This is a genomic window from Bradyrhizobium sp. AT1, assembly GCF_001590795.1.
In the GTDB taxonomy this organism is placed as follows: Bacteria; Pseudomonadota; Alphaproteobacteria; order Rhizobiales; family Xanthobacteraceae; genus Bradyrhizobium.
In genome coordinates this window covers 3,948,314-4,001,416 of record NZ_JXDL01000001.1, presented here as the reverse complement: position 1 = coordinate 4,001,416, position 53,103 = coordinate 3,948,314, and the positions used below count along the sequence as shown (strand labels likewise).

Sequence of the window (53,103 nt, the reverse complement as noted above, 5' to 3'; positions counted from 1 at the left end):
CGGTGACATGATCACCAGACAGCAGCGGCACGATGAAGTCGTAGCCGCCGGCAAGGCCCTTGAGCGGATGGGCACATTCGATCGCGTCCATGGTGTCGCCGGGGACGTCGCGGATTTTCTCATAGGCCGTCACGCGCGCCTGCTTGAACACCTCTTCGGCCAGCGCGTCGGCGAGGATCAGGAGGTCGCCGGTCTTGGTCCAATTGTCGGCAGGGGCGTCCGTCACCTTGTACAGGCCGTAGGCGATCTTCGGCGAGAACGAGATGGCGCGGTTGCCGGGCAGCGTCCAGGGCGTGGTGGTCCAGATCACGACGCTTGCGGAGGCGAGCGCACCGTGCGCGGGCGAGGTGACCGGGAATTTCACCCACACCGTATCGGAGGTGTGGTCCTCGTACTCCACCTCGGCTTCGGCGAGCGCGGTCTTCTCGACCACGCTCCACATCACCGGCTTGGAGCCGCGGTAGAGCGTGCCGTTGGCGGCGAACTTCATCAGCTCGCGCGCGATCTGGGCTTCGGCGGGGAAGCTCATGGTGGCGTAGGGATGATCCCAGTCGCCGATGACGCCGAGGCGCTTGAATTCCTCGCGTTGTACGCCGAGCCAATGCGTGGCGTAGGCGCGGCATTCCCGGCGGAAGTCGATCATCGCGGTCGAGTCGCGGAAGTCGGGCTTCTGCTTGCCCTTCTTGCGGTAGTGCTCTTCCTCGACCTTCCATTCGATCGGCAGGCCGTGGCAGTCCCAGCCCGGCACGTAGTTGGAATCGAAGCCGAGCATCTGCTGGCTCTTGGTGACGAGATCCTTGAGGATCTTGTTCAGCGCCGTGCCGATATGGATGTTGCCGTTGGCGTAGGGCGGGCCGTCATGCAGCACGAACTTGGCGCGGCCCTTCGCGGTTTCGCGCAGCTTCTCGTAGAGGCCGATCTCGTACCAGCGCTTGAGGATCTCCGGCTCGCGCTGCGGCAGGCCGGCGCGCATCGGGAATTCGGTCTGCGGCAGGAACAGGGTCTTCGAATAGTCTTTGGCGTCGGACTTTTGGGACTTTTGCGGCTTTTCGGACATGAGATTGACTGGCTCGGCAGGGCGCGGGAACGAATGGCGATGCGGAATCGCGGGTGAAACGACAAAATCCCGGTCTTGCGCCGAGCCTTTAGCTCAGGCGGAAGCCGGGCCGCTAATCCCTATGATGCGCCGCGCAAACATGGCCCCTCCATAGCAGGGGGACGGTGGAAGCGCAAAGGTTCGGGGAGGCAGGGGTCGGGGTCAATCGATGGCGCCCAGCCGCGGAAACGCGTCCGGAGCGGCGGCCAGGATGGCGCGGGCGCGGGCGGAATCGTCGTCCATCTGGCGGATCAGGGCCTCCAGGCTGTCGAATTTCAACTCCTCGCGGATGAAGCCGACGAAGGCGCAGTCCAGCGCCTGCCCGTAGAGATCGCCCTTGAAGTCGAACAGGAAGATTTCGAGCAGGGGAGCGCCATTATCAAAGGTCGGGCGGCGGCCGAAGCTGGCGACCCCGTCCAGCCGCTGCGGCCCGCGGCCGACCCGCACCGCATAGATGCCGTGCTTCAGGCCGCAATTGGCGTCCAGGCGGATGTTGGCGGTGGGATAGCCGAGATCGCGCCCGCGCTTCTCGCCGTGGATGACCTCGCCGGTGACGAACCAGGGCGCGCTCAGCATCGTGGTGGCCTCGTCCAGCTGGCCCTCGGCGAGGGCGATCCGGATGGCGCTGGAGGATACCGGCCGCTCGTCGATGTCGACATGCGGCTGCACGTCGACCTCGATGCCGAGGCGGGGGGCCTCGTTGACCAGAAGGCTGGGCGAGCCGACCCGCCCCTTGCCGAAATGGAAGTCGTAGCCGACCGCGATTCCGCTGACGCCAAGCCGCCCGATCAGGTCATGGTGAATGAAGTCTTGCGCGCTGGTTCCGGCACGGGCCTTGTCGAAGGTCATGACCACGGCGCCGGCAAGCCCGGTGCCGGCCAGAAGCCGCAGCTTGGCCCGCTCGTCCGTCAGGCGGAATTGCGGGGTATTGGGACTGAAAAACCGCCGTGGATGGGGCTCGAAGGTCAATGCCAGGGCCGGGCGGCCCTGCACCCGGCCCATTTCCAGGGCTGCGGCGATCACGGCGCGGTGGCCGAGATGAACCCCGTCGAAATTGCCCATGGCGACCACGGCACCCCTTGGAATGGCGGAGTCCGGCGTGGTGTCGCGGATAACGGTAAAATGCGGAGCCATCAGGGGAATTCTCGAACCGGCGGGACCGGCCGGGACCGTGGCGCGACCGGCCGGACGAAGTCAAGCGGGAGCGGGCGGCCGCATCGAACGCGATTTCAGTCCTTGGGGGGCGTCCCCAATTAACGCGCTGTTTAACGCCTTGATGGTAGTCCTTGAGCGTGGAACTGCCGGGGCTCCGGGCTTGGGCAGGTCCGATCGTAATATTCCTGGGTATGCGTTGGGGGAGTCGAGATGGCGGTTGATTTGTCGATGCCGGTTCTGGTGGTGGATGACTACAGCACCATGATCCGTATCATCCGGAATCTGCTGAAGCAGCTTGGCTTCGAGAATATCGATGATGCAAGCGACGGTTCGGCAGCGCTGAACAAGATGCGCGGCAAGAAGTACGGGCTCGTGATTTCCGACTGGAACATGGAGCCGATGACGGGTTACGACCTCCTGCGCGAAGTGCGGGCGGATCCGAACCTCGCCACCACGCCCTTCATCATGATCACGGCGGAATCCAAGACCGAGAACGTGATCGCGGCCAAGAAGGCCGGCGTGAACAACTACATCGTCAAGCCGTTCAACGCGGCGACGCTGAAGACGAAGATCGAGGCGGTCTTTCCGGACATGGCGAGCGCGTAAGCGCGCGCCTCTCCGGATCAACAATTCTCCATCGAGGTCGTCATGCCCGGGCTTGTCCCGGGCATCCACGTTCTTGATGCTAGAAGTAAGACGTGGATGGCCGGGACAAGCCCGGCCATGACGACGTCTGGGCTGACGCGCCCGCGCGGTCAACCGCAGCCATCACCACTTCAATTCGCGCATCAACGCCTTCGGCGGGTGGCCGAATAATTCCAGCACCGAAGCCGGGTCGAGCTGGTCTAGGCCCTCGAACTCCTCGGCATGGATGCCGCGGGTCACGAACAGGCAGTCGATGCCGAATTCGCGCGCGCCGGTCAGGTCGGTGCGGACGGAATCGCCGATCGCCAGCACTTTTTTGCGGTCGATCGGGTGGCCCTGGCGTTCGCCGGCGAGCGCCATGGCGCGCTCGTAGATCGGCCGGTGCGGCTTGCCGTAGAAGATCACCTCCCCGCCGAGCTCGCGATAGAGCTCCGCGATGGCGCCGGCGCAATAGATCAGCCGGTCGCCGCGTTCCACCACGATGTCGGGGTTGGCGCAGACCAGCGTCAGCTTGCGCTCGCGCGCCTTCAGCATCATGCCGCGATAGTCTTCCGCCGTCTCGGTCTCGTCGTCGTACAGACCAGTGCAGACGATGTAGTCGGCTTCTTCCAGCGGCGCGGTTGTCGCATCGAGGCCGCGATAGATCGAATTGTCGCGCTCGGGGCCGAGCCAGAACATCTTGCGGCCAGGATGCTCGGCAACATAGAGCCGGGTCAGGTCGCCGGACGACACGATGGCGTCATAGGTCTCGTCGGCGACGCCGAGCTTGCGCAATTGCCGCTGCACCGAGTCGGCCGGGCGCGGTGCGTTGGTGATCAGGATCACCGTACCGCCGTGGCTGCGATAGGTGTGCAGCGCCTCGCAGGCTTCGGGGAAGGATTCGAGGCCATTGTGGACGACGCCCCAGATGTCGCTGAGCACGACGTCGACGCCGCCCACGAGCTCGCGCAGGCTTTCGGCGAAATGCAGCGTGGTCATGATGCGCAGCGCCGATCAGATGCGGCGCGCGAGCGCGGCGTTGCCGGTGATGCGTTGTGCCGGGGGAGCGGCTGACGTCGCGCCAGATGTTGTGCCTTGGCTGGGGGAAGCGGAGCCATTGGATCCCTGAATGTCCTGCGCCTGGTTCGGCGCGGTCCCGCCGGTAGCAGATGCCCCCTCCGGCCGCAATGGCCGGGGCGGCGCGAACAGGAACCCCTGGCCGAACCGCACGTCATAGTCGAGCAGGTCGATTACGGCGCGCTCGCCTTCGATCCGCTCGGCGATCAAGTCGATGCCGAAGCGGCCGAGCAGGTCGGAGAGGTCGGAGGGGTGGATGTCCGAGGCCGAGGCCTGCTTCGGGTCGAGCAGCAGCGCGGCCGGCACCTTGATGAAGCGTACGCCGCGGTCGGCCAGCTCGCGCGGCTCGATCCTGAGATCCGTGACATGGTCGATCGAGAAGCGGAAGCCGCGCTGGGCCAGTGCGGCGAGATTCTCGGTCTCGGCCGGGCCGAGATTGCGGAACGTCGATTGCTTGAACTCCAGCACCAGCGAAGGCGCCAGTGCCCGGTTGGCTTCGAGGAAGTCAAGGCATTGCGCGAAGGTGGTGGAATTGCCGAGCGTGGAGGCCGCGACGTTGCAGAACACGCCGACATCCTTGTTGCGCACCATCAGGCGCCGCAGCACCTGCACGCAGCGCAGCATCACCATGTTGTCGATGCGCCCGATCAGCCCCGAAGCTTCCGCGATGCTGATGAACTCCTCGGCGGCGATCAGCTGGTCGCGCTCGTCGCGCATGCGCGTCACGGCCTCGTAGAACCGCACCTTGCGTTGCGGCAGCGTCACCATCGGCTGCAGGAAGATGTCGATGCGGTTTTCGTCGATGGCGTTGCGCAGCGTTGCCAGCAATTGGGTTTGGTTGCGCCCGGTGGCCGTCTGAACCGGGTTGGCGGTCTGGGTCTGGACCGCCGGCGCCGGCCGCGGCTGCGCCAGCGGAGCCGGAGGTGCCGCGGGAAGCGGGGGAGGGGCTGCCGGCCGCTCTTCGAACGGCGCAACCAGATCGATCGGCGCCTCCGGTTCGGACCGGGCCGCCGGGGCGGAAGCCGGCGTCGGCGCGCCGCCGGCCAGCAGGTCCTCATGGGCCGACACGGTGGTCGCGAGCTGCCTGACCAGCCCGCCGAGCTCGTTGATCTCGCCGACCACCGACTGAATACGGTCGGAGTTGGTCGAATTGGACGAGGCGATGCGTCCCTCGATTGCAGCCAGCCGGCGGCCGAACTCGGCCACTTGGCGGGCGAGATCGGCGGTGCCGCGCGACAGATCGGCGATCTGGCCGCCGACGTCGCTGCGATCGCGCAGCCGCATCGACACCGCGTTGTAGAGGATCAGGAAGGTCAGCGCGGTCAGCGCCACGATCGCGGATTCGGTTCCGCTGATGCCGGCGACGGCGTACAGGACGAGCCCAAGCGAAGCCGCGACCAGAACCATGCAGAAGGCGATGAAGATCGTCGAAATGCGAATCATGCCGCGCGTTACGCCTTTAAGAGCTGACTGCCTCACCCGGGAAAATACGGGTCACGTTGCGATCCCATCACGCCTCGTGCTCCCCCAAGCCACATGACCTTAACATCATTGCTGATTCGAGGGGATAGCAGCCTGGTCGCGGCTCATGTCAATCCAGCCCGGCGAAAGCCATCGATGTAGCGGTCGCGGTCGCGGGCAAGCTTGACCGGCATGAACTCGGCGAGCCAGGCGAGGGAGATGTTCGGTTGGGCACGGCGCAGCTCCCTCAGCGCCGCCTGGGCGAGATTCGTCTGCCCAGCCATGCCGGCAGCCGCCGTCAGCACCCGGTGCGCGCCGACGAAATCGCTGCGCTGGCGCAGGGCCTCCTGGGCGAGCCGGATCGCCTCCGCGTCATCGCCGCCGAGGAAGCGGGCATAAGCGGCGATGCCGTAATAGACAGGAGCATAGGGATCGCGCGGGCTGAGGCGGATCGCCCGTCGAGCGGCCTCGTCGGCGTCCTGCCAGCGGCCGCAATAGCCGAGTGCCAATCCATAATAGCCCTGCGCCAGGGCGAAATTCGGATTGAGCCGCAACGCGGTCTCGAATTCGGCCAGCGAATCCTCGAACCGGCGTGCAAACAGATTGACGTGCCCGAGCGCGTTGTGAGCCCAGGCATCCTCGTCGTCGGCACGGATCGCAGCACGTGCGGCACGTTCGGCGCCGGGGATCGCAGTGCTCATCTCCATCCAGCCCATATGGGCTGTGAACATGTAGCTGGTGCCGAGCAGTCCGAGCGCCTTGCCGTAGTTGGGGTCGAGCGCGATGGCCTTCTCGAGCAGCGCCTGCGCGACGACGTGATCCTGCCGTGTCACACGCCAGTAATGCGAAAGCGCGCGCATCACGAGATCCCAAGCGTCCATGCTGTCGGGCGGCTTGCGTTGGGCGCGATAGCTTTCCGCGGCATAGAGCTGCGGCTCGATCGCGGCGACGATGGCCTCGGTGATCTCGTCCTGCACGGCAAACACGTCGGCGAGCTCGCGATCGTAACGTTCCGCCCAGAGATGACTGCCGGTGGCGACGTCGTTGAGTTGCGCGGTGATGCGCACGCGATCACCGTCCTTGCGGACGCTGCCTTCGACGACATAGCGGACGCCGAGCTCCTCCGCGACCTCACGCAGATGAACCGCGCGGCCCTTGTAGATGAACGAGGAGTTGCGCGCGATCACGAAGAACCAGCGCAGCTTCGACAGCGCGGTGATGATGTCTTCGCTGATGCCGTCCGAGAAATACTCCTGCTCGGCCTCGCCGCTCATATTCACGAACGGCAGGACCGCGATGGCGGGCCGGTCGGGCAGCGGCAAGCCCGCCGGTGTTGCGGTGGCCGGCCGGCTCGCCACTGCCGGCGTCGCCGCCTCCGAGAGCTCGGTGACCTCGCCGACAAACCGGACGCCCTTGCGCGCGATGGTTCGGATCAGCCGCTGCTCCCCACCATTGTCGTCGACCGCGCGCCGCGCGGCGTTGATCCGGCTGGTGAGGGTTGATTCCGAGACGACGCGGCCGTTCCAGACCGCGTCGAGCAGATTGTCCCGCGTCACCACGCGCTCGCGGTTACGAACGAGATAAAGCAGGAGATCGAACACCTGGGGCTCGATCGCGATCAGCGCCTTCGCGCGGCGCAATTCGCGCCGCTCGGCATCGAGCACGAAATCCTCGAAATGAAACGGCACGCCAGTCCCGGCTCCGGCTCGGAAATCAAGGTGATCTCAGCGTAAAATAATGCCGCTCTCAAGGCCAGCGAGTCGCGCACACCCTATCGTCCCGGCGTTTTCAAACCCTGGAGAATTGCCATGTCGACATCCGCCGCACTCAAACAGGCTCCCGCCCAGCCCGATCTAGCCGCCGTCAAGCAGCGCCAGCATGGCGCCTGGTCATCGGGCGACTATGCCGTGGTCGGCACCACACTGCAGATCGTCGGCGAGCAACTCTGCGAAGCCCTGGATTTGCGAGCCGGCAGCAAGGTGCTCGACGTCGCTGCCGGCAACGGCAACGCGACGCTGGCCGCGGCCCGGCGCTGGTGTGACGTCACATCCACCGACTATGTTCCGGAGTTGCTCAAGCGCGGGCAGGAGCGTGCGGCGGCGGACCATCTGACGGTCGAATTTCGCGAGGCGGATGCCGAGGCCCTGCCGTTTGCGGACGCGAGTTACGACGTCGTGCTCTCGACCTTCGGCGTGATGTTCACGCCGGATCAGGACAAGGCGGCCTCCGAGCTGGCACGCGTCTGCAAATCCGGCGGCAAGATCGGCCTCGCCAACTGGACCCCGCAGGGCTTCATCGGCCAGCTGTTCAAGACCATCGGCAAGCATCTGCCGCCGCCGGCCGGCGTGAAGTCGCCGGCGCTGTGGGGCACGCGGGCACGACTCGAGGAGATGTTCGCAAGCCAGGCCTCCGACATCTCGGCCGAGCCTCGCATGTTCGTGTTCCGCTACCGCTCGCCCGAGCACTGGCTCGATGTCTTCAAGACCTTCTACGGGCCGACGCTGAAGGCGTTTGCCGCGCTCGACGAGAGCGGCCAGGCCGCGCTGAGACGCGATCTGCTGGCGCTGCTCTGCGAATTCAACCATGCCGATGACGGCACCATCGTCGTGCACAGCGAGTATCTGGAAGTCGTGATCACCAAGCGCTGAGATGTCGCTAGATCGGGCCGGGCAAGCTCCGGCCCGATCGTCGTCATCGGCTAGAATGGGGCGCTAGCACCGACGGTGTCGGCCGACACGGCCTCGCGGGTGCCGAGCGGCTTGGGCTGCCCCTCGGTCGTGTCCCGCAGCGTCTGCCGCTCGATCTCCGAATTCAGCTCGGCGCCGAACATGATGACGATGGCCGACATCCACATCCACATCATCAGGCCGATCGCCGCGCCGAGCGAGCCGTAGGTCGCGTTGTAATTGGCGAATTCCGAGAGATACCAGGACAACAGCGCCGAGCCGGCGATCCAGAGGATGGCGGCGGCCACCGCGCCGAGGCTCAGCCACTGCCAGCGCGGCGCATCGCGGCTGGGTGCGAAGCGGTAGAGGATCGCCAGCGCCACCAGCAGGATGAGAAACAGCAGCGGCCACCGGGCCAGCGCCACGATCAGCTTGCTTTCGGGCGCCATGCCGAGGTGATCGAGCGCGAGCGGGAAGGCGACAACGGCCCCCACCATCAGCAGCAGCGCCACGATGCCGCCGATCGTGAACGCCAGCGACACCATGTTGAGCTGGATGAAGCTGCGCTTCTCGCGCTCCTCATAGGCGACGTTGAGGGCATCGAAGATCGCCTTGACGCCGGCATTGGCGCTCCAAACGGCAAGCAGAAGACCGACCAGGAAGGTGGCCCCGAGCGTGGTGTTGCCGTGCGACAGCACGCGCGCGACCTGGTCCTCGACGATCTGGAACGATCCTTCCGGCAGCATGGTCGCAAGCGTGTGCAGATTTGAGCTGATCGTCGAGGGATCGGCGAACAGAGCGTAGGACGAGACGAGCGCCGTGACGGCTGGGAAGATCGCGAGCAGTCCAAAGAACACGACGCCGCCCGCGGTCGCCAGCAGCCGATCGTCGTCGATGCGCTGATAGGTGCGCCAGAAGATATCCTTCCAGCCCGCCCAGGGGATCGCGAACGGGCTCTTGGCATGACGCCCGCGGCCGGGCTCCACGGCTGCGCGCGCCGGATGCGTTTCCGGTGAATTCGCTTCCGCATTGCGGTGGTCTTGGGGAGGTCCCGACGGGACCAAGCCGGAGTCCTGGAAATAGCGCTCCGCCGTCAGCACGAAGACGGCGGTCGCCGCCACCAGCAGCCAGCTGTCGATCTGCTCGGAGCGCCGCACCAGCATCAAGCGTCCAATCGACGGCCGTGACGCCTGCGGCGGGCCGCAGTGAACCCCGCCAGTCCAATTGCCGCGAGCATCAGGCCAAGCTGCACGGGGCGGTTGGTGCGCGCTGGCAACGCTGTTGCGCCATGGCGGCGCTCGCCCGGTGCGAGCGGTGCAAGGGGAATCGCGGTCGCGACCTCCTTCACCGCCTCCTTGACCGTTCCTCGCGGAATTCGCGGGGTCGCTATGGCCACGCGCAAACGGCTGGCGAGTGGCACGATGGGCCTGGCTTTGCGCTTCATCTGTGCCATCGCCACGCCGGCGCAGATCGCGGCCAGCACCAGCAACACCGCGCCGACGGCACCAAACCCCCAGAACTGCCCGTAAGCGATGGCGACCCAGCGGTACAGAGCCATCAGCCCGACGAAGAATGCCGCGACGACGAACAGGCCCGCGACGGCGAACAGCCCGCCGGCCACCGCGTAAGACGTCACCTTGCCGGTGGCCTGGGTGGTCTGGTCACGCAGATAGGATTGGGCGGCGCGTTTGACGTGGTTGAGCTTCAGCGCCATGCCGGCGCGTAGCAATTCGCCCGATGGCGCGAGCATCTGGACATCCTCCGAGAGCGAGAAATTCGTCTCGGGATGAACGTGGCCGAATTTGACTTGTTCCGTTCGAGCTCGCGGCCGGGAGCGTTCAGTTGAGATCGGCGGCCGCGATCCAGAACACCTCGCCTTCGGAGTCCTCGGTGTCGAGCCAGAGCAGCGGCAGTTCCGGAAAGGCCTCGTCGATCAGGCCCCGGCCGCGGCCGATCTCGCAGATCAGCCCGCCATCCGGCGTCAGATGATCGGGCGCCTCGGCCAGGATGCGGCGGACCACGTCGAGGCCGTCGGCGCCGCCATCGAAGGCGAGCTTCGGCTCGGCCCGGCATTCCGGCGGCAGCGCCGCCATGCCTTCGGCATCGACGTAAGGCGGGTTGGTGATGATCAGATCGTATCTGTTGTCGCCGAGTGGGGCGAACAGGTCGCCGCGATACAGGCTGATCCGGTCCTCGAGGCCGTATTCCCCGACATTGCGCGTGGCAACCTCGATCGCGCCCTTGGAGATGTCGACGGCATCGACAGCGGCGTTCGGGAAATGATGCGCGGCGAGGATGGCGAGGCATCCGGATCCCGTGCAGAGATCGAGCACACGCTCGACCGCCATGGGGTCGTCGATCAGCGATCCGGCCTCGCCGTCGCCGCCGAAATGCGACTCCAGCAGCTCGCCGATGAAAGAGCGCGGAACGATGACGCGCTCGTCGACATAGAACGGCAGGCCGCGCATATAGATCTTGTTGACGAGATAGGCGGCCGGTTTGCGCGTCGTGACGCGCTGATGGATGAGGTCGAGGATGGTCTTGCCCTCCGCCGCCGTGACGCGTGCATTGGCAAAGATCTCGAATTGTTCGGGATTGAGATGCAGCGCCTCGCTCACCAGGAAGGCCGCTTCGGCAACCGGATCGGTCGTGCCATGGGCAAAGGCGAGCTTGGCTTCGACAAAGCGGCTCACCGCATAGCGGACGAAATCCATCAGCGTGAGAAGCTCGCCTGGAGCGACCTTGACAGGTTTTGGCGCGGGACGGCCGCGCACGGTCTTTTTGGATGCTTTTGCCATCAGGATCGGGTCCAGCGTGCGGCAGCTTCGTCGTCGCGGGCCTGGGCCTCGACCCAGCCGGTGCCGGCTTCGCTTTCTTCCTTCTTCCAGAACGGCGCGTTGGTCTTGAGGTAATCCATCAGGAACTCGGCCGCCTGGAACGCGGCCTGGCGATGCTGCGAGGCGGTCAGCACCAGCACGATGTTCTGGCCCGGCATGAAGCGGCCGACGCGGTGGATCACCGTGACGCCATTGAGCGGCCAGCGCGAGACCGCCTCGTCGACATGACGCCCGATCTCTTCCTCGGCCATGCCAGGGTAATGTTCGAGCGTGAGAGCTGCGACCTTCGCGCTGTCGTCGTCCGCGCGGCAGATGCCGGAAAAGCTCACGACCGCCCCGATGTCGGTGCGGCTCTTGGTCAGGACCGCGATCTCGCGGGCGATATCGAAATCGTCTTCCTGAATGCGGATGGTGACGGGGCAGGCGGCGACAGGGGACGTCATGGCTAGCCGCCGGTCATCGGCGGGAAGAACGCGATTTCGCGCGCGCCGGCGATCGCAGCGTCCGATTTGACATGGGCGTGGTCGATCGCAGTGCGGATCACCTTTGGTTTCTCGAAGGCGTAGGCATAGGCCTCGCTTTGGCCCGACAGCCAGGCGATCAGCTCCTCGACAGTGCGCACCGTCGCCGGCGGCTCGATGGTCTCCTCGGCCTTGCCGACGCGTTCGCGCACCCAGGCGAAATATTTCACCTTCATCCCTCGTCCTCCTTGATGAGGTGATGGATGCCGGCGCGGAAATAGTCGTAGCCGGTATAAATGGTCACGATCGCCGAGGCCCACAGCAGCACGAGGCCAATCATCGAGACGACGGGCACCACCTCGTCGCCGGCGGGGCCCGCGAGCAGAAAGCCGATCGCAACGAGCTGGACCGTGGTCTTCCACTTGGCAAGCTTGGTCACGGGCACGCTGACGCGGAGCGCGGCAAGATATTCGCGCAGGCCCGAGACCAGGATCTCGCGGCACAGGATCACGATGGCAGCCCACAGCGACCAGCCATGGATGATGCCGTCCGCGGCCAGCATCAGCAGGCACGAGGCGACCAGTAGCTTGTCGGCAATCGGATCGAGCATCCGGCCGAATGCCGATTGCTGATTCCAGATTCGCGCATAATAGCCGTCGAGGTAGTCGGTCACCGCGGCGCCGATGAAGATGGCCACCGCCACCCAGCGCAGCCAAAGCGGCTGATCCAGAATCGATTGCGCGTAGATGCACCCGACCACGACCGGAATCGCGGCGATCCGGCCATAGGTCAGGATGTTCGGGAGGGACATCGCGCGGCTGGTCGTCCCTCGTGTCGTGGCGATGTTCATTCGTCCTACCAATACCGCTCGAGCCCCAAGGTCAACCGTCCCGCTCACAAATGCGGCACGGGATGCGACGACCTGATGACCCGAGCTCCCTTTGGGCCCCTTGCGTTCATCCCGGCTGGGGATGGAAATAATCGAAAATCCTGCGGGCGCTCTCGGCGCTCACCCCCGGAACCTTGCCGAGATCGGCGATCGAGGCGCGTTCGATCTCCTTCAGGGTCCCGAAATGATGCAGCAAGGCACGTTTGCGTGACGGGCCGATGCCCGGAATCTCCTGCAAACCGGCCTCGCGGATGTCCTTCTTGCGCAGCTTGCGGTGCGAGCCGATGACGAAGCGGTGAGCCTCGTCGCGCAGGCGCTGGATGAAATAGAGCACGGGGTCGCGCGGCTCCAGCTTGATGGCCTCGCGTTCCGGCATGAACAGGGTCTCGCGGCCGGCATCCCGGTCCGGCCCCTTGGCGACCGACATCAGCGACACCTGGGTCAGGCCGAGACTGGCGAAGATCTCGCGGACGGCGTTGAGCTGGCCGCGGCCGCCGTCGATGATGACGAGATCGGGCCATTGCGGGAAATCGTCGTCCTTCGCCTTGACCGTGCCCTCCTCGGGCGGATTGATCAGGCGCTTGAAGCGCCGCTCCAGCACCTCGCGCATCATGGCGAAGTCGTCGCCGGGCGTGATGCCTTCCGACTTGATGTTGAACTTGCGGTACTGGTTCTTCACGAAGCCATCAGGGCCGGCGACGATCATGGCGCCGACCGCATTGGTGCCCTGGATGTGGCTGTTGTCGTAGACCTCGATGCGCTTGGGCGGATGCGGCAGGCTCAGCGTCGTGGCCATGGCGTCGAGCAGGCGGCTTTGCGTGGCGGTATCGGCGAGCTTGCGGCCGAGCGCCTCGCGCGCATTGGTCAGCGCGTGAGCGACGAGTTCCTTCTTCTCGCCGCGCTTGGGCGTGTTGACCTCGACCTTGTGGCCGGCCTTGATCGCCAGCGCATTGGCGAGCAATTCGCTCTCCTCGATCTCGTGCGAGAGCAGGATGTTTCGCGGCGGCGGCTTGTCGTCGTAGAACTGGGCGAGAAAGGAACCGAGCACCTCTTCCGCGGTGAACGTCTTTTCCGCGCGCGGAAAATAGGCGCGGTTGCCCCAGTTCTGGCCGGTGCGGAAGAAGAACACCTCGACGCAGGAGAAGCCGCCCTCCTGGTGGATGGCGAACACGTCGGCTTCCTCGACCGTGCGCGGGTTGATGCCCTGCTGCGACTGGATCGCCGACAGCGCGGCAAGGCGATCGCGGTAAAGCGCGGCGCGCTCGAACTCGAGCTCTCCCGCCGCCTTTTCCATCTCGCCGGCGAGCTCCTGCTTCACCGCATGGCTCTTGCCGGACAGGAAGTCGCTCGCCTCGCGCACCAGCGTCGTATACCCGCCGAAGTCGATCTCGCGGGTGCAGGGGCCGGCGCAGCGGCGGATCTGGTAGAGCAGGCAGGGCCGGGTGCGGCTCTCGAAGAAGGAATCGGTGCAGGAGCGGATCAAGAACGCACGCTGCAAGGCCGTGATGGTGCGGTTGACCGCGCCGGCGGAGGCGAACGGGCCGAAATAGCGTCCGGGCCGGCTCTGCGCGCCGCGATGTTTCAGGATCTGCGGCGCCCAATGGTCGCCGGTGATCAGGATATAGGGAAACGATTTGTCGTCGCGCAGCTGCACGTTGAAGCGCGGCCGCAGCTGCTTGATCAGGTTGGCTTCCAGCAGCAGCGCCTCGGTCTCGGTGTTGGTCGAGACGATTTCCACGGTCACCGTGGCGGCGATCATGCGCAGGATGCGTGCCGGCTGCGGCGCATTCTGGCGCGCATAGTTGGAGAGGCGCTTTTTGACGTTCTTGGCCTTGCCGACATAGAGCACGTCGGCATTTGCACTGAGCATGCGGTAGACGCCGGGCGAGGTGGGCGCGAGCCGGACCGCGCGCTCGATCGCCTCGTGACCGCTCGCCAGCGGCCCTTCGCCGACCGCGCCGCTCTCTTCAAGGATATCCGGCAGCCGCGCATCGTCCTCGTCTTCGCCCCCTGTGGTGGCGGGATCGAGGTCCGGCGGCACGTCGCCCGCGGCGGGCGGCGGCGATTTACGCGCTCGGTCGTCCGGATTGTCGTTGGAATCGTGAACCATGGAACGAATTTAAGGGCTGGGGGCGCCGATTTGAAGTTCCGGCCAGGCGGCGCGCACGGGAGACGGCAACGCAGTTCCCGGTAACATTTGCTTAAGCCTGTTAACAGCGCGGTAACCCGGCTTAACAGCCCTTTAACTTAAAACTCTCGATAAATCTTACGCGAAAAGGTGGTGGTTCCGTAACCATGCGGTCTGGCCTCGCGCGGCGGCGCAGGCATTCGCACCGGTGACGGCAGTTGCGTTGGAGTTGAGTGATGAAGGGGCTCATTGTGGGCGCAGCCGCGTTGGTTGCAGCCGGCTGGACAGCTTCGGCAGAGGCCGCCGACATGAATTATGGCGGGCGTGCGCCTTACACCGTCAATCAGCCTCTCAACGCCTATAGCTGGGCCGGTCCGTATCTGGGCGGCAACATCGGCTATGAATGGGGCTCGGTCGACAACAATCCCGCAAAGCCGTCCGGCTTCGTCGGCGGCGTGCAGGCCGGCTACAATTTCCAGAACGGCCCGTTCGTGTTCGGCGTCGAAGGCGACATCCAGGCCGCCGGGGCCGACGACACCTTCGCGCCGTGGAAGTTCTCCAATCCGTGGTTCGGCACGCTGCGCGGCCGCGCCGGCTACGCCTTCAACAACGTGCTGTTCTACGGCACCGCCGGCCTCGCCTTCGGCGAGTTGCGCGCGCAGACCTTCGGCTGGTCGGAATCGCACACCACCGCGGGCTGGACCATCGGTGCCGGCGCGGAAGTCGGCCTTGCTCCGAACTGGAGCGCCAAGCTCGAATATCTCTACATCGACCTGTCGACCAGTCAGTTCGCAATTACGGGCGTGTCAAACGGCTATAGCGCCAGCGTTGTGCGCGCAGGCGTGAACTATCGCTTCTGATAGCTGAAGAAGAAAATACCGGACAACAACTCCCGGCCGCTCGCGGCCGGGATTTTTTTTCGCCAAGTATCTTTTGCACCAAGTATTGCGCGAAGTATTTTGCGTCTGGCCCGCTAGGAGAGGATGACCAGATTGACCGCCTTAGGTCCCTTCCCCTTCTTGTCCGGTTCGACTTCGAAAGTAATGCGCTGTCCTTCCGCAAGGTCCTTCAGTCCGGCCCGCTCCACAGCAGTAATATGCACGAACACGTCGCGGCCGCCGTCGTCAGGCTTGATGAAACCGTAGCCGCGTTCGCCGTTGAAAAACTTAACCGTTCCCGTCATGGCCATCGGGAAACTCCCCCTCATTGCTCCTCCGCCGCGACGCAGACTCACGTCGCGACATGACCGGGCGTTACGGAGCCCGGGAGAGCTGGCCATCCTTGGGCGGACCGTAAGCGGTCCGGCCGGATCTTTCTTAGGCCTTCACTCCGCCGCAACCATTCGCGGAAGCGGAACGTAAAGCCAGTCACGGAAACAGCATAATACGGTTCTCTGCAGATTGACTACCGCTCCTGCATATTTTTCCCAAGAATGCCGGAGTGTTACGGCCTCTCTTCAGGGCTTGGGGATCTCTAATCGGAATCTGGCAGCGCCGCCCTGGCCGAGCGGCATTTCCAGCTCGGGCAGGATCGTTTTGAGCTCGCCCTGCAGCGTGTAGGGCGGATTGACGATCAGGAGCCCGGTCGAGGCGAGAGCCCCGCCATCGAGTTGGGGCGCGACGCTGAATTCCAGCCGCAGACATTTTCCCGGTGGTTTTGCTGCAGCTGCGAGCCGCGCCACCGTTTGGGCCAGCAGGTCGGTGGCACGGCGGTTCTTGGCCGGATACCAAATCAGGTAGATGCCGGTCGGCCATTTCGCGAAGGCCGTCGAGAAGGCTTCGCCCAGTCGCTCGAACTCGTCCTTGGCCTCGAAGGGCGGATCGATCAGCACGAGGCCGCGCCGCTCTTTTGGCGGCACGAAGGCCGGCAGCGCCACCCAACCGTCGAGGTCGACCACGCGGGCCTGTTCGTCGCGGCGCAGTACGCCGATCAGCGCCTTTCGCGCCTTCGGCTCGAGTTCGCAGGCGACGAGCCGGTCCTGCGGCCTGAGCAGGCCGCGCGCGATCAACGGCGAGCCCGGATAGGCCTTGAGCTCACCCTTCGGATTGAAGGCGCGGACGATGTCGAGATAGGGCTTGGCCAGCGCCGCGCTCTCGTTCGACAGGCGAGCCTGCATCAGTCGCGCGATGCCGGTCAGCCATTCGCCGCTCCGGCGCGCCTCGTCGCTGTCGAGGTCGTAGAGGCCGGCCCCGGCATGGGTGTCGATGACGCGGAACGCGCCCGGCTTGTCCTGCAGATAGGTGATGATGCGCGCCAGCACGATGTGCTTGATGACATCGGCGAAGCTGCCGGCATGGAAGGCGTGGCGGTAATTCATGGAGCTGAGTTACGACATCGCGCGCCGAAAGTAACGGCCGTCATTCCGGGGCGGTGCGTCAGCACCGAACCCGGAATCCATTTCGCTACCGGCAATGCGGATAGATGGATTCCGGGTTCGCGCTACGCGCGCCCCGGAATGACGGTCTAAGAATCGGGCCTAACCGCCCCTGATCGGCGGCATCGTCACCTGGTCGCGGCGGCAGGCGCGGCGGTCGGTTTCCTCGCAGGCGCGGAATTGCAGGTCCTTGCTGAGGCAGATGCGGACCTCGGAGAGCCGGGTGCGGTTGCAAGTGACCGAGATGGCGGTGCTGCTCAGACCCGGATTGGCCTTGATGAAGGCCTCCTCGACCTCCGCCGGCGCCACGGTCTTGGCCTGCGACAGATCGAGATATTCGGCTGGAATCTTGATCGCGGCGCGCGCCTTGCGGATCGTCTCGAAATAGCTGCGGCCTTCAAGGCCGGAGCAGGTGCCGTGCTTGTCCCATTCGTTGAAGATCAGGCCCGGCGCCGGCATCAGATCGAGCATCGAGGAGACGATGCTGCGGTTCAGCCGCGGCGCGGGACGCTGGCAATATTCCGGAAAGCCGTTCTCATATTGCGGCCACAGTCCGTGCACCACGAAGGCGTAGGGCCGTCCGCCGCACTGGATCTGCGAGCGGCCGCCGCGCTCGGCCGCCTCCTCGCAGAACGAGGGCGACCACGACAGCGACATCACATAGAAGTCGAATTCGCCCGGCGCGTTCTGCCGCTTGTCCTGGGCCTTTGCGTCACCGGCGAACGAGGCCAGGCCGGCGGCAAGGATCAAGGAAAGGGCCAGCGAGATCACCAGGCGGGAGAACGAATGCAATCTGGAATGAAACATGGCAACGCCCCTCAACTAGACTGTGCACGGCAGCCTAGCAGTCGACAAGAACATTTCAAGAACAAAATTCAGGGGGTGGTCATTCGGCGCCCCGAGCGATCCGAATCAGGGCTTCCCTGATCAGGGCTTGGCGGCGCGGCAGGCCGGATTATAGGCCCAGTTGCGGTCAACCCCGACCACGCACCACTCGACACCGTTGCCGTAGCCGGCGAAGCCACCATCCTCGATCAGCGAGTAATGCACCTTACGGACCTTGCCGTCCGTGAGCATGGCGTCAGCGCTGCAATAGCGGCGCGGAATGTTGTCGGACTGCCAGGGCCGGAACGCGGTCTCGCGAACGGCGGCGAAGCCGGTGATCTTCAAAGAAGAATTCCAGAACGTGCTTTCCTTTTCCCAGAACTGGGTGGCGATCGTCGGCAGCGCTCGTTCGCAATCGGCGACGGTGCCGTCATAGCGCGGTCCGCTCAGCCAGAAGTTCAGCTCCAGTGGATTGGCGGCCCTGGCCTCGCCGAGCGACAGCGCCCCGAACATGAGGCCGAGCAAAGCGGCAAAGCGGAGCGATTTCTGGGAGGGGGCGCGCATGGTCAATCCGGACTGCTGAAGTCTTTGCGAAGGCTGGACGGTGCCGCGAAGGCCGGGGGAGGTCAAGTGCAGCGCGGCAACACTTCGCCAGGAGTTGACCACAACGTCGCACTCAGAAGGGCTTCGGTTCTTTTCACTTCCGTCCCGGCACCGTAGACTGGCGGCCAGCCAATTGGAGTGACGGGAATGCGAATCATTGCGGCCGCGGGCCTTCTTGCCTGCCTGGTTGTCTCGGGCATGACGGCGAGCCAGCCGGCGCGCGCCGACTATGTGCCGCCGTTCAAGGGCAACGACACCGGCGGCATCATCGCCTATTCGATGGCGACCCAGGTCGATGCCCGGCAGGTCGCGGTCGATCACTGCGCGCGCTATGGCAAGGTGGTGAAATTCCTGGCGGTGCAGGGCTATGAGGGCGGTTACATCTCGTTCTCCTGCCGCTGGGTGCCTTATGGCGCCGCCGCCCAGCCGATCCGCACGCTCTACTGAGGCGTTCTCGTAACGCTTCGATCTCTCAGCCGGGAGCTTCTCGCATGACGCGCAAACTCGCTTTGCTCGGCTCGATGCTTTGCCTTGTGGCGGCGGGCGGCGCCAGCGCCGACGATCTGCCTGTGCGCAAGGCCGGCCTTTGGGAAATGAAGCTGGTCACATCAGGCTCGCCGGTGCCCGAGATGACCATGCAGCATTGCACGGACGAGACCGTCGACAAGCAGATGAACGACAACGTCTCCCCGATGGCCAAGCAGATCTGCTCCAAGCAGGAGATCAAGAAGACCGCAACCGGCTATGTCAGCGATTCCGAGTGCAGCGTCGCCGGCGTCAGCACGACGTCGCATGCCGAGATATCAGGCGATTTCAATTCGGCCTATACGGTGAAGACCTCCTCACACGCGCAAGGCGGCGCCGCCGGCGCTGCGGGGCGCGATACCACCATGACGCTGCAAGCCAAATGGCTGGGGGCCTGCAAGCCGGAACAGAAGCCCGGCGACATCGTGATGCCGGGCGGCTTCAAGATGAACGTGCGCGACATGGACAAGCTGAAAGCGCTGCTGCCGAAGTAAAACTTCGCGCGTTCGTAGCCCGGATGGAGCGCAGCGTAATCCGGGGCCTTGTATCGGTTGCGAAGAAAGAATCCCGGATTGCGCTGCGCTCCATCCGGGCTACGGCCAGCTCGGCTACACCGGAATCCGCACGCTCGCCCTCAATCCCCCCATCGGACTGTCGCCCAGCGTGATGTCGCCGCCGTGGGAGCGGGCGATGTCGCGGGCGATGGCGAGGCCAAGGCCCGTGCCGCCCTCGTCCTGGTTGCGAGCGTTGTCCAGCCGCAGGAACGGCTTGAACACTTCTTCGCGCAGATGCGTGGGAATGCCCGGCCCGTCGTCGTCGATCGTGACGGTCAAATAACGGTGATCGCGCTGGCCGGTGATGGCGATGCTCTTGCCGTAACGCGCCGCGTTGGTGACGAGGTTGGCGAGGCAGCGCTTGAACGACGCCGGTTTCACCGTCACGACGGGCAGGCCGTGGAAGGCAACGGTCGCGGTATGGCCATGGCGTTCGGCGTCGCCGCGCAGCTCCTCGAGCGCCTGCGCCATGTCGGTCGGCTGCGACTGCTCGCCGGAATCGCCGCGCGCAAAGGCGAGGTAATCTTCCAGCATCATCGACATCTCGTCGACGTCCTTGCGCATGCCCTCGAGCTCGGGGCTGTCGCCGATCAGCGCCAGCTCGAGCTTGAAGCGGGTCAGGATGGTGCGCAGATCGTGGCTGACGCCGGCGAGCATCGCGGTGCGCTGCTCCATGGTGCGCTCGATGCGCGACTTCATCTCGAGGAAGGCGACGGAGGCGCGCCGTACCTCGCGCGCGCCGCGCGGCCTGAAGTTCGGCGCCTCGCGGCCCTTGCCAAAACTTTCGGCAGCGTCGGCAAGGCGCAGGATCGGCTTGATCTGGTTGCGCAGGAACAGCACCGCGACGATCAGCAGGATCGACGACGTGCCGACCATCCAGAACAGGAAGATCTCCGAGTTCGAGGCATAGGCGGCGCTGCGCTGCGCGAACACCCGCATCACGGCATCGTCGAGCTGGATGCGGATCTCGACCAGATTGGAGCGGCCGACCGTATCGATCCAGAACGAGCGTCCGATCTGGCGGCCGAGCTGCACCGACAGCGTCTGGTCGAGCAGCGAGAAGAACGGCTTTGGTCCCGGCGGCGGCATGTCGCCGGCGGGCAGGAAGTCGACCACGAGGCCGAGGCGCTGCTGCGCGATGCGGCGGATCTCGGTGCGATCCTTGTCCTGCGGATAGCCCTTGTAGACGTCGATCAGCGCGGCGATGTCCTGCACCACCGCGGCGGACAATCTGCGCGTCACCGTGTTCCAGTGCCGCTCCATGAACACGAAGGCGACGACCGATTGCAGCACCACCATCGGCACGATCATGATGAGGAGCGCGCGGGCGTAGAGGCCGGTCGGCATCCAGCCCTTGAACGCATTGCCCATCCAGCCATTGACGGCGGAGACTCGGCCGGCGGCGCTCTTCAACAGCGTCAGGCCGGTATCGATCGTGCTCATCTGGCGCGCTTCACTTGATCTATGGCGAGGCCACCAGGCGGTAGCCGATGCCGCGCACCGCCTGGAGGAACAGCGGATTGGCGGGGTCTGTCTCGATCTTGCGCCGCAAGCGGTTGATCTGCACGTCGACGGCGCGCTCGTTGACGCTGCCATTGCCGGTCAGCGCACTGCGCGGCACGGTCTCGCCCGGCGTCTCCGAGAGAATGCGCAGCATCTCGCGCTCGCGGTCGGTGAGGTGGATGACCTCCTCGCCTTGGCGCAGCTCCCCGCGGTCGAGATGGTAGATGTAGGGACCGAAGGCGATCTTCTCGATCGTCGCGGCCTGCGGCGGCGGGGCGGCGCGCTTGAGGATGTTGTTGATGCGCAACGCCAGCTCGCGCGGCTCGAACGGTTTGGCCACGTAGTCGTCGGCGCCGATCTGCAGGCCCTCGATGCGGGCCTCAGCTTCATGGCGCGCCGTCAGCATCACGATCGGCACCGAGGAGGAGGTCCGGATGAAGCGGGCGAGATCGAAGCCGGTCTCGCCGGGCATCATCACGTCGAGGATCAAGAGGTCGAAATGCAGACCCAGCAATTTCGACCGTGCATCGCCGGCGCTTGCGGCGGTGGTGACGCGGTAGCCCTCTGCCGCGAGGAAGCGCGAGAGCAGATCGCGGATGCGGCGGTCGTCGTCGACGAGCAGCAGATGCGGCGCGTCGTCGGCCGGGCGCGCCGGCGGGCGGGCGAGAGTGGCAGCGAGCGGCACGGTCACTCCTTGGCGTTGTTGACGGAAGCGAAGATCGTCTCGAGCACCTTGTCCGGATCGTCCCGATCGATCATCGCACGGAGGAAACGCTTGACCGTCTCGGCATCCTGCGGGCTCATCTCGGCGAGCGCCTTGGTGATCCGCGTGGTCTGCAGACCGGCCAGCTTCTGCACCAGAGTTTCGCCTTTCGGCGTCGCGTAGAGCAGGCGCTGGCGGCGGTCGTTGTCGCCGGTCTTCTGCACGATGTAGCCCTCGTCCAGGAGCTGCTTGAGCACACGGCCGAGCGACTGCTTGGTGATGCGCAGGACATCGAGCAAATCAGCGACCTTGAGGCCGGGATAGCGGTAGACGAAGTGCATGACCCGGTGATGGGCCCGGCCGAAGCCGAAAGCCTCCAGCTCCTGGTCGGGATCGCCGACGAAGTCGCGATAGGCGAAGAACAGTAGCTCGATGATATCCCAGCGCAAATTGCCTCCATCGTCTGCGGCCGGCCTGGGCTCGGCGGCGTCGTGAGAGGAAGTCGCGAAATTTATGTCAGGCATATTGACGTATCTTGGGTTCAATGTTACAAAACGATCGACCCGCACGAAACTTTAGATCGTTTCGCGGCGGGCGGCGTCGAAGCAAGGACGGCGGAAAGAGCCGGACAGGCGACGACGGCCGGAGCAGGTCTACCGTGCGATTGTCGAGCGGCATTTCGGCAAAACATACTGGACTTCCGCGTTCCGCAAAAGCATGTCCTCGGCGACATGCTGGCCACGGGAAACCGGCCGTAACAAGGCTGGCGGTGGTTCAGCCAGACACCTAATGAAGCCAGCCGGCCCAAAACAGGGCGGCCGGTGCCAGAACAGCGCCGATACCGGCAGCGGGAGCCAAGGACATGAGCATGACATTCGACATCCAGCCCGCATCCAATCCGACTCCCGAAAAGGACCGCGTCGCCAAGCTGGTGGACCCCGGCTTCGGGCGGGTCTTCACCGATCACATGGCGATCGTCCGCTACAACCAGGCCAAGGGCGGCTGGTACGAGGCGAAGATCGAGGCGCGCGCCAACTTCCAGATGGATCCGGCCGGCGCCGTCCTGCACTACGCGCAGGAGATCTTTGAGGGTCTGAAAGCCTACAAGCGCGACGACGGCGGTGTGAACCTGTTCCGCCCCGACGCCAATGCGCGGCGCTTCAGGGATTCGGCGGATCGCATGGCGATGGCGCAGTTGCCCGAGGACGTCTTCATCGAGGCGGTCGAGCAGGTTGTGCGCATCGACCGCGCCTGGATGCCGGGCGGCGAGGGCAGCCTTTACCTGCGCCCCTTCATGATCGCGAGCGAGACCTTCCTCGGCGTCAAGCCGTCGTCCGAATACATTTTTGCGGTGATCGCCTCGCCTGTCGGCTCGTACTTCAAGGGCGGGCCCGCGCCGGTCTCGATCTGGGTGTCGGAGAATTACACGCGCGCAGCGGTCGGCGGCACTGGTGCCGTCAAATGCGGCGGCAATTACGCCGCGAGCCTGCGCGCGCAGGCCGAGGCGATGCAGCACGGCTGCGATCAGGTCGTCTTCCTCGACGCGATCGAGCGCCGCTATATCGAGGAGCTCGGCGGCATGAACGTCTTTTTCGTGTTCGACGACGGCTCCTTGCTCACGCCGCCGCTCGGCACCATCCTGCCCGGTATCACCCGCGATTCCATCATCGCGCTGGCCAAGGATGCCGGCAAGACGGTGCGCGAGGAGCCGTATTCGCTCGACCAGTGGCGCAAGGATGCAGCCTCAGGCAAGCTCAAGGAAGCATTTGCCTGCGGCACGGCGGCCGTGATCTCGCCGATCGGCAAGGTGCGTTCGGTCAGCGGCGACTTCGAGATCTCTGGCGGCGTTGCCGGCCCGGTCGCCATGGGCCTGCGCAAGCAGCTCGTCGATATCCAGTACGGCCGCACCAACGATCCGCACAACTGGATCCGCAAGGTGTTTTGATCCGCAGCGACAACGTTTTCCCTCTCTCACGAGGAGAGGGGAAACGCGCAATGCCAGTGGCTTTTCGTGCACTGAACGCATCGCCATAACTCCGCGACAAAGCCAGAACACATCACGTCGTCCTGGATATCGCGATCATGGCAACAAGGCTCTCCCAGCCCCTGAAATGGATCGTTCTCGTCGGCATCACCGGTGCTTGCGTGCTCGGCATCCTGACCATCAGCCCTCCGCCCGAGGTTTCGGCCGAAGACCGATCCCCCGTCATTGACGTGCGGACCGCCGATCCCGAGATGAATGCTGCGATCGCGCGCGCCCGTAGCTCGCTTGTCACCTTCTGGGCCTCCTATGACGCGCCAAAGCCGTCGGAGACCGGACATTCCCTCAAGGTGCACTTTTCCACCCGCAAGGGCGGGGAGCACATCTGGATCGCCGAGGTGAAGAAGCTGCCCAGCGGCAGCTATTCCGGCCGGTTCGCCAACGAGCCGCGCGACCTCCCAGGCAGGCGGGCAGGCGAGGAGGTGAAGTTCGCCGAGGCCGACATCTCAGACTGGATGTTCATGCGCAACGGCAAGATCGTCGGCGGCGAAACCATCAAGCCACTGCTCAAATCCATGCCGAAAGCCGATGCCGACGCGCTCCGGGCGCGGATGGAGCAGCCGTAGGGCAGTTGCCGCCTCGCGCCCCGGCTGGTAAACGCCGCGCATGGCCGAGAAACCCAAAAAACCGCAGAAACTGAAGGCGCGCCTGCCGCGCGGACTCGAGGATCGCGACCCTGCCGCGATCCGGGCGACGCGCGAGATGGTCGAGAAGATCCGCGCCGTCTACGAGCTCTACGGCTTCGAGCCGGTGGAGACACCGGCGATGGAATACACCGACGCGCTCGGCAAATTCCTGCCCGATCAGGACCGTCCGAACGAGGGCGTGTTCTCGTTCCAGGACGACGACGAGCAGTGGATCAGCCTGCGCTACGATCTGACAGCGCCGCTCGCCCGCTATGTCGGCGAGCGCTACGGCACCGACGCGCTCGTCCTGCCCTATCGCAGCTACCGTGTCGGCTATGTCTTCCGCAACGAAAAGCCCGGTCCCGGCCGCTTCCGCCAGTTCATGCAGTTCGACGCCGACACGGTGGGCTCGGCGACGCCGGCGGCGGACGCCGAGATCTGCATGATGGCCGCGGACACGATGGAAGCGCTCGGCATCGCGCGCGGTTCCTATGTCGTGAAGGTCAACAACCGCAAAGTGCTCGACGGCGTTCTGGAATCCATCGGGCTCGGTGGCGACGAGAACGCCGCGCGCAGGCTGACCGTGCTGCGCGCGATCGACAAGCTCGACAAATTCTCCGCCGACGAAGTGCGCAAGCTGCTCGGCCCCGGACGCTGGGATGGCGGCGAGGAAGGCAAGGGCGACTTCACCAAGGGCGCCAATCTCAGCGAAGCGGATGCTGACGTCGTTCTCGCCATCACCAAGCCACGCGAGGATTGGAAAGAGGCCATTGCCGCGGCGGAAACCTATCTCGCCAAGAGCCAGGTCGGTCAGGCCGGCGTGAGCGAGCTGGAAGAGATTGCAAAGCTGGTCACGGCGTCGGGCTATGGTGCGGATCGCATCAAGATCGATCCGTCCGTCGTGCGCGGCCTCGAATATTACACCGGCCCGGTCTACGAGGTCGAACTGCTGCTCGAGACCAAGGACGAGAAGGGCCGCCCGGTGCGGTTCGGCTCGGTCGGCGGCGGTGGTCGTTACGATGGCCTCGTCTCGCGCTTCCGCGGCGAGCCGGTGCCGGCGACTGGATTCTCGATCGGCGTGTCGCGCCTCCAGGCCGCGTTGACCTTGCTCGGCAAGCTCGACACGCGGCCCGAATTCGGCCCCGTCGTCGTCACCGTGTTCGATCGCGACCGCGTCGCCGACTATCAGAAGATGGTGGCGTCCTTGCGCACCGCGGGCATCCGCGCCGAGCTCTATCTCGGCAATCCCAAGAACATGGGCAACCAGCTCAAATACGCCGACCGCCGCAACAGTCCCTGTGTGATCATCCAGGGCTCGGATGAAAAAGCGCGCGGCGAGCTGCAGATCAAGGACCTGATCGAAGGCGCCAAAGCGGCCGCCGCGATCGCCTCCAACCAGGAATGGCGCGAGAGCCGGCCGGCGCAGTTCTCGTGCAGCGAAGCCGATCTCGTCGCGAAAGTGCGCGAGGTCCTGGCCCGCCATGACGTGAGCTGGGGCTAGCTATTCACTGGCGTCGTCATGCTCGGGCTTGTCCCGGGCATCCACGTCTTGTTTGATAGCGAAGACCGTGGATGGCGGGGACGAGCCCGGCCATGACGGTGAGAGAAGAGGGAGAGAACGATGCCTGAGATCACCGTCAGCATGGCCGAGGGCCGCACCGACGAGCAGAAGGCCGGCATGATGCGCGACATCACGCAGGCGCTGGTGAAGAATCTCGGCGTCGACGCCGATGCCGTCGTCATCCAGATCAACGAAGCCCCGCTCCGCCACAAGATGAAGGGCGGCAAGACCTTCGTGGAGCGCGCGGCAGCGGCGAAGAAGTAGCCAGCGCTGGTGCGGCAATAACAGGTGTCGTCCCCGCCTAGTGCGCAATTGCGCACGGGCGCGGAGACCCATAACCACAGGGCGTGGTTATGGCGCGAGCTGGTAACTCCGAGCCTTCGCCAAACTCAGTCCTGTGGTTATGGGTCCCGGATCTGCGCTTCGCTTGTCCGGGACGACAGCGGAGTTTGAGGCCACCATGGACGCACGCGATTTCATCACCATCGGCATGAGCGCCGAGCGCACGCTGGTGGTCCCGGCGGAGCGCACGGTCGGGCATTTCGTGCCCGGCATGCCTTTTGTCTACGCGACGCCGATGATGATCCTGGAAATGGAGATGACCTCGGGCGATGCGATCCGCGCCGCGCTTCAGCCGGGCTGGGTCACCGTCGGCACCGAGGTCGATATTCGCCATCTCGCAGCAGCCCTGGTCGGCGCCACGGTGCGGACCACAGCGAAGGTCACCGCGGTGGAGCGCCGCGTCATCCGCTTCGAGGTCGAGGCGTTCGAGGGCACGCGCAAGCTCGGCGAAGGCCGCCATGCGCGCGGGCTCGTCAATGTCGAGATGTTCAACAAGCGGCTCGGGGCGTAGCGGTTACTTCGCCAATTCCTTCGACCGCTGCGTCGCCGCTGCGATCGCGCGGATCATCAGCTCGCGCAGGCCGGGTTCGCCCATGAGCACACTGAGCGCTGCGGCCGTGGTGCCGCCGGGCGAGGTGACGTTCTGGCGCAGCGTGGCGGAGGGAAGCTCCGACTGGTGCAGCAGCTCGCCGGAGCCCGCCACCGTTTCGCGGGCGAGCTTCGTTGCCAGCGCCTCGGGGAGCCCGGCCTCGACGCCGGCGCGCGCGAGCTCCTCGGCGAGCAGGAACACATAGGCCGGCCCCGAGCCGGAGACGGCCGTCACCGCGTCCATCAGGCCTTCATCCTCGACCCATTCGACCGAGCCCGTGGCGCGCAGCAGCGCATCGGCGATCGCGCGCTGCGCGGTGCTGACATTGCTCGCCGCGACGGCGACGGTGATGCCGCGGCCGATCGCGGCCGGCGTGTTCGGCATCGCGCGCACCACGGCGCCGCCGCAGACCTCCTGCAGCGAGGCGATCGTGGTTCCCGCCATGATCGAGACCACGGAGGTCTGGTCCGAGACGAACGCTTTCAGCCTCGCGCCAGCCTCGCGGAACATCTGCGGCTTCACCGCGACGACCAGCGTCTCGACCGGGCCGGCCGCTTTCACATCGGGATTGAGCGCGACGCCCTTGGCGGCAAGCGCGGTGATCTCAGGCGAGATGTGCGGATCGACTACCGCGACGCGGCGCGGGTCGAGCCCGCCCGCAAGCCATCCGGTCAACATCGCGCCGCCCATCTTGCCGGCGCCGGCGAGCAGGATGGTGCCGGTGATGTCTTGAAGGAGGTTGTTCGCCATTGCAGCCGCCATACACTCAGTGTCGTCCCCGCGAAAGCGGGGACACAGGCGGTTCTAGTGGATGCAGGTGTTGGCAACAAGTCGCGTGCCACAAGAGACATCACGCGGTCTGGGTCCCGGATCTTCGCTTCCGCCTTCGCTCTTCGAGCTACGGCGGACGTGTCGCTCGTCCGGGACGACAGAGAGGGGAGGCGAGCCTTACGCCTCTCCGACCGTGTCGAACATCGCCGCGTCCATCGCCTCGGTCGTGGTCTTGCCGGCCCACACCACGAATTGGAACGCGGGGAAATAGCGCTCGCAGGCGTGGATGGCGCCGGCGAGCATGGCTTCGCATTGCGCGGTCGAAGCGGTCAGCCCGCCCGGCAGCACCAGCGCCTGGCGATGCATCACCATGCCGGTGTTGGTCCACAGGTCGAAATGGCCGACCCACAGCTGCTCGTTGACGGCGGCGACGAGCCGCTGCACCTCGCCGCGCCGCGCGGACGGAATCTTCATGTCGAAAGCGCAGGCCAGATGCAGCGCCTCGATCTCGCCCATCCAGGTGAAGGAGAGCTGGTAGTCGGTCCATTGTCCCTTCGAGACAATCGTGAGTTCGTCTTCGCCGGAGCGTTCGAACGGCCAGTTGTTGCTGGCAGCGATATCCTCGACCACCGCGAGCGGATGGCTTTTGGAATCGATAGTGCCTTCGAGCAGGGACATGCCGTCTCGACCTCTTGCCTTCTTGTTGTCTTTGATACGCACACGGTTGGGCCCGGCGCACGCTCCCTAAACGTCGCTACGGCGTCCCCTCGGAGTCGCCTTTGCGATCTCCTCGGGGTCTTGCGATCCCTCGGATCAGCGCGGGCCTGTCGCGGATCAAGTGATGTGATTTGCGGAATCTGCGCAACGGGGTCCCGAGTCCGTCCACAAGCCAGGACTCGTTCGTCCACAGCTCATCTCCGCCACAATTCTTAACGCCGGGAGTCCTCGATCGAGATCGAGGAGAACAAACCGGAATCGGATCCGGCGAGGCGCCAATCGTTAATTCCGCGCGGCGAGGGCCGCTCCCACGGCGATGGCATGGGACCATGCGATTTGCCCATGCGGAACATACTTGCCGCGCCGGTCCGCCGGCTGCATATTTCCGGACAGGCCGTTCATTCCGGGCGGCCGATGTTCTCAGGGCGGGGTGAAAGTCCCCACCGGCGGTAAGGGCCGAAAGGCCTAAGCCCGCGAGCGCCTTCCGCGAGGGGGTATCCCGAACGGAAGGGTCAGCAGATTCGGTGCAACTCCGAAGCCGACGGTTAAAGTCCGGATGAAAGAGAACGGTCGGTGGCAGACGCATCGCAAGGTGCGGCTGTTTGTCGTTCCGTGTGCCCTGATTCTGGTCCTTGAACCGAGGAAAGCCATGAATCAGATGTTGCAAGACCCCCAAGCCGAAACTTCCAAAGCCGAAGTTGAAGTCCCCCAACCGCCGGTTCCGCAAGGACCTGCGACCGAGCACCCTCGCTTTGCCAAGCCGCAGCGGGTGGCTTTCGTGCAGGCCTGCTGGCACCGCGACGTGGTCGAGGAGGCCCGCATCGCCTTCATGAAGGAGGCCGAAGCGCGCCATCTCACCCATGTCGACGTGTTCGAGGTGCCGGGCTCGTTCGAGATCCCGCTGCATGCGCAGGTCCTCGCCAAGACGCGGCGCTACACCGCCATCGTCGCGGCCGGCCTCGTCGTCGACGGCGGCATCTATCGCCACGAGTTTGTCGCCGACACCGTGATCAAGGCGCTGATGGACGTGCAACTGCGCACCGAGGTGCCGGTGTTCTCGGCCGTGCTGACGCCGCAGCAATTCCACGAGACCGAGGTGCATTACGACTTCTTCCGCAGGCACTTTGCGATCAAGGGCGTCGAGGTCGCGGCTGCCTGTGCCGAGACGTTGCTCGGCCTGGAGCGCCTGCGCGGCCAGGTCGCGGCGGGGATCGTCGGGTAGGTCTGGTCATTCCGGGGCGCGCGCAGCGTGAACCCGGAATCCATTTGTCGAAACGGATCGCTGCAAGATGGATTCCGGGTTCGGCGCTACGCGCCGCCCCGGAACGACGGTGTCAGTCGAACAGGCTCGACACCGACTCTTCCGCCGCGGTGCGCGCGATCGCGTCCGAGATCAGGCTGGCGATCGGCAGTGTTCGGATGTTCGGCGCCTTGGTCACCGCCTCGGTCGGCAGGATCGAGTCGGTGATCACGAGCTCCTTCAGCTTGGAGTTCGTGATGCGGGCGGCCGCGCCGCCGGAGAGCACGCCGTGGGTGATGTAGGCGTAGACGTCCTTGGCGCCCTTGGCGATCAGCGCGTCGGCCGCGTTCACCAGCGTGCCGCCGGAGTCCACGATGTCGTCGATCAGGATGCAGGTGTATCCGGCGACGTCGCCGATCACGTTCATGACCTCGGACTCGCCCGCACGTTCGCGGCGCTTGTCGACGATCGCGAGCGGGGTGTTGATCCGCTTGGCAAGGCCGCGCGCGCGGGCCACGCCGCCGACGTCGGGCGAGATCACCATCGTCTTGGAGAGGTCGAACTTGTCCTTGATGTCGCGCACCATCAGCGGCGCGGCATAGAGGTTGTCGGTCGGGATGTCGAAGAAGCCCTGGATCTGGCCGGCGTGCAGGTCGAGCGTCATGACGCGGTCGACGCCGGCCTGCGTGATCAGATTGGCGACGAGCTTGGCCGAGATCGGCGTGCGCGAGCCCGATTTGCGGTCCTGCCGCGCGTAGCCGAAATAGGGCAGCACCGCGGTGATGCGGCGCGCCGAGGAGCGGCGCAGCGCGTCGGTGATGATCAGCAATTCCATCAGATGGTCGTTCGCCGGGAACGAGGTCGACTGGATGATGAAGGCATCCGAGCCGCGGACGTTTTCCTGGATCTCGACGAAGATCTCCATGTCGGCGAAGCGCCGAACCACCGCCTTGGTCAGCGGCAGGTCCAGGCCCTGCGCGATGGCTTGGGCGAGGGCCGGATTGGAGTTGCCGGCGACGAGCTTGATGGAGCCGTTCTTGCCCGACATGGATGCTTCCTCCCGCGCTTTGCTGGATACGACGTTCAACATCTCAGATCCCACTGGAAGCACGGTTACGACGGGCGAGGAAATATCAGGCCGAGGGCTGCGATGGCAACCCGGGATGCTACGTTTTCCCTTTGAAAATCCTGAGTCGGGCCAACGGCTTGGCCGCGAGTCCTGGAATTCTTGGGCCGTGGTTTAGCGGGGGTTATCGCTCGGCATAGCCGAGCGCCGAGCTCGGCATCTCAGGCGCCGGGACGTCGTTGATCACGCTCGCCACCGCCGGTCCCCGCAAGCCTGGCGCTGCGCCAGGTGCATCCGGTGTTCCGTTGATCATGTTGGAAAGTCCGCTGAATCCGGCCTGGGCGATCTTCCGCAGCACGAGGTCGTCGGCCGCGCCCCAGGGATCGCGGCCGCCCTTGGCGGACGTGGGTTCCTCGCCGGAGAGGCGCAGCGCGCGCTGCTGGTTGGCGTCGTAGACGTCCCAAACCCAGGCGATCACGGTCTTTCCGCGCACCACCTGGGCGGAGAGATAGCTGCGCACGCGATAGGCAGCCGTCCCCTCACGGGAGACGACGGACAGGCTACGCAGCTTGGATTCGCTGTCGAGCACGCCGACCATGCGGTCGAACACCTGCGGCGGCGGGCCGTCGATCGATTCGAAGGCGACCGTCGCACCCGAGCCGGTGCTCGGTGCCATGGCGTAGGAATTGGCGGCGCCGCCACCACCGCCGGCGCAGCCGCCAAGCGCGGCTGAGGCCGCCAGCAGCATGACCGCCAGCACGCGCGAACCCGCGCGGCCCAGGATGAATGACGCGTCCCTCATTATGGAGGGCAGCGATATCGTTAAAATCGATTAAGGTCTAGGGCAGGGGCGACACAGGCCACTGTCATCGCACAGGACCATCGCCCCGGAATGACGCGGAGTTGCCTGTGTGTTCACGCTTCGAGCGCGCAGCCTTCGAAGCGATGGTCCGGAAAACGGTGCGTGTCCCGGACGCGTTGCGGCGCGCAGTGCCGCTGCGCTGAGCCGGGCTCAGATTGTCGCCGAGATCGAGATCGCAGAGCCGGGGCACGAGACCTTACGCTTCCAGCGCGATGGCGTGGACGTGACGGCCGTAATCCGGCTCCTGGCGATGCACCGAGCGGCGATAGCTGAAGAAGCGCTCGTCGGCGTAGGTGTCCAGGCCTAGATCGTCGATCATCAGGATGCCGGCACCTTCCAGCCGCTTGCGGATGAAGCCGGCGAGATCGAACATCGCGTGTCCCTCGCGCCGCGAGGGGATGAAGAACATCGCGTTCTCCGCGTCCGCCTCGATGAAGCGTGTCACGAACTCGTTGCCGACCTCGTAGCTCTCCTGCCGGATCAAGGGGCCGATCGCGGCGATGATGCCGCTGCGCGTGGCGCCGAGCGTCTCCATCGCCGAGATCGTCGCCTCCAGCACGCCGGTCAGCGCGCCCTTCCACCCCGCATGCGCGCCGCCGATCACGCGCGCGTTGGGGTCGACGAACAGCACCGGCCCGCAATCGGCGGTGGAGACCCCGAGCGCAATGCCGGGCGTTTTCGTGACCAGCGCATCGCCCTTCGGTCGCGGCCCGCCCGGCCACGGCGCTTCCGCCACGAGCACGTCGGGCGAATGGATCTGGTGCAGGCTGAGGAAGCGATCCGCCGCGACGCCGACATGCTCGGCCATGCGGCGGCGGTTCTCCGCGACCAGGCTCTGATCGTCGCTGGAGCCGAGCCCGCCGTTCAGCGCGGAATAGATGCCGCCGGAGACGCCGCCTTCGCGGGTGAAGAATGCGTGGCGAAGTCCGGGGACGGCCGACAGCAGCGACGAGGTGAGGGTCATCAATCGTCTCCGGCCGGTTCGAGATCGCTGAGGCCGGCAATGCCCGTCAGCCGCGGCTCGGAGATGCCGAGCACTTTGAACATCGAGCCCATGCCGCTGCGCCCGGTTTCCGTCAGGCGCTTGAGGGCGATCGAAATGTCGGTGGCCACTTCCGGCGTCGCCTTCTGCATGAGGGCGGCGGCCCTGGTGTCGATGCCGATCCGCCTGAGGAAGTCGCCCTGCGTCACCGGCCCGTGCACGCGCGCGCCGACAGCCTCGGCCGCACCCGCCAGCGCCTGGAAATCGACATGGGCGGTGACGTCGGCCTGCCCGGGCGCCTTCAGGGGATCGGCGAAGGTGTGACGCGCGATCGCCTGGAAGGTGTCGCCGGCATCGCTGCGTAAGTGGCCGTAGTCGATGATCAGCGCCGCGCCGTCCTGGTCGCGCACGCGCGTGGCGAGCTTCATGATCTCGCCGTCGGGCCGCCATTCGAACACGGCGCCGACGGGCGCGGCGCGCACCAACGGCGGCAGCAGCACGTCGAAGCGCGGCGTCGGCTCCGGCGCCACGCCGAATTGGAGCTTTCCGTTGCCGTCGATCTCGATCACGCGCTCGTGCCAGCCGTTCTCGTGGCGGACCATCTGGTGGATCGGCAGCACGTCGAAATATTCGTTGGCGAGGATGATGCTCGGCCCCTCCGGCACGTCGTCGATGCTGTCGTGCCAGGAGATGTTGCGTACGGCGGACAGCGTCGCACCCTGCCGCTCGCGCAGCACTGGATTGACCTCGACCATGTGGATGTGGAGTGCCTGGTACAGCGGCGGCAGCACGCGGAGCGCGCGCAGCGCGTCCGCCATCATTGTGCCGCGGCCGGGCCCGAGCTCGATCAGCCGCAAAAACTGCGGCGAGCCCATCTGCTTCCACACCGAGGCGGTCCACAACCCCAGGAGCTCGCCGAACATCTGGCTGACTTCGGGCGCGGTGGTGAAGTCGCCCTCACGCCCGAGCGGATCGCGCGAGACGTAGTAGCCATGACGCGGATGCATCAGGCACAGTTCCATGTAGCGCCAGACCGGCATCGGGCCTGAGGATTTGATCAGCGCCTTGATCTCGTTGAGCAGCGGCTGTTCGGTCACGGCTATCTTCTCGAAAGGAATTAACTGTTGGCCTCGAGCGGCTTCGGCGCACCGCGCCTGACCGCCAATACAATAAGTACACCGCCGACGATAAGCATCGGGATCGACAACAGCATGCCCATGGTTAATCCGCCCCAGAGGAAGCCGAGTTGCGGGTCCGGTTCGCGGAAATGCTCGCCGGCGATCCGGGCCAGGCCATAGACCAGGATGAAGGCGCCAAGGATCATGCCGGGCCGCTTCAGGGCGCCGCAGCGGATCATGATCGCGAGCACCGTGAACAGCAGGATGCCCTCCATGCCGGCCTGGTAGAGCTGGCTCGGATGACGCGGCAGCTGCGTGGGATCGTTGGGGAAGATCATCGCCCAGGGCAGGCTGGCATCGGTGGCGCGGCCCCACAATTCGCCATTGATGAAATTGGCGATGCGCCCGAGCAGCAGGCCGACCGGGGCGACGGCGGTCGTGATGTCGCCGAGCGACAGGATCGGGATGTTGTTGCGATAGGCAAACCACATCACCGCGACGACGCAGCCGAGGAAGCCGCCGTGGAAAGACATGCCGCCCTCCCACAATCTGAAGATCGCGGCGGGGTAATCGATGAAGAAGGGCAGATTGTAGAACAGCACGTAGCCGGTGCGGCCGCCGAGGATGATGCCGAGCGTGACCCAGAGGATGAAGTCGTCGATCTGCACCAGCGACATCGGTGCCGGGCCGCCCCACAGGCGCTCTTTCTTCAGCAGCGAGCGCGCATAGAGCCAGCCGAACACGATGCCGCAGATATAGGCCAGCGCATACCAGCGGATCGCGAACGGGCCGATCTCGAGCGCGATCGGCTTGAAGGCAGGGAAGTCGATGAGCAGAAAGGGCATCGCGCCTTCTATTTCCAAGCGAGATCGCGGCGGTCGAGCGCCGGCAGACGCCCTGGGATTCTTCTTATGCAGGGACGTTGAGTACGATTGCAAGGAAACCGGAGCATGACAAGGATACCACCTCGCGGCCCTTGAACCGCTCCCTTTGGATTGCCATTGTGTTTCGGAGAGTTCGCGCAAAGTTTATCGGAGACCGACATGACCCAGACCAACAACCGGTTTTTCGACGAGATCGGCCGCCTGATGAACGATGCTGCCGGTGCCGCCCAGGGCGTCAAGCGCGAGTTCGACACCGTGATGCGCACCCAGGCCGAAAAATTCCTGCGCGACATGGATCTGGTCAAGCGCGAGGAGTTCGAGGCGGTCAAGGACATGGCCCGCCTCGCGCGCGAGGAGAACGAGGCGCTGAAGGCGCGCATCGCGGCGCTGGAGGCCAAGCTCGGGGGATAACCTCGGTCTCGTAGCCCGGATGGAGCGCAGCGCAATCCGGGTCAGTTCCAACGGTGGGCAGGTCCCGGATTTCGCTGCGCTCCATCCGGGCTACAAGGGATGCCATTCCCGGCCCATTCTCCTTGTCATTTCCGCGTCTTCCGGGTAAAAGCCCGCCAAGTTCGTGGCCCCCGCACCCCTGGAGGCTTGCTGCGAGCTATGCCATGGGCCGCGCTGCGGCCCATTAACTTTTGCAAAAACAAGGACTTAACGACATGGCGACGACCGTCAAGGAATTGAAGGCGACCGCACGTCCGAAGAGCGGCAAGGGGGCCGCCCGGGCTGAGCGTCGCGCCGGGCGCGTGCCCGGAGTGATCTATGGCAACAACCAGCCCCCCGTCACGATCTCGATCGAAGATCGCGAACTGCGCCAGCGCATCCTCGCCGGCCGGTTCCTGACCACGCTGGTGGACATCGATCTCGAGGGTAAGAAGCACCGCGTGATTCCGCGCGACTATCACCTCGATCCGGTCAAGGACTTCCCGATCCATGTCGATTTCATGCGGCTCGGCGAAGGCGCTACCATCCGTATCAGCGTGCCCCTGCATGTTGTGAAGTCGGAAGCGTCCCCGGGCGTGAAGCGCGGCGGCACCGTCAACATCGTCGCCCACGCGATCGAGCTCGAATGCGGCGTCGAGAGCATTCCGCAGTACATCGAGGCCGATGTCGGCTCGCTGGAAATCGGTCACTCGCTGCATCTGTCCGACGTCAAGCTGCCGAACGGCGTGAAGGCGCTGACCCGCGAGGACGCGACCCTCGTCACCATCGTGCCGCCGTCCGGCTATGCCGAAGAGCAGAAGGCCGCGGCTGCGGCTGCAGCTCCCGGCGCTGCTGCGGCTGCTCCGGCGGCTGGTGCGGCTCCTGCCGCGGGTGCTGCGGCTCCGGCGGCTGCTGCCAAGGCTCCTGCCGGCGGCGACAAGAAGAAGTAATCTCTCAAGGCTGGCGCGCGGTCCTCGATCGCGCGCCGAGCGAGGGCGCGCCGCGTCATGCGACTCTTTGTTGGGCTCGGCAATCCCGGCGCGAAATACGCACGCAACCGGCACAATATCGGCTTCATGGCCGTCGACGAAATCGCGCGGCGTCATGGTTTCGCACCATGGCGCCGCCGTTTTCAGGGCGACACCTCGGAAGGCACGCTCGGCACTGAGCGCGTGATCCTGCTCAAGCCGACGACCTACATGAACGATTCCGGCCGTGCCGTGCAGGACGCCGCAAGCTTCTTCAAGATCGTCCCTGGCGACGTCACCGTGTTCCATGACGAGCTCGAACTGCCGCCGGGCAAGGTGCGGGTGAAGATCGGCGGCGGCATCGCCGGCCATAACGGCCTGCGTTCGATCTCGGCGCATATCGGCAACGACTATCGCCGCGTGCGGCTCGGCATCGGTCATCCCGGCGTCAAGGAACTGGTGCACGGCCACGTGCTGTCGGACTTCGCCAAGGCCGACAATGATTGGGTGGCGACCCTGTGCGAGGCGGTGGCCGAGCACGCAGGCCTGGTGGCCAAGGGCACGGACGCGACTTTCGCCAACAGGGTGCATCTCGCCATGCAGGCGAAGGGATTTTTGACCAAGGACGAGAACGGCAAGGAATAACACCGGTCATCGCCGGACTTGATCCGGCGATCCATCCTGCGAAGACGATGGATGCGCGGGTCGAATCCCGCGCATGACGAGTTCGGAAGACATTTGCGCGCGTAGCGCGGAGGCCAGGACCATCATGGGTTTCAAATGCGGAATCGTCGGACTGCCCAATGTCGGCAAGTCGACCTTGTTCAATGCGCTGACCGAGACGGCCGCGGCGCAGGCCGCGAACTATCCGTTCTGCACCATCGAGCCGAACGTCGGCGAAGTCGCGGTGCCGGACCCCAGGCTCGACAAGCTCGCGGCGATCGCCAAGTCCGGCCAGATCATCCCGACCCGGCTGACCTTCGTCGACATCGCGGGCCTCGTCCGCGGCGCGTCCAAGGGTGAAGGCCTCGGCAACCAGTTTCTGGCCAACATTCGCGAGGTCGACGCCATCGCACATGTGGTGCGCTGCTTTGAGGATTCCGACATCACCCATGTCGAGGGCAAGATCGCCCCGCTCGCCGACATCGAGACCATCGAGACCGAGCTGATGCTCGCCGATCTCGACAGCCTCGAGAAGCGCGTCGACAACCTCACCAAGAAGGCCAAGGGCAGCGACAAGGACGCCAAGGAGCAGCTCGACCTCGTCAACCGCACCCTGGTGCTGCTGCGCGAGGGCAAGCCGGCGCGTCTCGTCGAGCGCAAGGCGGAGGAGGAGCGTGCTTTCGGCATGCTCGGCCTGTTGTCGTCCAAGCCGGTGCTCTATGTCTGCAACGTCGAGGAAGGCTCGGCCGCGACGGGCAATTCGTTCTCCAAGGCCGTGCAGGACCAGGCCGCCAAGGAAGGCGCAGTCGCCGTCGTCATCTCCGCCAAGATCGAATCCGAGATCGCCACCATCTCGCGTGACGAGCGCGCAGATTTCCTGGAGACGCTGGGGCTGGACGAGGCCGGCCTCGACCGCCTGATCCGCGCCGGCTACACACTGCTCGACCTCATCACCTATTTCACCGTAGGCCCGAAGGAAGCGCGCGCCTGGACCATCCATCGCGGCACCAAGGCGCCCGGGGCTGCCGGCGTGATCCACACCGATTTCGAGAAGGGCTTCATCCGCGCCGAGACGATCGCGTATGAGGATTACGTCGCACTCGGCGGCGAAGCCGGCGCGCGTGACGCCGGCAAGCTCCGGCTCGAAGGCAAGGAATACGTCGTCGCCGATGGCGACGTGATGCATTTCAGGTTCAATACGTAACAGGCGCTCTCGTGCCCCGGACGCGACGCAGCGCTTCTTCAGCGGTGCGCTGCAGAGCCGGGGCCCAGGAGTTTTGATTGCGGATGCATGGGTCCCGGCTCTGCGTCGCGTCATTTCATGCCGCGCCGCGTCCGGGACACGAGAGCCTCACCGCATCCCGCCGCCCTGGTCCCGGATCGCACCGAGATGCTCGTTGATGCGGAACACGATCAGGATCAGCTCGGCGACGATGCGCGAGAACACGATGCCGACGACGACGCTGGCGATCGACGACAGCAGCACCAGGAAGCCGCCGAACGGGCTGATCGCCATTGCCGCGAGCCCTGAGAAGATGCCGGAGAGGCCGAACAGGCAGATCAGTGCGATCACCAGCCAATAGAAGGTCTTGATGATCGTCGGCGTGATGAAGCGGTCCCATTGGAAAAGGTCGCTGAATGAAAACATTGCTCTCCCCAGGACAAATCGGCCCGCAAACCGGCCTTGGCACTCAGGTCCCGGCCCTCGATGGGTCCGACTCAAGGCCGCCGCCGCCCCGTATGTAGCACGAGCCATGCGGGCCGGCGGGTTGAGATTGCCGCAAAGTGCGGCCACAATCTGTCATTCCCGCAAAGCTTTCCCAAGATGACCCTGACCTTCGAAGATTTTCCGCCCGGCCGGTTCGGCACGTTCGGCCCGCGCCATGTCACCCGCGACGAGATTCTGGCCTTTGCCGCCGAGTTCGATCCGCAGCCGATGCACCTGGACGAGGAGGCTGCCAGCAAGAGCATGCTGCGCGGCCTGTCCGGCTCGGGTTGGCACCTCTGCTCGCTCATGATGAGGATGATGGCCGACGGTTTCATCACCCGCGCCGCTTCGCTGGGATCTCCCGGTGTCGACGAAGTGCGATGGCTGTCGCCCTTGCGGCCCGGTGACGACCTCACGCTCGATGTCGACGTGCTGGAAGCACGCACCTCGAAGAGCCGGCCCGAGCTTGGCATCGTCAAGTTCAAATGCACCGCGCGCAACGCGGCTGGGCTGGCGCTCGCCGAGATGACCTCGCCGATCCTGATCAAGCGGCGCGAGGGGACGGTCTGATGCGGTTCTTCGACGACATCGAGATCGGCCAGCGCCGCGAGATCGGCGCCTATACGTTCACGGCGGAGGCCATCAAGACGTTCGCCGCCAAGTTCGATCCGCAGCGATTTCATCTCGACGAGGAGGAGGGAAAGAACTCGCTGTTCGGCGGACTCGCGGCCTCCGGCTGGCATGTCGGCTCGGCCTGCATGAGCCTGCTTGTCGCCGACGGCCAGCGCCTGGCGCGCGAAGCCGCAGCGCGCGGCGAGGAGATCGCGGTGTGGGGTCCGTCGCCGGGCTTTCGCGACCTGCGCTGGATCCGGCCGGTGCTCGCCGGCGACACCGTCGCTTACGTCAATGTCGTCATCGACAAGCGCACCTCAGCCTCGCGCCCCGGCTGGGGCATCCTGACCGCTCGCACCACCGGCACCAACCAGCGCGGTGAGGAGGTCTACTCCATCACGGCTTCAGCCTTCGTGCCGACGCGCACGGGCGGTTAGATTCGTTCCAAGATGAACGGTCCAAATCAGTGCGCGAGTGTTGCCCGCGCGCTATGGACGCGTTTCGGGACCGCTGCCATAAGCCTGCGCGACATGGTTACCGCGAAGCAGTTTGGCGGAACCAGTCAGTTGCTAACTAATTATGAACCTGTCGCTGTCTATTTGAAACGAATTGGGCAGACGACAGGGGACGAGGACCATGGCTGATCGCGGCGCACTCAAGTTTGTTGGATTCATCTTCGCGACGGCGACGCTGGCCGTGATGCTGGTCGCCGGCATGGTGGTGAAGGGCTATGCCGATGGCGCCTACACCCTGGAAGCCTCGGCCGTCGACGCGAGCCGGTAAGAGTTCGTTCATCTTTCGCGGCCGGTATCCGGCCGCCGCAGCTCAGCGGCTATAGACGAACGCCAGGACGGCGATCGCAACCGCCAGCAACCCGACAAAGCGCAGCATGATCGTGCCGAATTGATTCGGCGCGGGCCGCAACGGGATCGGGTCCGTGGTGTCGGGCCGAATGCTTTCCATGTGACATGTCCCCAAGCCCGGCGGCAAGGCTGCCGGCGCTGGGCATTAGTCGTTGGGGATGGGCGGAGGGTTCAAGCCATACTCTCGTGTCCCGGACGCGCTGCAGCGCTCTTGCGCTGCCGCGCAGAGCCGGGGCCCATCTCGAAGCCATTTCGACTGAGGCATGGGCCCCGGCTCTGCGGCGCGTCACTGCGTGCCGCACCGCGTCCGGGGCACGAGACCGCCGGAATCAAAACCGCCGCGCCCCTTGCGGAGCGCGGCGGTTCGGTGATGCTTTCGTCGTGCGATCAGCTATTCCGCAAACCGTCGGCGGCGCGCTTCCACTGCGCGACGTTGTCGGAAATCATGCGGGTCGACTTCATCGCGGCCTGGCTGAGCTGGGCATAGCCGGAGATCTCGCGCTGGACGCGCTGGCCTTCGGCGTGCAGCAGGTCGCGCAGGCTCTCGAGCTCCGAGATCAGGTTCTCGATTTCGGCGAGCGAGGTGCCGGCAACGCGCTGGATCAGCGAGTTGACGTTATTGACGGTGGCTTCCGCGCTCGGGTCGAGCGGCGGCGCGTCGCTGGTGGTGGTCGCCGCCGGGCGGCGCAGATAGGCGATGTCGTTGCGGACGAAGTCGCGGATGCCGGCCTCGACTTCCGTCACGGCGGCGAGGTTGGTGTCGACCGTCTCGGTCTCGGTGCCTTCGATCTTTTCCGGACGCATGGCGTTCATCGTTGTTCCCCTGTTCGCGTTGAGCGCAGCGCGAGTGTCCCCCGCACGACGAATTCGGTCAGCCCGACTAGGGCGTCGGAATTTGACCGCAACTTGGCCGAGATACGGCAAGGGCGGACGATTCGGGGGCTTTGCCGTGGCGTATGGTTAGCAGAGTGTGAACGCCGCAATGCGCCTTCGGGATGAGGGAAGGCGCCTAGGTCGCTACCAGCTCTTCTTGAAGCCAGCCGTCACGCTCTTGTTGATCGCGCCCTGCGAGGTCTCGCCGACCGAGCCGGAGACGGTGACGTTGTCGAACAGCTTTTGCTCGGCACCGACCTTGCGCAGCCATTTGTCGTCGGTGGTCGACAGCGTCTGGCCGGCGCTGATGCTGGTGCCGGTGTCGCTGAGCGTGACCTTGGCGGACTGGTCTGTCTCGTAATTGCGGGTGGTGATGTGGCCGCCGATGCCGGGGACTGCACTGGTGCCCTGCTGGTTGACGCTGTAGCCGTTCTGCAGCGTCAGCGAGGTATCGCCCGACAGCGGCACCGATTTGGTCAGCGAGGCCCCGAGCTTGCTCTGCTCCGAGCCGGGATCGACCCGGGCTTCCACCGCGGTCTTGTCCCAGATCACGCCCGCGCCGGGCGCGGTTGCCGTCGCCCAGGCGCTGCCGGAGGATTGCGGCAGGTTGCCGCCATTACTGGCCTTCTGCGCCAGCAGCTCGGACATCGTCCTCGGCTCGCTCGCCACCGTCAGGTCGGCGCCGACCCGCGTATCCCAGAATTCGAATACCGACTGCTTCACCGTCACCGCCGAGGAGCCGTTCGCATTCTGGTTCGACGACCAGTCCAGTCCGTCCTTGCCGGCGGCCTGGGCGCGCTTTTTGGCGGCCATGGGGTCAATGCCGGTGCCGGCATCGACCGCGAGCTGGCTCCAGTCGAGCTTGTCGACGTCGATGCCCTTCATCACGTCGGGGTCGTTGACGTCGGGAGCCTCCGCCACGGCCTCTGTCTCGGCCTCGTCGTCAGCCGCGGCCGCTGGAGGGGAGAAGGGTGGAATGATCTGCGCCGAGACCGTCAGCACCGAGCCCAAAATGAATGCGGCCGCCAGCACCGGCAGCCTGGTCCAGCCAAAACCCCTCGAGAATTCCATCGTCCTGCCCGCGAACCCCAGCGCATGCCGTCCGATAATATATATCGGCGGTCGGCAAAGACCATGCGCCATTCCGCGCTGAAAATGCTGGTCCATCGTTGCGAAATTGTGGCGGCGCCTTCAGGGCAACGAACCAACGGGCCGCGCGAAAGGCGCGCGCCCGATCACGAGCGTCTTGCTGCGACGGCATCCGGCGGGGCTGGAGGCCAGGACGTCGCAGCCGGCATCGTCATCGGTCCCGGATTGGGGCCCGTTGGTATTCGGTCAGCCGACGCTGGTCATCTTCGGCAGATGAATGGTGCGGCCGAGTGCCTGCTCGACCAGATCGAAGGTGTCGATCAGGACGCGCATGCTGACCAGCTTGCCGGCCCTGAACTGGGCGAACTGCGCGACCCGCAGGCTGATCGGCTTGTGGGAATCCAGTGCCGTCAGCGAATAGCGCACCATCGAGGCGGCGGAATCGACGCCGAGCATGATGCTCTCGCGGTCGAAGCGGCGAACCTGGAAATTGTCGGCGAGCTGGCGGATGACGTCGAGCACGGCGTCCTTGCCCTGGCGCGCGCCGAGAAACGGAAACATGTCGATCGGGCCGTAGAGTGCCCACTCGACGTCCTCGTCGATCAGGGCCTCGATATCCGCGAAATGCCGGTCGTTGATCGCGCGGTGCAACGCGCGCGAGAAACGCCAGAGGCTGTGCTCTGTCATTTTTGGCAATCCTGAAGCTGACTTGCGAAAGAAACGGAAAACAACCCCATGCACAGTCAGGTGCCGGGGCTCAACTCGTTTGTATACGAACAAAGTAGGGGATTTCGGCCAAAACGCAATTCACGTTTTCGCAATGCACAATTGATGGCGAAATGTGAGATTCGCAATAGAACCCCGTAATCTCCCGGGTCAAGGGCGGGTTCCAGGAAGGATGGGAAGAATCAATCCGCCCGCGCGCTGGTGATCAACGGCCCGATCTCGCGCTCGAGCACCTGCTGCACTAGATCGTAGGAATCGATGATCTCGCGGATCTCCGCCACCAGTCCGCCGCGGAAGGTGTAGAACACGGCCATGTCGAATTGCACGATGCGGTCGTTGCTGCGCTTGGTGAAATAGGTGTGCATGTAGGTCGCCACCGCGTCGCCCTCGGCGACGATATGCGGCGCCTTGTAGCGGACCTCAGAATAGCGCGACCAGATCGTCTGCCAGAGCTCGCGCAGCTCGGCCTTGCCGTGGCGCGGCACCATGTGCGGCAGCACGTCGATCGGCGCATGGGTGAGAAAGTCGACGTCGTCGGTGCAGCAGGCCAGCGCGGCCTCGATGTCGCCACGCGCGAAGGTATCGAGCAGATGCAGCACGCGTTGCCTGTTCAGCGATTCAACTATCATGCTGCTCCCGCCCTCGTCGGCCGTGATGGTGAACGCTACCGCCGGCCTCGCGGATCCATCAATCCGCAAAAACACAGGGTGCTTGCAGCTTAGGACGCGCGGGCGCAATGCCCGGTTCATGGGGGTGCAATTGCGGGTTGCGCGCCTGTTCGCCTGCCAGAATTCGAGCGACCCCGGCTGCCCTGATGGCGCCGCGCGCCCATCGGCCGGCGCGCAGCGCAAGGGAACCCGGACCTGCCGCTGCTCGTTGAGATGCCGGCATCGCATCAGGAGACTTCCACCGATGAAATCCACGCTTCTCACCGTGACCGCCGCGCTGCTCATGCTGGGCGCCAGCTCGGCCGCCAATGCCAAGGGCTGCATCAAGGGCGCCATCGTCGGCGGGGTCGAAGGCCACTATGCCGGCCATCACGGCGTGCTCGGCGCCGCCGCCGGCTGCCTCTACGGCCGCCACCACGCCAAGGAACAGGAGAAGCAGCGGCAGCAGCAGAGCCAGATGAACGGCCAGGGGAAGCTGTAACACCGCGGAAAACCTCGCCCGATCCCTCTTTGACCCGGCATGCCCTGATGGTAAATTCCAGTCGCTAGCGCTAGAGTTGAGCCAGGCGAGGGGACAATGGACGTCGGGAAGCTCTCGTGGGGTGTCGTCCTCGCAATCCTGTTCCTGTGCTTCTTCAGCGCTTTCATCAGAAATGCGTCCCACGCGCAGGGCGTCAAATACAATTGGCTCGGCGTCCTGCTGTCGTTCTCGACGATCGGCCTTGCCATCTACCTCGTGTTCTTCCGCCAGCTCTGACGCAGCCCCCCGCGGAGAGGGGCCAATGCGTGAGCCAACTCACATCCCGGGCCTCACCCTGCGGCTATCGTCATCCCAATGTCATCAGGGAGACGTGCCATGGCCACCATCGCCACTGCCAGAAAGTCCCGCCTGCACAACGCGATCGAAGGCCTCGCGCTGACCGCGATCCTGCAGAGCTTCCCGACCTTCGCCGCCGCCGCCTTCCTGCTCAAGCTCGCCGGCAACCACGATCTCTCCGGTGACCCCGGCGTCGCCATCTTCGTCGCCATCGCCTCGCTCGCCCACGCTATGCTCGCCGTGACCTTCGGTCCCAGCTTCCCGGCGTTCTTCAAGACAATCTACGAGCCGAAATTCTTCGAGGTCCATCTGTCGCTGTCCGACAAGATCACGGCCTGGCGCACCCACCCCGTCGCCTCGCTCCAGCTCGTCACCATCGTGCTGCTGCTGTCGGTGATGGCGGTGGTGACGGCGAGCGTGGGGTGAGCATCATGCCGTTCGTCACCATATCGAAGCCCGCCCCCTTGAACTGGCTCGAAGGCTTCGCTCTCACCACCATCCTGCAGGGCTTTCCGATCTTCGCCGCGGCATCGCTGATGGTGAAGCTGCTGGGTCATGATCACGGCGGCAGCCACGCGCTCACCATCGCGCTGGCGTCGGTCTTCTACAGCATCCTCGTCATCGCGGCCGCCTCGGCATTCCCGAAGCTGAGGAGCGGCTACGAAGCCGGGTTCTTCGACGCCGGCCTGTCCTTCTCCGAAAAGATCGCCCATTGGCGGGCCAAGCCCGCGACGTCGATGCAGCTCATGGCCTCAGTGCTGCTGCTGTCGTTGCTGGCGACGATCGCGGGGTGAGAGAGACGTCCGTGGCGCCGCCAAGCGGTGGGGCCAGACGCGCAATTGCGCAACTGACAATCCATAGCCACGACGTGCGGACGTCCTACCTCTTCTTCCACCCGCCCCGTCGCCCCGGCATCCCACCCGTCGACTTCGGCGCCGGCCCGAACTCCGGCCCCGACTGCCGTGAATCCGTCGGCTGGATGATCCGGCTCGTACTTCCGAACGGCTTGGCCGGCAGCGTCTGCTTCTCGCGGTAGGGCAGGGATTCCGGGCCGTGCATCTCATCGAGATGCGGTTTGTGCACCTTCGAGCCGCTGCCGCCGCCGCTCGCCTTCAGGGCGGAGCTAACTGTTTTCTTCTTCATGGCGCTGACCGGCAAATTCGCGGCATCGCCGTATTTCTTGCTGCCGGCATAAGCTCCCGCCTTGCCCTGCACAACGCGCTGCTTGGCAGTGGGATCGTCCACCACCGCAAGCTCCGTCGCGCGCAGGCGCTTGACTTCGTCGCGCAGGCGCGCGGCTTCCTCGAAGTTCAGGTCGGCGGCGGCCTCGCGCATCCGCGTTTCGAGATCGGCGAGCACGGCTTCGAAATTGTGTCCGATCGAGATGACGTCGTCGGTCATGTCGTGGCCGCCGACCTCGACCAGCACGTGGTCGCGCTCGTAGACGGAATTGAGGATGTCGCCGATCTGCTTCTTCACGCTCTCCGGCGTGATGCCGTTGGCATTGTTGTACTCGACCTGCTTCTCGCGGCGCCGGTTGGTCTCGGCGATGGCGCGCTCCATCGAGCCCGTCATCTGGTCGGCGTAGAGGATCACCTTGCCGTCGACGTTGCGCGCGGCGCGGCCGATGGTCTGGATCAGCGAGGTCTCGCTGCGCAAAAAACCTTCCTTGTCGGCATCGAGAATGGCGACCAGCGCGCATTCGGGAATGTCGAGGCCTTCGCGCAACAAATTGATGCCGACCAGCGCGTCGAACGCGCCGAGACGCAAATCGCGGATGATCTCGATGCGCTCGATGGTGTCGATATCGCTGTGCATGTAGCGGACGCGAATGCCCTGCTCATGCAGATATTCCGTGAGGTCCTCCGCCATGCGCTTAGTCAGCACGGTGATCAGCGAGCGATAACCGGCCTGCGCGGTGGCGCGGACCTCGCCGACGAGGTCGTCGACCTGGGTCCGGGCCGGGCGGATATCGACCGGCGGATCGATCAGTCCCGTGGGGCGAATGACCTGCTCGACGAACACGCCGCCGCTCTCGTTCAGCTCCCAGGCGCTTGGCGTCGCCGACACCGCGATGGTCTGCGGTCGCATCATGTCCCATTCCTCGAAGCGGAGCGGGCGGTTGTCCATGCAGGAGGGCAGGCGGAAGCCGTATTCGGCCAGCGTCGCCTTGCGGCGGAAGTCGCCGCGGAACATGGCGCCGATCTGCGGGATGGTGACGTGGCTTTCGTCGGCGAAGATCAGCGCGTTGTCGGGGACGTATTCGAACAGCGTCGGCGGCGGCTCGCCGGGACGGCGCCCGGTGAGGTAGCGCGAATAGTTCTCGATGCCGGCGCAGCTTCCCGTCGCCTCCATCATCTCGAGGTCGAAGGTGGTGCGCTGCTCCAGCCGCTGCGCTTCCAGCAGGCGGCCCTGGTTGTTGAGCTGGTCGAGCCGCTGCTTCAGCTCTGATTTGATCGACTTGATCGCCTGCACCAGCGTCGGGCGCGGCGTCACATAGTGCGAATTGGCGTACATCTTGATGAATTCGAGCTCGTCCTGCTTGTGGCCGGTGAGCGGATCGAATTCCTCGATGGTCTCGATGGTGTCGCCGAACAAATTCACCCGCCAGGCCCGGTCCTCATAGTGCGCCGGGAAGATGTCGATGACGTCGCCGCGCACGCGAAAGGTGCCGCGGGTGAAATCGGCCTGGGTGCGCTTGTATTGCAGCGCGACGAGGTCGGCGATGAGCTGGCGCTGGTCGATGCGCTCGCCCTTCTTCAGGGCGAAGGTCATCGCGGTGTAGGTCTCAACCGAGCCGATACCGTAGATGCAGGACACTGAGGCGACGATGATGACGTCGTCGCGTTCGAGCAGCGCGCGCGTCGCCGAGTGGCGCATGCGGTCGATCTGCTCGTTGATCGAGGAGTCCTTTTCTATGTAGGTGTCCGTGCGAGGGACATACGCCTCTGGCTGATAGTAGTCGTAATAACTGACAAAATACTCGACCGCGTTGTCGGGGAAGAAGTTCTTGAACTCGCCATAGAGCTGGGCGGCGAGCGTCTTGTTCGGCGCCAGGATCAGGGCGGGGCGCTGCGTCTTCTCGATCACCTGTGCCATGGTGTAGGTCTTGCCCGAGCCGGTGACGCCCAGCAGCACTTGCGAACGGTCGTTGCGATTGATGCCCTCGACCAGCTCGGCGATCGCGGTCGGCTGGTCGCCGCGCGGCTCGTAGGACGATTTAATCTCGAAGCGCACGCCGCCTTCGGACTTTTCCGGGCGCGGCGGCCGGTGTGGCGTCCACACTTTCGTCGAGCCGTCGTCCTTGCGGAACTCGGGCCGGCCCTCGCGGATCAGCGATTCCAGCGCATCGGCGGTCGCCTTGACGCCGAGCGCCTCCATCTTGCTGCGCGGCGGACGCGCCAGCGCCTCGGCATCGTCCTCCTCGGTAGGCAATCCAAGTTGCCGCGCCAGTTCCGGATCGAGCGTCGGGATCGTGGCGGCGGTGCCGTAATTGGCTTGCGGGGCCTCGTCAAAACCCTCGGTCGAGGCACGGGCGCCCGGCGGCTGCGGGTTGGGGCGCAGCGGCATCGGTCTGGTGTTGTCCTGCGGAAATTCCTTCGGCGTCGAAGCCCGCGCGCGATGCGCGGCGGCCTCGCCCCCGGCGCGGCGGTCGCGCGAATTGTCCGGCGGCGGCTGCAAGCCGGTGCCCGATCCCAGCCCGGCATCGCCGCGATTGATCGCGGGATTGAGCAGCTCGGCCAGAGCCGGCCCGATCGGCTGCACGTCAGGGCGGTGCGCCTTCGAGTTCGGGGTCTTGGTTTTCGGGGTTTTGCCGGATTTGTCGGAGGATGCTGGTTTCTTCGCCATGAGGCGAATATGGGACGAGTCAGCCTCGCAATAAAGGGCGAATGCCGCCCGCTATGCAGGCTGCTGACAGCAGGTTGGCAGCAGGGTAGGGCCTCACGCCGCAGGCAGCGGACCTTCGTCGTTCTCGTCGGCCTGATAGGGCTCGAGGATGTCGAGATGGATGCCGCCGCAATCGGTGCAGCGCATGGTCCAGTACTCGCATCCGGCGCGCCCGCCGATCACGCGGAGCACCGCGAGATCGCCGTTGCATTCCGGGCAGTTGGACAGCACGGCGCGGGTGTAGATCCTCGGCCGCGGCGCGTCTTCGAATTCGATGACTGACATGACCGGCTTGTCCCCCTTTGCGCTGCGCTGTCCCTGGTTGGCTGGTCGTCCCGCCCGCTTATTCGTCGTCGCTGTCGGTGCGCCGGCGGAAGCGGTCGATGTGGTGCTTGGCGTCGGCGATCGCAGCGTTCTGATCGGGCCAGGCGAAACCGACCTCCATGGCCGGAAACAGCACGCCGTCGATGGCGAGCGGGCTGAGATCGGCGCGGCGGATGCGGGCGTGCCAGAGGCCTTTGCCGGCCTCGAAGGATTCAATGTCAAAACCGTCGTAGAGCGTCGTCATGGTCGTCCCCGAAGTGTTCCGTACGTGTCTTGTTGGAGAGTCAGGCGACCACGTTTGCGGATTTCGGGATGTGAAGCCGTTCACAAGCGGCCGGCTTTTTTGCCTTCGGGCGTCAGTTCCGCGCGGCCGTCCGGCCGATCCGCTTCACGGGCCGGGCCGCGGGTTCCGCCGCTGCGCGCATGATCCAGCGGCGGAACGCGGCGAAGTCGCGCTGCTCGGTCTGGAAGCTGCGATAGAGCAGGTACCAGCGCATGCCCTTGGGCACGGAGAGATCGAACGGGGCGACCAGCCGGCCGGCGGCGAGGTCGTCGTCGATATAGGGGCGGATGCCCATGGCGATGCCGAGCCCGTCGGCCGCGGCCTGCAGCGCCTGGCCGTAGAACTGGAACTCAGGTCCGCGCGGATTGATGCGGGGCAGGTTTGCGGCCTTCAGCCAGATCGGCCAGTCCTCGGGCGAATGTTCGACGCGGATCAGGCTGGGGCCCTTGAGGTCGGCCGGGCGCTTCAGCCCGCTCGCGAGGCGCGGCACGCAGACCGGGGTGAGATCGCCGGCGAATAGCGGCTCGGCGACGAGGCCGGGCCAGTCGCCGGTGCCGAGCTTGATGCCGCAGCTCCAGTCCTCGCCGAACGGCACCGATGCGCCGCCGGTGGTGAAGCGCACCTCGATGTCGGGTTCCTCGCTGCGAAACTCCGACAGGCGCGGGATCAGCCAGCGCATCGCAAAGGTGTGGCCGACGCCGATGGTGAGCACGCGCACGCTTGCCGGCGCCGTCACCTGCGCGGTGAGGCTGGCCAGCGCGTCGAAGATCGGCGTCAGCCCGCTCTGATAGGCACGGCCGGCCTGCGTCAGCACCAGCTTGTTGGCCTTGCGCTCGAACAGCGCGACGCCGAGCCGCTCTTCCAGCAGATGCACCATGCGGCTGACCGCGGCCGCCGACACGTTCAGCTCGAGCCCGGCCGCGGCAAAGCTGCCGGTCCGCGCCGCCGCCTCGAATGCCTTGATGCCGTTGAGAAACAGCAGCCGCCGCAAAATGTCCCACCCTCAGGAAAGCTGATGCAAGGCCAAGATAACTCAGTTTGCGAAGACGAGGCAAGCGAGGCACGCTCCCCTTCGCCTCTCCCCGCAAGCGGGGCGAGGGAGTGAGACAGCGTGCCTCCCTGACTATACGCGCCGATTTAGGAGATTTGCCGACGTGACGCCCATCTTGATCGCTGCCCTCGGAATGCTGATGGTCGCCACCGCCTTCCTGTCGGGGCTTTTCGGCATGGCGGGCGGGCTGATCCTGATCGGCGTGCTGCTCGCCCTGATGCCGCTGCCGGCCGCGATGGTGCTGCATGCGATCACGCAGATGGCCTCGAACGGTTGGCGCGCGTTTCTGTGGCGGGCCCATATCCGCTGGCGGCCGGTCGCGAACTACATGGTCGGCGCGGCCATTGCGCTCTCGGCCTGGTCGCTCACGCGCTACGTGCCCGACAAGCCGATGGCGCTGCTGCTGCTCGGCATCACCCCGTTCATGGCGCGGCTGTTGCCCGTCAACATCAAGCCCGATCCCGACCGACTCTGGCAGGGCACGGTCTACGGCACGATCTGCATGGGCCTGATGCTGATGACCGGCGTCTCCGGCCCGTTGCTCGATACCTTCTTCCTCGGCGGCAATTTCGGCCGGCGCGAGAAGGTGGCGACCAAGGCGATGTGCCAGCTCGTCAGTCATTTCACCAAGCTGATCTATTTCGGTGGCATCATCGACCAGGCCGCGAGCCTCGATCCCGTGCTCGCCGGCGTCGCCATCGCGGCTTCGATGCTCGGCACCACGCTGGCGCGGCGCATCCTGGAGGCCATGACCGACCAGCAATTCATCGCCTGGTCGAACAAGCTGATCACCACCATCGCCTGCTATTACATCGCCTATGGCGGCTGGCTGTTGCTGCGTGCGCCGGTGCTGGCCGCCTTCGACAAGGGAGGTTTGCAATGAGCGAGACTGCCGATCCGCTGGTGCTGGACTTCGTCGAATGGGTCGCGCGCGAGCCGCGCGCCTATGCCGAGGTGATTTCGACCTGGAAGACCTCGTGCCCGCGCCTCACCATCTGGGAAGACGCCGCGGATCGCGGCTATGTCGCGCGCGAGACAATTGCAGGCCTCGGCCTGGTCATTGCGGTGACGGAAGGCGGCGAGAAGCTGTTGCGCGCGAACGGGCGGTGACGCGCAATTCTGCCTCCACATCGTCATTGCGAGCGCAAGCGAAGCAATCCAGAATGTCTTTCGCGGCGGCAGACTGGATTGCTTCGCTGTGCTCGGAATGATGGATAGACCATGTCACTCAAACTCTACGAACTCGTCGGCACCGACCCCTCGCGCCCGTTCAGCCCGTATTGCTGGCGCACGCGGATGGCGCTGGCGCACAAGAGCCTGTCGGCGGAATCGCTGCCCTGGCGCTTCACCGAGAAGAGCGCGCTTGCGCCGCACGGCTCGGAGAAGGTCCCGGTGCTGCTGCATGACGGCAAGCCGGTGGTCGATTCCTGGACGATCGCGACTTATCTCGAGGACAATTTCCCGAACCGTACGTCGCTGTTCGGCGGCGAGGGTGGCCGCGCCATGGCGCGCATGATCAACGCATGGGGCGACATCGCCATTGTCGGCGGCATCTTTCCGCTGATCGTCGCCGACATCCCGAAGAATCTCGGCGAGGTCGACGCCGCCTATTTCCGCCAGTCGCGCGAGGCGCGCTTCGGCGGCAAGACGATGGAGCAGGTGATGGCGAGCCGCGACACCGGCGTGGTCACGTTCCGCAAATCGCTCGAGGTGATGCGGCAGACGCTGAAGAAGCAGCCCTATCTCGGCGGCGAGGCGCCGAACTACGCCGACTACATCGTGTTCGGCGGCTTCCAATGGGCGCGCGTGGTGAGCCCGTTCAAGCTGCTGGAAGCGGACGATCCGGTTTACGCGTGGCGCGAGAAGCTGCTCGATGCGTTCGACGGCATGGCAAGGCGATCGCCGGGGTTTGAGGTGTAAACTTCGTAGCCCGGATGGAGCGCAGCGAAATCCGGGGCCGGTGCCCGTGGAGGATTCCCGGATTACGCTTGCGCTCCATCCGGGCCACGGGCTGCCTCCGCTGCCTTGCGCAAACACCCGCGGCACAAGCAGTCCTCGCCCGCGACCGGCATGGGCAGCTTTGCTGTTTCCTCCGCGCACCAGCAATTGCCCGAGAGATCGCAGCCGAACTCGGTGCCGCAGCGTGAGCAGGTCAGGCGGCGCGGTTCCGGGGCCGAGGTTTCTTGCGGATTTGTCATGATTTGCGTCGAAGCTTCGCCGTGATTTTCATGTCGGGTTCATCGGTCGTTGCGGTATATTAGGCGTCGCGCGCGGACTCGGAAAGCGGCTCCCGGCACGTCAAGGACAAATCGATGGCCCGCGATTCGCAAGCCGCGCTCGTTGCGCTCAACCGTTTTGGCTTCGGCGCGCGCGGCGGCGCTTCGGGCGATCTGATTAACGCCGCCTCCGATCCGCGCGGTTTCGTGAAGGCGGAGCTCGCGCGTGCGAGCGGCGTGCTGCTGGAGGCGCCCGGCCTGCAATCGACGCAGCAACTCGGGCAGGCCGTGTTCGCCTATCAGGACCAGGTCAAGCAGGCGCGCGAGGCGGCGAAGGCTGCCGCACCTGCCGACACGCCGGCGCCGGCCGAGCCGAAGCCCGGGCTCCGCCGCAATCTCTCGCTGAATACGGCCGCGACGGAGATCGCCGGCCAGATGACGGAGGCCAAGCCCGCCGAGAGCATGGCGAAGCCCGAGACGATGCAGCCGGGCGCTCCGCCGGCCGCAAAGCCCGCGCCGCAACCGCTCAATGTGATTCAAAAGACCTTCCGCACTGAAGCGCTGGCGCGGCTGCAGCGCGCGACCCTGGCCACCTGCGGCTTCACCGAGCGCCTCGTCGCGTTCTGGTCCAACCATTTCTGCATCTCCGCGAGCAAGGGCGAGCTGGCGCGGATCTGGGCCGGCGCGTTCGAGCGCGAGGCGATCAGGCCGCACGTGCTCGGGCGCTTCGCCGACATGCTCAAGGCTGTCGAGCAGCATCCGGCCATGCTGTTCTTCCTCGACAACCAGCAATCGCTCGGCCCGGATTCTCGCGCAGGGCAGAACCGCAAGCGCGGGCTGAACGAAAATCTCGCGCGCGAGATCATGGAGCTGCATACGCTCGGCGTCGGTGGGGGCTACACGCAAGACGACGTCACCTCGCTCGCACGCATCATCACGGGCTGGACCTTCGCCGGACGGCAGGGCCAGCTCGGGCCCCCCGGCTCCTTTGCATTCAACGCCAATGCGCACCAGCCCGGTCCGCAGATGCTGCTCGGAAAGACCTACGAGCCGACGGGGCTGGCGCAAGGCGAAGCCGCGCTCGCCGACATCGCGCGGCATCCGTCGACCGCGAACTTCATCGCGACCAAATTCGTCCGTCATTTCGTCGCCGACGATCCGCCTCCAGCTCTGGTCGCGCGCCTGCGCGATGTCTTCGTCAAGACCGAGGGCGACCTCAAAACGATGGCGACCACGCTGGTCGATTCCGACGAGGCCTGGAAAGCGCCGCTGACCAAGATGCGCAGCCCTTACGACTTCCTCGTCGCGAGCGGCCGGCTGCTCGCGCGCGTGCCGGAGGATCCCGGCGCCTACCTCAACAATCTCAATCTGCTGGGCCAGCCGTTGTGGTCGCCGGCAGGGCCAAACGGTTTCCCGGACACCAGCGCGGCTTGGGCTGCGCCGGAAGGGATGAAGCTCAGGCTCGATATCGCCGCGCAGATGGGCGCGCGGCTCGGCAACAACATCGATCCGCTCGACCTGCTGGAGTTCGCGGCCGCCGATGCGGCCTCGATCGAGACGCGGCGAACCATCGAGCGTGCGGAGTCGCGGCAGCAGGCGCTGGCGCTGCTCCTGATGTCACCGGAAATGCAGAGGAGATGATGAT

General features: G+C 65.3%; 63 protein-coding genes and 1 riboswitch (1 of these 64 running past the window's edge). Of the genes, 26 read left to right on the top strand and 37 right to left on the bottom strand.

Features of this window, described 5'->3' with window-relative positions:
• A protein-coding gene (gene ileS, locus SE92_RS18680) for an isoleucine--tRNA ligase (protein WP_063197306.1) crosses the window boundary here: on the bottom strand, positions 1-1,057 show its 5' portion. 1,952 nt of this gene lie to the left of the window's left edge; 1,057 of the gene's 3,009 nt are visible here — the first part of the coding sequence; its start codon is at positions 1,055-1,057; its stop codon lies off the left edge, out of view.
• 201 nt (positions 1,058-1,258) lie between these two features.
• Positions 1,259-2,230: a bifunctional riboflavin kinase/FAD synthetase gene (locus SE92_RS18675; RefSeq protein WP_063197304.1), complete on the bottom strand. Its 972-nt coding sequence runs from the start codon at positions 2,228-2,230 to the stop codon at positions 1,259-1,261.
• Positions 2,231-2,461: 231 nt separating this feature from the next.
• Between SE92_RS18675 and SE92_RS18670 the strand changes: the two genes are divergently transcribed.
• Positions 2,462-2,857, top strand: a complete 396-nt coding sequence (locus SE92_RS18670; RefSeq protein ID WP_008567674.1) for a response regulator — start codon at positions 2,462-2,464, stop codon at positions 2,855-2,857.
• A gap of 162 nt (positions 2,858-3,019) precedes the next feature.
• Here SE92_RS18670 and SE92_RS18665 read toward each other — a convergent pair whose 3' ends face one another.
• The 3 genes from SE92_RS18665 to SE92_RS18655 all read right to left on the bottom strand — a co-directional run bounded on the left by SE92_RS18665 (position 3,020) and on the right by SE92_RS18655 (position 7,101).
• Positions 3,020-3,874: a TIGR01459 family HAD-type hydrolase gene (locus tag SE92_RS18665; protein WP_063197302.1), complete on the bottom strand. Its 855-nt coding sequence runs from the start codon at positions 3,872-3,874 to the stop codon at positions 3,020-3,022.
• A 15-nt stretch (positions 3,875-3,889) separates the two neighbouring features.
• Entirely contained in the window at positions 3,890-5,395 is a 1,506-nt protein-coding gene (locus SE92_RS18660) for an EAL domain-containing protein (protein ID WP_063197300.1), read from the bottom strand.
• A gap of 143 nt (positions 5,396-5,538) precedes the next feature.
• The gene (locus SE92_RS18655) at positions 5,539-7,101 is read right to left on the bottom strand and encodes a winged helix-turn-helix domain-containing protein (protein WP_063197298.1); all 1,563 of its coding nucleotides are present in this window, start codon (positions 7,099-7,101) and stop codon (positions 5,539-5,541) included.
• Positions 7,102-7,221: 120 nt separating this feature from the next.
• Between SE92_RS18655 and SE92_RS18650 the strand changes: the two genes are divergently transcribed.
• Positions 7,222-8,061, top strand: a complete 840-nt coding sequence (locus SE92_RS18650; RefSeq protein WP_063197296.1) for a class I SAM-dependent methyltransferase — start codon at positions 7,222-7,224, stop codon at positions 8,059-8,061.
• 50 nt (positions 8,062-8,111) lie between these two features.
• On the opposite strand, the gene SE92_RS18645 is transcribed toward SE92_RS18650, so the two are convergent.
• From SE92_RS18645 to uvrC, 7 genes are all read right to left on the bottom strand, one after another.
• Positions 8,112-9,242 carry a YihY/virulence factor BrkB family protein gene (locus SE92_RS18645; RefSeq protein ID WP_063197294.1) on the bottom strand — a complete coding sequence of 377 codons (1,131 nt, stop codon included), beginning with the start codon at positions 9,240-9,242 and terminating at the stop codon, positions 8,112-8,114.
• Entirely contained in the window at positions 9,242-9,829 is a 588-nt protein-coding gene (locus SE92_RS18640) for a phage holin family protein (RefSeq protein WP_063197292.1), read from the bottom strand. Before SE92_RS18640 ends, SE92_RS18645 begins: the two co-directional genes overlap by 1 nt.
• An 88-nt stretch (positions 9,830-9,917) precedes the next feature.
• Positions 9,918-10,877 carry a 50S ribosomal protein L3 N(5)-glutamine methyltransferase gene (gene prmB, locus SE92_RS18635; RefSeq protein WP_063197290.1) on the bottom strand — a complete coding sequence of 320 codons (960 nt, stop codon included), beginning with the start codon at positions 10,875-10,877 and terminating at the stop codon, positions 9,918-9,920.
• Positions 10,877-11,359 (bottom strand): molybdenum cofactor biosynthesis protein MoaE, encoded by a 483-nt coding sequence (locus tag SE92_RS18630; protein ID WP_063197288.1) that lies wholly within the window; start codon positions 11,357-11,359, stop codon positions 10,877-10,879. The genes prmB and SE92_RS18630 overlap by 1 nt, the downstream gene beginning before the upstream one ends.
• Positions 11,360-11,361: 2 nt before the next feature.
• Entirely contained in the window at positions 11,362-11,613 is a 252-nt protein-coding gene (gene moaD / locus SE92_RS18625; RefSeq protein WP_018318355.1) for a molybdopterin converting factor subunit 1, read from the bottom strand.
• Positions 11,610-12,227, bottom strand: a complete 618-nt coding sequence (pgsA, locus tag SE92_RS18620) for a CDP-diacylglycerol--glycerol-3-phosphate 3-phosphatidyltransferase (RefSeq protein WP_063197286.1) — start codon at positions 12,225-12,227, stop codon at positions 11,610-11,612. Before pgsA ends, moaD begins: the two co-directional genes overlap by 4 nt.
• 106 nt (positions 12,228-12,333) lie before the next feature.
• Positions 12,334-14,376, bottom strand: a complete 2,043-nt coding sequence (gene uvrC / locus SE92_RS18615; protein ID WP_063197284.1) for an excinuclease ABC subunit UvrC — start codon at positions 14,374-14,376, stop codon at positions 12,334-12,336.
• 254 nt (positions 14,377-14,630) lie between these two features.
• On the opposite strand from uvrC, the gene SE92_RS18610 reads away from it, so the two are divergent.
• Positions 14,631-15,254, top strand: a complete 624-nt coding sequence (locus tag SE92_RS18610; RefSeq protein WP_063197282.1) for an outer membrane protein — start codon at positions 14,631-14,633, stop codon at positions 15,252-15,254.
• Between the two features lie 113 nt (positions 15,255-15,367).
• Here SE92_RS18610 and SE92_RS18605 read toward each other — a convergent pair whose 3' ends face one another.
• The 4 genes from SE92_RS18605 to SE92_RS18590 form a co-directional block, all read right to left on the bottom strand.
• Positions 15,368-15,583 carry a cold-shock protein gene (locus tag SE92_RS18605; protein WP_008544396.1) on the bottom strand — a complete coding sequence of 72 codons (216 nt, stop codon included), beginning with the start codon at positions 15,581-15,583 and terminating at the stop codon, positions 15,368-15,370.
• A 267-nt stretch (positions 15,584-15,850) separates the two neighbouring features.
• A complete protein-coding gene (locus SE92_RS18600) occupies positions 15,851-16,711 on the bottom strand; it encodes a 23S rRNA (adenine(2030)-N(6))-methyltransferase RlmJ (RefSeq protein ID WP_063197280.1) in 861 nt (286 codons plus the stop codon).
• Between the two features lie 159 nt (positions 16,712-16,870).
• A complete protein-coding gene (locus tag SE92_RS18595) occupies positions 16,871-17,575 on the bottom strand; it encodes a ribonuclease T2 family protein (RefSeq protein WP_063197279.1) in 705 nt (234 codons plus the stop codon).
• Between the two features lie 120 nt (positions 17,576-17,695).
• Complete coding sequence (locus tag SE92_RS18590) at positions 17,696-18,157, bottom strand: hypothetical protein (RefSeq protein WP_063197277.1); 462 nt, start codon at positions 18,155-18,157, stop codon at positions 17,696-17,698.
• Positions 18,158-18,343: 186 nt separating this feature from the next.
• Here SE92_RS18590 and SE92_RS18585 point away from each other — a divergent pair, with 186 nt between their 5' ends.
• Positions 18,344-18,643, top strand: a complete 300-nt coding sequence (locus SE92_RS18585) for a hypothetical protein (protein WP_063197275.1) — start codon at positions 18,344-18,346, stop codon at positions 18,641-18,643.
• 44 nt (positions 18,644-18,687) lie between these two features.
• A complete protein-coding gene (locus SE92_RS18580; RefSeq protein ID WP_063197273.1) occupies positions 18,688-19,215 on the top strand; it encodes a DUF3617 domain-containing protein in 528 nt (175 codons plus the stop codon).
• Between the two features lie 114 nt (positions 19,216-19,329).
• Here the strand turns inward: SE92_RS18580 and SE92_RS18575 are convergent, their stop codons facing one another.
• The 3 genes from SE92_RS18575 to SE92_RS18565 are packed head-to-tail and all read right to left on the bottom strand — an operon-like array spanning position 19,330 to position 22,005.
• On the bottom strand, positions 19,330-20,718 hold the full coding sequence (locus SE92_RS18575) for an ATP-binding protein (RefSeq protein ID WP_063197271.1): 1,389 nt from the start codon (positions 20,716-20,718) through the stop codon (positions 19,330-19,332).
• Between the two features lie 19 nt (positions 20,719-20,737).
• The gene (locus SE92_RS18570) at positions 20,738-21,469 is read right to left on the bottom strand and encodes a response regulator (protein WP_063197269.1); all 732 of its coding nucleotides are present in this window, start codon (positions 21,467-21,469) and stop codon (positions 20,738-20,740) included.
• Positions 21,466-22,005: a MarR family winged helix-turn-helix transcriptional regulator gene (locus SE92_RS18565; protein ID WP_063197267.1), complete on the bottom strand. Its 540-nt coding sequence runs from the start codon at positions 22,003-22,005 to the stop codon at positions 21,466-21,468. The genes SE92_RS18570 and SE92_RS18565 overlap by 4 nt, the downstream gene beginning before the upstream one ends.
• Before the next feature lie 338 nt (positions 22,006-22,343).
• On the opposite strand from SE92_RS18565, the gene SE92_RS18560 reads away from it, so the two are divergent.
• The 5 genes from SE92_RS18560 to SE92_RS18540 all read left to right on the top strand — a co-directional run bounded on the left by SE92_RS18560 (position 22,344) and on the right by SE92_RS18540 (position 26,562).
• Complete coding sequence (locus SE92_RS18560; RefSeq protein WP_063197265.1) at positions 22,344-23,426, top strand: branched-chain amino acid aminotransferase; 1,083 nt, start codon at positions 22,344-22,346, stop codon at positions 23,424-23,426.
• A 137-nt stretch (positions 23,427-23,563) separates the two neighbouring features.
• Positions 23,564-24,088, top strand: coding sequence for a YegJ family protein (locus SE92_RS18555; protein ID WP_063197263.1), 525 nt, complete (start codon positions 23,564-23,566; stop codon positions 24,086-24,088).
• Between the two features lie 40 nt (positions 24,089-24,128).
• Complete coding sequence (gene hisS / locus SE92_RS18550; RefSeq protein WP_063197261.1) at positions 24,129-25,649, top strand: histidine--tRNA ligase; 1,521 nt, start codon at positions 24,129-24,131, stop codon at positions 25,647-25,649.
• A 120-nt stretch (positions 25,650-25,769) separates the two neighbouring features.
• Positions 25,770-25,973: a tautomerase family protein gene (locus SE92_RS18545; RefSeq protein WP_008144861.1), complete on the top strand. Its 204-nt coding sequence runs from the start codon at positions 25,770-25,772 to the stop codon at positions 25,971-25,973.
• A 196-nt stretch (positions 25,974-26,169) separates the two neighbouring features.
• Positions 26,170-26,562 (top strand): thioesterase family protein, encoded by a 393-nt coding sequence (locus SE92_RS18540; protein WP_063197258.1) that lies wholly within the window; start codon positions 26,170-26,172, stop codon positions 26,560-26,562.
• Positions 26,563-26,565: 3 nt separating this feature from the next.
• Here the strand turns inward: SE92_RS18540 and proC are convergent, their stop codons facing one another.
• Both proC and SE92_RS18530 read right to left on the bottom strand, forming a co-directional pair.
• Positions 26,566-27,390 carry a pyrroline-5-carboxylate reductase gene (gene proC / locus SE92_RS18535; protein WP_063197256.1) on the bottom strand — a complete coding sequence of 275 codons (825 nt, stop codon included), beginning with the start codon at positions 27,388-27,390 and terminating at the stop codon, positions 26,566-26,568.
• Positions 27,391-27,588: 198 nt separating this feature from the next.
• Positions 27,589-28,089 (bottom strand): type III secretion system chaperone family protein, encoded by a 501-nt coding sequence (locus SE92_RS18530; protein WP_063197254.1) that lies wholly within the window; start codon positions 28,087-28,089, stop codon positions 27,589-27,591.
• 451 nt (positions 28,090-28,540) lie between these two features.
• Positions 28,541-28,700, top strand: a riboswitch (FMN riboswitch).
• Between the two features lie 77 nt (positions 28,701-28,777).
• On the opposite strand from SE92_RS18530, the gene SE92_RS18525 reads away from it, so the two are divergent.
• Positions 28,778-29,350, top strand: a complete 573-nt coding sequence (locus SE92_RS18525; protein WP_063203620.1) for a 6,7-dimethyl-8-ribityllumazine synthase — start codon at positions 28,778-28,780, stop codon at positions 29,348-29,350.
• Between the two features lie 112 nt (positions 29,351-29,462).
• Here the strand turns inward: SE92_RS18525 and SE92_RS18520 are convergent, their stop codons facing one another.
• From SE92_RS18520 to lgt, 5 genes are all read right to left on the bottom strand, one after another.
• Positions 29,463-30,416 carry a ribose-phosphate pyrophosphokinase gene (locus tag SE92_RS18520; RefSeq protein ID WP_063203619.1) on the bottom strand — a complete coding sequence of 318 codons (954 nt, stop codon included), beginning with the start codon at positions 30,414-30,416 and terminating at the stop codon, positions 29,463-29,465.
• Between the two features lie 202 nt (positions 30,417-30,618).
• Positions 30,619-31,236 (bottom strand): hypothetical protein, encoded by a 618-nt coding sequence (locus tag SE92_RS18515; protein ID WP_063197252.1) that lies wholly within the window; start codon positions 31,234-31,236, stop codon positions 30,619-30,621.
• Between the two features lie 256 nt (positions 31,237-31,492).
• The gene (pgeF, locus tag SE92_RS18510) at positions 31,493-32,260 is read right to left on the bottom strand and encodes a peptidoglycan editing factor PgeF (RefSeq protein ID WP_063197250.1); all 768 of its coding nucleotides are present in this window, start codon (positions 32,258-32,260) and stop codon (positions 31,493-31,495) included.
• A complete protein-coding gene (locus SE92_RS18505; protein WP_063197248.1) occupies positions 32,260-33,375 on the bottom strand; it encodes a class I SAM-dependent methyltransferase in 1,116 nt (371 codons plus the stop codon). Before SE92_RS18505 ends, pgeF begins: the two co-directional genes overlap by 1 nt.
• A gap of 20 nt (positions 33,376-33,395) precedes the next feature.
• Entirely contained in the window at positions 33,396-34,241 is an 846-nt protein-coding gene (gene lgt, locus SE92_RS18500) for a prolipoprotein diacylglyceryl transferase (protein WP_063197246.1), read from the bottom strand.
• A gap of 198 nt (positions 34,242-34,439) precedes the next feature.
• On the opposite strand from lgt, the gene SE92_RS18495 reads away from it, so the two are divergent.
• The 4 genes from SE92_RS18495 to ychF all read left to right on the top strand — a co-directional run bounded on the left by SE92_RS18495 (position 34,440) and on the right by ychF (position 37,544).
• A complete protein-coding gene (locus SE92_RS18495; protein WP_007596812.1) occupies positions 34,440-34,691 on the top strand; it encodes an accessory factor UbiK family protein in 252 nt (83 codons plus the stop codon).
• 254 nt (positions 34,692-34,945) lie between these two features.
• Entirely contained in the window at positions 34,946-35,659 is a 714-nt protein-coding gene (locus SE92_RS18490) for a 50S ribosomal protein L25/general stress protein Ctc (RefSeq protein WP_063197244.1), read from the top strand.
• A gap of 57 nt (positions 35,660-35,716) precedes the next feature.
• Positions 35,717-36,322 (top strand): aminoacyl-tRNA hydrolase, encoded by a 606-nt coding sequence (gene pth / locus SE92_RS18485; RefSeq protein ID WP_063197242.1) that lies wholly within the window; start codon positions 35,717-35,719, stop codon positions 36,320-36,322.
• Positions 36,323-36,446: 124 nt separating this feature from the next.
• Entirely contained in the window at positions 36,447-37,544 is a 1,098-nt protein-coding gene (gene ychF / locus SE92_RS18480) for a redox-regulated ATPase YchF (RefSeq protein WP_063197240.1), read from the top strand.
• Positions 37,545-37,691: 147 nt separating this feature from the next.
• Here the strand turns inward: ychF and SE92_RS18475 are convergent, their stop codons facing one another.
• On the bottom strand, positions 37,692-37,988 hold the full coding sequence (locus tag SE92_RS18475) for a DUF4282 domain-containing protein (protein ID WP_018648333.1): 297 nt from the start codon (positions 37,986-37,988) through the stop codon (positions 37,692-37,694).
• 177 nt (positions 37,989-38,165) lie between these two features.
• Between SE92_RS18475 and SE92_RS18470 the strand changes: the two genes are divergently transcribed.
• The 3 genes from SE92_RS18470 (at position 38,166) to SE92_RS36735 (ending at position 39,443) form a co-directional block, all read left to right on the top strand.
• On the top strand, positions 38,166-38,618 hold the full coding sequence (locus tag SE92_RS18470; protein ID WP_063197238.1) for a MaoC family dehydratase: 453 nt from the start codon (positions 38,166-38,168) through the stop codon (positions 38,616-38,618).
• On the top strand, positions 38,618-39,097 hold the full coding sequence (locus SE92_RS18465) for a MaoC family dehydratase (protein WP_063197236.1): 480 nt from the start codon (positions 38,618-38,620) through the stop codon (positions 39,095-39,097). The genes SE92_RS18470 and SE92_RS18465 overlap by 1 nt, the downstream gene beginning before the upstream one ends.
• A 199-nt stretch (positions 39,098-39,296) precedes the next feature.
• On the top strand, positions 39,297-39,443 hold the full coding sequence (locus tag SE92_RS36735) for a hypothetical protein (protein WP_018318322.1): 147 nt from the start codon (positions 39,297-39,299) through the stop codon (positions 39,441-39,443).
• A gap of 42 nt (positions 39,444-39,485) precedes the next feature.
• Here the strand turns inward: SE92_RS36735 and SE92_RS36730 are convergent, their stop codons facing one another.
• From SE92_RS36730 to SE92_RS18445, 5 genes are all read right to left on the bottom strand, one after another.
• Positions 39,486-39,623: a hypothetical protein gene (locus tag SE92_RS36730; RefSeq protein ID WP_018648329.1), complete on the bottom strand. Its 138-nt coding sequence runs from the start codon at positions 39,621-39,623 to the stop codon at positions 39,486-39,488.
• A 287-nt stretch (positions 39,624-39,910) separates the two neighbouring features.
• The gene (locus tag SE92_RS18460) at positions 39,911-40,336 is read right to left on the bottom strand and encodes a hypothetical protein (RefSeq protein ID WP_063197234.1); all 426 of its coding nucleotides are present in this window, start codon (positions 40,334-40,336) and stop codon (positions 39,911-39,913) included.
• Between the two features lie 204 nt (positions 40,337-40,540).
• The gene (locus SE92_RS18455) at positions 40,541-41,467 is read right to left on the bottom strand and encodes a hypothetical protein (protein ID WP_063197232.1); all 927 of its coding nucleotides are present in this window, start codon (positions 41,465-41,467) and stop codon (positions 40,541-40,543) included.
• Positions 41,468-41,731: 264 nt separating this feature from the next.
• A complete protein-coding gene (locus SE92_RS18450; RefSeq protein ID WP_063197230.1) occupies positions 41,732-42,172 on the bottom strand; it encodes a nuclear transport factor 2 family protein in 441 nt (146 codons plus the stop codon).
• Between the two features lie 221 nt (positions 42,173-42,393).
• Positions 42,394-42,840, bottom strand: coding sequence for a nuclear transport factor 2 family protein (locus tag SE92_RS18445; protein WP_063197228.1), 447 nt, complete (start codon positions 42,838-42,840; stop codon positions 42,394-42,396).
• Positions 42,841-43,123: 283 nt separating this feature from the next.
• On the opposite strand from SE92_RS18445, the gene SE92_RS18440 reads away from it, so the two are divergent.
• The 4 genes from SE92_RS18440 to SE92_RS18425 all read left to right on the top strand — a co-directional run bounded on the left by SE92_RS18440 (position 43,124) and on the right by SE92_RS18425 (position 44,490).
• Positions 43,124-43,360 carry a hypothetical protein gene (locus tag SE92_RS18440; protein WP_063197226.1) on the top strand — a complete coding sequence of 79 codons (237 nt, stop codon included), beginning with the start codon at positions 43,124-43,126 and terminating at the stop codon, positions 43,358-43,360.
• A gap of 96 nt (positions 43,361-43,456) precedes the next feature.
• On the top strand, positions 43,457-43,636 hold the full coding sequence (locus SE92_RS18435) for a hypothetical protein (protein ID WP_063197224.1): 180 nt from the start codon (positions 43,457-43,459) through the stop codon (positions 43,634-43,636).
• Positions 43,637-43,735: 99 nt separating this feature from the next.
• Positions 43,736-44,122 (top strand): hypothetical protein, encoded by a 387-nt coding sequence (locus tag SE92_RS18430; protein ID WP_063197222.1) that lies wholly within the window; start codon positions 43,736-43,738, stop codon positions 44,120-44,122.
• A 5-nt stretch (positions 44,123-44,127) separates the two neighbouring features.
• Complete coding sequence (locus SE92_RS18425) at positions 44,128-44,490, top strand: hypothetical protein (RefSeq protein WP_063203618.1); 363 nt, start codon at positions 44,128-44,130, stop codon at positions 44,488-44,490.
• Between the two features lie 85 nt (positions 44,491-44,575).
• Here SE92_RS18425 and uvrB read toward each other — a convergent pair whose 3' ends face one another.
• The 4 genes from uvrB to SE92_RS18405 all read right to left on the bottom strand — a co-directional run bounded on the left by uvrB (position 44,576) and on the right by SE92_RS18405 (position 49,182).
• Positions 44,576-47,545, bottom strand: a complete 2,970-nt coding sequence (gene uvrB / locus SE92_RS18420) for an excinuclease ABC subunit UvrB (RefSeq protein ID WP_084251845.1) — start codon at positions 47,543-47,545, stop codon at positions 44,576-44,578.
• A gap of 93 nt (positions 47,546-47,638) precedes the next feature.
• The gene (locus tag SE92_RS18415) at positions 47,639-47,869 is read right to left on the bottom strand and encodes a hypothetical protein (RefSeq protein WP_063197220.1); all 231 of its coding nucleotides are present in this window, start codon (positions 47,867-47,869) and stop codon (positions 47,639-47,641) included.
• Between the two features lie 58 nt (positions 47,870-47,927).
• Positions 47,928-48,152, bottom strand: coding sequence for a hypothetical protein (locus SE92_RS18410; RefSeq protein ID WP_028134417.1), 225 nt, complete (start codon positions 48,150-48,152; stop codon positions 47,928-47,930).
• Positions 48,153-48,264: 112 nt separating this feature from the next.
• The gene (locus SE92_RS18405) at positions 48,265-49,182 is read right to left on the bottom strand and encodes a LysR substrate-binding domain-containing protein (RefSeq protein WP_063197219.1); all 918 of its coding nucleotides are present in this window, start codon (positions 49,180-49,182) and stop codon (positions 48,265-48,267) included.
• Between the two features lie 163 nt (positions 49,183-49,345).
• Between SE92_RS18405 and SE92_RS18400 the strand changes: the two genes are divergently transcribed.
• The 3 genes from SE92_RS18400 to SE92_RS18390 all read left to right on the top strand — a co-directional run bounded on the left by SE92_RS18400 (position 49,346) and on the right by SE92_RS18390 (position 51,162).
• Positions 49,346-50,125, top strand: coding sequence for a sulfite exporter TauE/SafE family protein (locus SE92_RS18400; RefSeq protein WP_063197217.1), 780 nt, complete (start codon positions 49,346-49,348; stop codon positions 50,123-50,125).
• Positions 50,122-50,352, top strand: a complete 231-nt coding sequence (locus SE92_RS18395; protein ID WP_063197215.1) for a hypothetical protein — start codon at positions 50,122-50,124, stop codon at positions 50,350-50,352. The genes SE92_RS18400 and SE92_RS18395 overlap by 4 nt, the downstream gene beginning before the upstream one ends.
• A 111-nt stretch (positions 50,353-50,463) precedes the next feature.
• Positions 50,464-51,162: a glutathione S-transferase family protein gene (locus tag SE92_RS18390; RefSeq protein WP_063197213.1), complete on the top strand. Its 699-nt coding sequence runs from the start codon at positions 50,464-50,466 to the stop codon at positions 51,160-51,162.
• Between the two features lie 62 nt (positions 51,163-51,224).
• Here SE92_RS18390 and SE92_RS37155 read toward each other — a convergent pair whose 3' ends face one another.
• Positions 51,225-51,440 (bottom strand): hypothetical protein, encoded by a 216-nt coding sequence (locus SE92_RS37155; protein ID WP_084251844.1) that lies wholly within the window; start codon positions 51,438-51,440, stop codon positions 51,225-51,227.
• Positions 51,441-51,554: 114 nt separating this feature from the next.
• Here SE92_RS37155 and SE92_RS18385 point away from each other — a divergent pair, with 114 nt between their 5' ends.
• The gene (locus SE92_RS18385) at positions 51,555-53,099 is read left to right on the top strand and encodes a DUF1800 domain-containing protein (RefSeq protein ID WP_063197211.1); all 1,545 of its coding nucleotides are present in this window, start codon (positions 51,555-51,557) and stop codon (positions 53,097-53,099) included.
• Positions 53,100-53,103: the final 4 nt, after the last annotated feature.

Bases quoted from the DNA above. Each gene is read 5' to 3' on its own strand.
- SE92_RS18675 (WP_063197304.1), bottom strand. From the start codon at position 2,230: ATGGCTCCGCATTTTACCGTTATCCGCGACACCACGCCGGACTCCGCC.
- SE92_RS18670 (WP_008567674.1), top strand. From the start codon at position 2,462: ATGGCGGTTGATTTGTCGATGCCGGTTCTGGTGGTGGATGACTACAGC.
- SE92_RS18665 (WP_063197302.1), bottom strand. From the start codon at position 3,874: ATGACCACGCTGCATTTCGCCGAAAGCCTGCGCGAGCTCGTGGGCGGC.
- SE92_RS18660 (WP_063197300.1), bottom strand. From the start codon at position 5,395: ATGATTCGCATTTCGACGATCTTCATCGCCTTCTGCATGGTTCTGGTC.
- SE92_RS18650 (WP_063197296.1), top strand. From the start codon at position 7,222: ATGTCGACATCCGCCGCACTCAAACAGGCTCCCGCCCAGCCCGATCTA.
- SE92_RS18645 (WP_063197294.1), bottom strand. From the start codon at position 9,242: ATGCTGGTGCGGCGCTCCGAGCAGATCGACAGCTGGCTGCTGGTGGCG.
- SE92_RS18640 (WP_063197292.1), bottom strand. From the start codon at position 9,829: ATGCTCGCGCCATCGGGCGAATTGCTACGCGCCGGCATGGCGCTGAAG.
- prmB (WP_063197290.1), bottom strand. From the start codon at position 10,877: ATGGCAAAAGCATCCAAAAAGACCGTGCGCGGCCGTCCCGCGCCAAAA.
- SE92_RS18630 (WP_063197288.1), bottom strand. From the start codon at position 11,359: ATGACGTCCCCTGTCGCCGCCTGCCCCGTCACCATCCGCATTCAGGAA.
- moaD (WP_018318355.1), bottom strand. From the start codon at position 11,613: ATGAAGGTGAAATATTTCGCCTGGGTGCGCGAACGCGTCGGCAAGGCC.
- pgsA (WP_063197286.1), bottom strand. From the start codon at position 12,227: ATGAACATCGCCACGACACGAGGGACGACCAGCCGCGCGATGTCCCTC.
- uvrC (WP_063197284.1), bottom strand. From the start codon at position 14,376: ATGGTTCACGATTCCAACGACAATCCGGACGACCGAGCGCGTAAATCG.
- SE92_RS18610 (WP_063197282.1), top strand. From the start codon at position 14,631: ATGAAGGGGCTCATTGTGGGCGCAGCCGCGTTGGTTGCAGCCGGCTGG.
- SE92_RS18605 (WP_008544396.1), bottom strand. From the start codon at position 15,583: ATGGCCATGACGGGAACGGTTAAGTTTTTCAACGGCGAACGCGGCTAC.
- SE92_RS18600 (WP_063197280.1), bottom strand. From the start codon at position 16,711: ATGAATTACCGCCACGCCTTCCATGCCGGCAGCTTCGCCGATGTCATC.
- SE92_RS18595 (WP_063197279.1), bottom strand. From the start codon at position 17,575: ATGTTTCATTCCAGATTGCATTCGTTCTCCCGCCTGGTGATCTCGCTG.
- SE92_RS18590 (WP_063197277.1), bottom strand. From the start codon at position 18,157: ATGCGCGCCCCCTCCCAGAAATCGCTCCGCTTTGCCGCTTTGCTCGGC.
- SE92_RS18585 (WP_063197275.1), top strand. From the start codon at position 18,344: ATGCGAATCATTGCGGCCGCGGGCCTTCTTGCCTGCCTGGTTGTCTCG.
- SE92_RS18580 (WP_063197273.1), top strand. From the start codon at position 18,688: ATGACGCGCAAACTCGCTTTGCTCGGCTCGATGCTTTGCCTTGTGGCG.
- SE92_RS18575 (WP_063197271.1), bottom strand. From the start codon at position 20,718: ATGAGCACGATCGATACCGGCCTGACGCTGTTGAAGAGCGCCGCCGGC.
- SE92_RS18565 (WP_063197267.1), bottom strand. From the start codon at position 22,005: ATGCCTGACATAAATTTCGCGACTTCCTCTCACGACGCCGCCGAGCCC.
- SE92_RS18560 (WP_063197265.1), top strand. From the start codon at position 22,344: ATGAGCATGACATTCGACATCCAGCCCGCATCCAATCCGACTCCCGAA.
- SE92_RS18555 (WP_063197263.1), top strand. From the start codon at position 23,564: ATGGCAACAAGGCTCTCCCAGCCCCTGAAATGGATCGTTCTCGTCGGC.
- hisS (WP_063197261.1), top strand. From the start codon at position 24,129: ATGGCCGAGAAACCCAAAAAACCGCAGAAACTGAAGGCGCGCCTGCCG.
- SE92_RS18545 (WP_008144861.1), top strand. From the start codon at position 25,770: ATGCCTGAGATCACCGTCAGCATGGCCGAGGGCCGCACCGACGAGCAG.
- SE92_RS18540 (WP_063197258.1), top strand. From the start codon at position 26,170: ATGGACGCACGCGATTTCATCACCATCGGCATGAGCGCCGAGCGCACG.
- proC (WP_063197256.1), bottom strand. From the start codon at position 27,390: ATGGCGAACAACCTCCTTCAAGACATCACCGGCACCATCCTGCTCGCC.
- SE92_RS18530 (WP_063197254.1), bottom strand. From the start codon at position 28,089: ATGTCCCTGCTCGAAGGCACTATCGATTCCAAAAGCCATCCGCTCGCG.
- SE92_RS18525 (WP_063203620.1), top strand. From the start codon at position 28,778: ATGAATCAGATGTTGCAAGACCCCCAAGCCGAAACTTCCAAAGCCGAA.
- SE92_RS18520 (WP_063203619.1), bottom strand. From the start codon at position 30,416: ATGTCGGGCAAGAACGGCTCCATCAAGCTCGTCGCCGGCAACTCCAAT.
- SE92_RS18515 (WP_063197252.1), bottom strand. From the start codon at position 31,236: ATGAGGGACGCGTCATTCATCCTGGGCCGCGCGGGTTCGCGCGTGCTG.
- pgeF (WP_063197250.1), bottom strand. From the start codon at position 32,260: ATGACCCTCACCTCGTCGCTGCTGTCGGCCGTCCCCGGACTTCGCCAC.
- lgt (WP_063197246.1), bottom strand. From the start codon at position 34,241: ATGCCCTTTCTGCTCATCGACTTCCCTGCCTTCAAGCCGATCGCGCTC.
- SE92_RS18495 (WP_007596812.1), top strand. From the start codon at position 34,440: ATGACCCAGACCAACAACCGGTTTTTCGACGAGATCGGCCGCCTGATG.
- SE92_RS18490 (WP_063197244.1), top strand. From the start codon at position 34,946: ATGGCGACGACCGTCAAGGAATTGAAGGCGACCGCACGTCCGAAGAGC.
- pth (WP_063197242.1), top strand. From the start codon at position 35,717: ATGCGACTCTTTGTTGGGCTCGGCAATCCCGGCGCGAAATACGCACGC.
- ychF (WP_063197240.1), top strand. From the start codon at position 36,447: ATGGGTTTCAAATGCGGAATCGTCGGACTGCCCAATGTCGGCAAGTCG.
- SE92_RS18475 (WP_018648333.1), bottom strand. From the start codon at position 37,988: ATGTTTTCATTCAGCGACCTTTTCCAATGGGACCGCTTCATCACGCCG.
- SE92_RS18470 (WP_063197238.1), top strand. From the start codon at position 38,166: ATGACCCTGACCTTCGAAGATTTTCCGCCCGGCCGGTTCGGCACGTTC.
- SE92_RS18465 (WP_063197236.1), top strand. From the start codon at position 38,618: ATGCGGTTCTTCGACGACATCGAGATCGGCCAGCGCCGCGAGATCGGC.
- SE92_RS36735 (WP_018318322.1), top strand. From the start codon at position 39,297: ATGGCTGATCGCGGCGCACTCAAGTTTGTTGGATTCATCTTCGCGACG.
- SE92_RS36730 (WP_018648329.1), bottom strand. From the start codon at position 39,623: ATGGAAAGCATTCGGCCCGACACCACGGACCCGATCCCGTTGCGGCCC.
- SE92_RS18460 (WP_063197234.1), bottom strand. From the start codon at position 40,336: ATGAACGCCATGCGTCCGGAAAAGATCGAAGGCACCGAGACCGAGACG.
- SE92_RS18455 (WP_063197232.1), bottom strand. From the start codon at position 41,467: ATGGAATTCTCGAGGGGTTTTGGCTGGACCAGGCTGCCGGTGCTGGCG.
- SE92_RS18450 (WP_063197230.1), bottom strand. From the start codon at position 42,172: ATGACAGAGCACAGCCTCTGGCGTTTCTCGCGCGCGTTGCACCGCGCG.
- SE92_RS18445 (WP_063197228.1), bottom strand. From the start codon at position 42,840: ATGATAGTTGAATCGCTGAACAGGCAACGCGTGCTGCATCTGCTCGAT.
- SE92_RS18440 (WP_063197226.1), top strand. From the start codon at position 43,124: ATGAAATCCACGCTTCTCACCGTGACCGCCGCGCTGCTCATGCTGGGC.
- SE92_RS18435 (WP_063197224.1), top strand. From the start codon at position 43,457: ATGGACGTCGGGAAGCTCTCGTGGGGTGTCGTCCTCGCAATCCTGTTC.
- SE92_RS18430 (WP_063197222.1), top strand. From the start codon at position 43,736: ATGGCCACCATCGCCACTGCCAGAAAGTCCCGCCTGCACAACGCGATC.
- SE92_RS18425 (WP_063203618.1), top strand. From the start codon at position 44,128: ATGCCGTTCGTCACCATATCGAAGCCCGCCCCCTTGAACTGGCTCGAA.
- uvrB (WP_084251845.1), bottom strand. From the start codon at position 47,545: ATGGCGAAGAAACCAGCATCCTCCGACAAATCCGGCAAAACCCCGAAA.
- SE92_RS18415 (WP_063197220.1), bottom strand. From the start codon at position 47,869: ATGTCAGTCATCGAATTCGAAGACGCGCCGCGGCCGAGGATCTACACC.
- SE92_RS18410 (WP_028134417.1), bottom strand. From the start codon at position 48,152: ATGACGACGCTCTACGACGGTTTTGACATTGAATCCTTCGAGGCCGGC.
- SE92_RS18395 (WP_063197215.1), top strand. From the start codon at position 50,122: ATGAGCGAGACTGCCGATCCGCTGGTGCTGGACTTCGTCGAATGGGTC.
- SE92_RS18390 (WP_063197213.1), top strand. From the start codon at position 50,464: ATGTCACTCAAACTCTACGAACTCGTCGGCACCGACCCCTCGCGCCCG.
- SE92_RS37155 (WP_084251844.1), bottom strand. From the start codon at position 51,440: ATGACAAATCCGCAAGAAACCTCGGCCCCGGAACCGCGCCGCCTGACC.
- SE92_RS18385 (WP_063197211.1), top strand. From the start codon at position 51,555: ATGGCCCGCGATTCGCAAGCCGCGCTCGTTGCGCTCAACCGTTTTGGC.